This window comes from Bacillus altitudinis 41KF2b, from assembly GCF_000691145.1.
GTDB lineage: Bacteria > Bacillota > Bacilli > Bacillales > Bacillaceae > Bacillus > Bacillus altitudinis.
This window is the reverse complement of sequence record NZ_ASJC01000008.1, coordinates 57,672-115,342: the sequence shown is the minus strand read 5'-3', so window position 1 is coordinate 115,342 and position 57,671 is coordinate 57,672. Positions and strand designations below refer to the sequence as shown.

At 39.9% G+C, this 57,671-nt stretch carries 63 protein-coding genes (2 of these 63 cut by a window edge); 32 read left to right on the top strand and 31 right to left on the bottom strand.

Translation table 11 applies throughout. The annotated features are described in order from the left end of the window. Together serC and BA79_RS14245 are read left to right on the top strand one after the other, a co-directional pair. Positions 1-283, top strand: partial view of a 3-phosphoserine/phosphohydroxythreonine transaminase gene (gene serC / locus BA79_RS14250; protein ID WP_007497164.1) — the end only. 797 nt of this gene lie to the left of the window's left edge; the window shows 283 of its 1,080 coding nt (coding positions 798-1,080); its start codon lies beyond the left edge, outside the window; it ends in the stop codon at positions 281-283. Between the two features lie 125 nt (positions 284-408). Next, positions 409-927 (top strand): tryptophan transporter, encoded by a 519-nt coding sequence (locus BA79_RS14245; protein WP_017360314.1) that lies wholly within the window; start codon positions 409-411, stop codon positions 925-927. Positions 928-1,181: 254 nt separating this feature from the next. Here the strand turns inward: BA79_RS14245 and yhzF are convergent, their stop codons facing one another. Next, positions 1,182-1,373, bottom strand: a complete 192-nt coding sequence (gene yhzF / locus BA79_RS14240; protein ID WP_008348888.1) for a membrane protein YhzF — start codon at positions 1,371-1,373, stop codon at positions 1,182-1,184. A 128-nt stretch (positions 1,374-1,501) separates the two neighbouring features. Between yhzF and BA79_RS14235 the strand changes: the two genes are divergently transcribed. Together BA79_RS14235 and BA79_RS14230 are read left to right on the top strand one after the other, a co-directional pair. Continuing rightward, positions 1,502-1,858 (top strand): YtxH domain-containing protein, encoded by a 357-nt coding sequence (locus BA79_RS14235; RefSeq protein ID WP_007497160.1) that lies wholly within the window; start codon positions 1,502-1,504, stop codon positions 1,856-1,858. A gap of 187 nt (positions 1,859-2,045) precedes the next feature. After that, positions 2,046-2,660, top strand: coding sequence for an HTH-type transcriptional regulator Hpr (locus tag BA79_RS14230; protein ID WP_008348891.1), 615 nt, complete (start codon positions 2,046-2,048; stop codon positions 2,658-2,660). On the opposite strand, the gene BA79_RS14225 is transcribed toward BA79_RS14230, so the two are convergent. Further along, complete coding sequence (locus tag BA79_RS14225; RefSeq protein ID WP_035703463.1) at positions 2,638-2,982, bottom strand: YhaI family protein; 345 nt, start codon at positions 2,980-2,982, stop codon at positions 2,638-2,640. The two genes, BA79_RS14230 and BA79_RS14225, sit on opposite strands and share 23 nt — an antisense overlap. A gap of 234 nt (positions 2,983-3,216) precedes the next feature. On the opposite strand from BA79_RS14225, the gene BA79_RS14220 reads away from it, so the two are divergent. Next, a complete protein-coding gene (locus tag BA79_RS14220; RefSeq protein ID WP_007497155.1) occupies positions 3,217-3,735 on the top strand; it encodes a DUF3267 domain-containing protein in 519 nt (172 codons plus the stop codon). Between the two features lie 82 nt (positions 3,736-3,817). Continuing rightward, positions 3,818-4,003 carry a hypothetical protein gene (locus tag BA79_RS19730; RefSeq protein ID WP_072368131.1) on the top strand — a complete coding sequence of 62 codons (186 nt, stop codon included), beginning with the start codon at positions 3,818-3,820 and terminating at the stop codon, positions 4,001-4,003. A gap of 53 nt (positions 4,004-4,056) precedes the next feature. Here BA79_RS19730 and BA79_RS14215 read toward each other — a convergent pair whose 3' ends face one another. Further along, entirely contained in the window at positions 4,057-4,146 is a 90-nt protein-coding gene (locus BA79_RS14215; RefSeq protein WP_017360317.1) for a YjcZ family sporulation protein, read from the bottom strand. Positions 4,147-4,291: 145 nt separating this feature from the next. Continuing rightward, positions 4,292-4,378, bottom strand: coding sequence for a YjcZ family sporulation protein (locus BA79_RS19195; RefSeq protein ID WP_008361129.1), 87 nt, complete (start codon positions 4,376-4,378; stop codon positions 4,292-4,294). Positions 4,379-4,539: 161 nt separating this feature from the next. Between BA79_RS19195 and BA79_RS14205 the strand changes: the two genes are divergently transcribed. After that, positions 4,540-5,415 (top strand): peptidylprolyl isomerase, encoded by an 876-nt coding sequence (locus tag BA79_RS14205; protein ID WP_007497153.1) that lies wholly within the window; start codon positions 4,540-4,542, stop codon positions 5,413-5,415. A gap of 55 nt (positions 5,416-5,470) precedes the next feature. Here BA79_RS14205 and BA79_RS14200 read toward each other — a convergent pair whose 3' ends face one another. The 4 genes from BA79_RS14200 to BA79_RS14185 all read right to left on the bottom strand — a co-directional run bounded on the left by BA79_RS14200 (position 5,471) and on the right by BA79_RS14185 (position 10,843). After that, entirely contained in the window at positions 5,471-5,701 is a 231-nt protein-coding gene (locus tag BA79_RS14200) for a sporulation YhaL family protein (RefSeq protein ID WP_017360318.1), read from the bottom strand. A 108-nt stretch (positions 5,702-5,809) separates the two neighbouring features. Next, a complete protein-coding gene (yhaM, locus tag BA79_RS14195; RefSeq protein WP_007497151.1) occupies positions 5,810-6,763 on the bottom strand; it encodes a 3'-5' exoribonuclease YhaM in 954 nt (317 codons plus the stop codon). A 62-nt stretch (positions 6,764-6,825) separates the two neighbouring features. Continuing rightward, positions 6,826-9,612 (bottom strand): ATP-binding protein, encoded by a 2,787-nt coding sequence (locus tag BA79_RS14190; RefSeq protein ID WP_035703459.1) that lies wholly within the window; start codon positions 9,610-9,612, stop codon positions 6,826-6,828. A 16-nt stretch (positions 9,613-9,628) separates the two neighbouring features. Further along, positions 9,629-10,843, bottom strand: coding sequence for a metallophosphoesterase family protein (locus BA79_RS14185; RefSeq protein WP_035703457.1), 1,215 nt, complete (start codon positions 10,841-10,843; stop codon positions 9,629-9,631). A gap of 173 nt (positions 10,844-11,016) precedes the next feature. Between BA79_RS14185 and BA79_RS14180 the strand changes: the two genes are divergently transcribed. Then, positions 11,017-11,205, top strand: coding sequence for a YhzD family protein (locus tag BA79_RS14180; protein WP_024719988.1), 189 nt, complete (start codon positions 11,017-11,019; stop codon positions 11,203-11,205). A 35-nt stretch (positions 11,206-11,240) separates the two neighbouring features. On the opposite strand, the gene BA79_RS14175 is transcribed toward BA79_RS14180, so the two are convergent. Continuing rightward, positions 11,241-12,056, bottom strand: a complete 816-nt coding sequence (locus BA79_RS14175; protein WP_081827003.1) for an enoyl-CoA hydratase — start codon at positions 12,054-12,056, stop codon at positions 11,241-11,243. A gap of 135 nt (positions 12,057-12,191) precedes the next feature. Between BA79_RS14175 and BA79_RS14170 the strand changes: the two genes are divergently transcribed. The 3 genes from BA79_RS14170 to BA79_RS14160 all read left to right on the top strand — a co-directional run bounded on the left by BA79_RS14170 (position 12,192) and on the right by BA79_RS14160 (position 14,307). Beyond that, the gene (locus tag BA79_RS14170) at positions 12,192-12,518 is read left to right on the top strand and encodes a potassium:proton antiporter (RefSeq protein ID WP_248596543.1); all 327 of its coding nucleotides are present in this window, start codon (positions 12,192-12,194) and stop codon (positions 12,516-12,518) included. Between the two features lie 64 nt (positions 12,519-12,582). Then, positions 12,583-13,080: a cation:proton antiporter regulatory subunit gene (locus BA79_RS14165; RefSeq protein ID WP_017366937.1), complete on the top strand. Its 498-nt coding sequence runs from the start codon at positions 12,583-12,585 to the stop codon at positions 13,078-13,080. A 3-nt stretch (positions 13,081-13,083) separates the two neighbouring features. Beyond that, entirely contained in the window at positions 13,084-14,307 is a 1,224-nt protein-coding gene (locus BA79_RS14160) for a cation:proton antiporter (protein WP_007497140.1), read from the top strand. Between the two features lie 32 nt (positions 14,308-14,339). On the opposite strand, the gene BA79_RS14155 is transcribed toward BA79_RS14160, so the two are convergent. The 5 genes from BA79_RS14155 to BA79_RS14135 all read right to left on the bottom strand — a co-directional run bounded on the left by BA79_RS14155 (position 14,340) and on the right by BA79_RS14135 (position 20,234). Next, complete coding sequence (locus tag BA79_RS14155) at positions 14,340-15,620, bottom strand: lysine N(6)-hydroxylase/L-ornithine N(5)-oxygenase family protein (protein WP_035703452.1); 1,281 nt, start codon at positions 15,618-15,620, stop codon at positions 14,340-14,342. 75 nt (positions 15,621-15,695) lie between these two features. Continuing rightward, positions 15,696-17,195, bottom strand: coding sequence for a coproporphyrinogen III oxidase (locus tag BA79_RS14150; RefSeq protein ID WP_035703450.1), 1,500 nt, complete (start codon positions 17,193-17,195; stop codon positions 15,696-15,698). Positions 17,196-17,308: 113 nt separating this feature from the next. After that, positions 17,309-18,175, bottom strand: a complete 867-nt coding sequence (locus BA79_RS14145) for a Cof-type HAD-IIB family hydrolase (RefSeq protein WP_008348923.1) — start codon at positions 18,173-18,175, stop codon at positions 17,309-17,311. A gap of 446 nt (positions 18,176-18,621) precedes the next feature. Further along, entirely contained in the window at positions 18,622-18,978 is a 357-nt protein-coding gene (locus tag BA79_RS14140; RefSeq protein WP_008348927.1) for a YlbF/YmcA family competence regulator, read from the bottom strand. A 122-nt stretch (positions 18,979-19,100) separates the two neighbouring features. After that, positions 19,101-20,234, bottom strand: coding sequence for a DUF445 domain-containing protein (locus BA79_RS14135; RefSeq protein WP_035703448.1), 1,134 nt, complete (start codon positions 20,232-20,234; stop codon positions 19,101-19,103). A gap of 214 nt (positions 20,235-20,448) precedes the next feature. Between BA79_RS14135 and BA79_RS14130 the strand changes: the two genes are divergently transcribed. From BA79_RS14130 to BA79_RS14100, 7 genes are all read left to right on the top strand, one after another. Then, positions 20,449-21,555 (top strand): YheC/YheD family protein, encoded by a 1,107-nt coding sequence (locus BA79_RS14130; protein ID WP_035703445.1) that lies wholly within the window; start codon positions 20,449-20,451, stop codon positions 21,553-21,555. Further along, positions 21,512-22,870, top strand: a complete 1,359-nt coding sequence (locus BA79_RS14125) for a YheC/YheD family endospore coat-associated protein (RefSeq protein ID WP_035703444.1) — start codon at positions 21,512-21,514, stop codon at positions 22,868-22,870. The genes BA79_RS14130 and BA79_RS14125 overlap by 44 nt, the downstream gene beginning before the upstream one ends. A 145-nt stretch (positions 22,871-23,015) precedes the next feature. Further along, complete coding sequence (locus BA79_RS14120) at positions 23,016-23,225, top strand: YheE family protein (protein ID WP_008348933.1); 210 nt, start codon at positions 23,016-23,018, stop codon at positions 23,223-23,225. Positions 23,226-23,245: 20 nt separating this feature from the next. Further along, positions 23,246-24,121, top strand: coding sequence for a helix-turn-helix domain-containing protein (locus BA79_RS14115; RefSeq protein WP_008348935.1), 876 nt, complete (start codon positions 23,246-23,248; stop codon positions 24,119-24,121). A gap of 139 nt (positions 24,122-24,260) precedes the next feature. Next, positions 24,261-25,367 carry an ABC transporter ATP-binding protein gene (locus BA79_RS14110; protein WP_035703441.1) on the top strand — a complete coding sequence of 369 codons (1,107 nt, stop codon included), beginning with the start codon at positions 24,261-24,263 and terminating at the stop codon, positions 25,365-25,367. Positions 25,368-25,593: 226 nt separating this feature from the next. After that, the gene (locus tag BA79_RS14105) at positions 25,594-25,797 is read left to right on the top strand and encodes an alpha/beta-type small acid-soluble spore protein (RefSeq protein WP_008348940.1); all 204 of its coding nucleotides are present in this window, start codon (positions 25,594-25,596) and stop codon (positions 25,795-25,797) included. Between the two features lie 284 nt (positions 25,798-26,081). After that, positions 26,082-26,699: an NAD(P)-dependent oxidoreductase gene (locus BA79_RS14100; RefSeq protein ID WP_008348943.1), complete on the top strand. Its 618-nt coding sequence runs from the start codon at positions 26,082-26,084 to the stop codon at positions 26,697-26,699. A gap of 126 nt (positions 26,700-26,825) precedes the next feature. Here the strand turns inward: BA79_RS14100 and BA79_RS14095 are convergent, their stop codons facing one another. Both BA79_RS14095 and bmrC read right to left on the bottom strand, forming a co-directional pair. Then, positions 26,826-28,841, bottom strand: a complete 2,016-nt coding sequence (locus BA79_RS14095; protein WP_035703438.1) for an ABC transporter ATP-binding protein — start codon at positions 28,839-28,841, stop codon at positions 26,826-26,828. Continuing rightward, the gene (gene bmrC / locus BA79_RS14090; RefSeq protein WP_035703435.1) at positions 28,838-30,595 is read right to left on the bottom strand and encodes a multidrug ABC transporter ATP-binding protein BmrC; all 1,758 of its coding nucleotides are present in this window, start codon (positions 30,593-30,595) and stop codon (positions 28,838-28,840) included. The genes BA79_RS14095 and bmrC overlap by 4 nt, the downstream gene beginning before the upstream one ends. A gap of 559 nt (positions 30,596-31,154) precedes the next feature. On the opposite strand from bmrC, the gene BA79_RS14085 reads away from it, so the two are divergent. Then, a complete protein-coding gene (locus tag BA79_RS14085; protein ID WP_008348950.1) occupies positions 31,155-31,661 on the top strand; it encodes a universal stress protein in 507 nt (168 codons plus the stop codon). A gap of 209 nt (positions 31,662-31,870) precedes the next feature. Here the strand turns inward: BA79_RS14085 and dat are convergent, their stop codons facing one another. Next, complete coding sequence (gene dat, locus BA79_RS14080; RefSeq protein WP_008348952.1) at positions 31,871-32,725, bottom strand: D-amino-acid transaminase; 855 nt, start codon at positions 32,723-32,725, stop codon at positions 31,871-31,873. A gap of 295 nt (positions 32,726-33,020) precedes the next feature. On the opposite strand from dat, the gene BA79_RS14075 reads away from it, so the two are divergent. Beyond that, on the top strand, positions 33,021-33,875 hold the full coding sequence (locus BA79_RS14075; RefSeq protein WP_035703432.1) for a polysaccharide deacetylase family protein: 855 nt from the start codon (positions 33,021-33,023) through the stop codon (positions 33,873-33,875). A gap of 38 nt (positions 33,876-33,913) precedes the next feature. On the opposite strand, the gene BA79_RS14070 is transcribed toward BA79_RS14075, so the two are convergent. The 3 genes from BA79_RS14070 to BA79_RS19410 form a co-directional block, all read right to left on the bottom strand. Continuing rightward, entirely contained in the window at positions 33,914-34,645 is a 732-nt protein-coding gene (locus tag BA79_RS14070; protein ID WP_026050067.1) for an NAD-dependent protein deacylase, read from the bottom strand. 29 nt (positions 34,646-34,674) lie between these two features. Next, the gene (locus BA79_RS14065) at positions 34,675-35,763 is read right to left on the bottom strand and encodes a mechanosensitive ion channel family protein (RefSeq protein WP_017360337.1); all 1,089 of its coding nucleotides are present in this window, start codon (positions 35,761-35,763) and stop codon (positions 34,675-34,677) included. Between the two features lie 164 nt (positions 35,764-35,927). Then, on the bottom strand, positions 35,928-36,029 hold the full coding sequence (locus BA79_RS19410; RefSeq protein WP_017360338.1) for a YhdX family protein: 102 nt from the start codon (positions 36,027-36,029) through the stop codon (positions 35,928-35,930). Positions 36,030-36,336: 307 nt separating this feature from the next. Between BA79_RS19410 and BA79_RS14060 the strand changes: the two genes are divergently transcribed. The 3 genes from BA79_RS14060 to BA79_RS14050 are packed head-to-tail and all read left to right on the top strand — an operon-like array spanning position 36,337 to position 37,820. Beyond that, positions 36,337-37,053 carry a glycerophosphodiester phosphodiesterase gene (locus BA79_RS14060; RefSeq protein WP_035703430.1) on the top strand — a complete coding sequence of 239 codons (717 nt, stop codon included), beginning with the start codon at positions 36,337-36,339 and terminating at the stop codon, positions 37,051-37,053. Next, positions 37,053-37,454 carry a fluoride efflux transporter CrcB gene (crcB, locus tag BA79_RS14055; RefSeq protein ID WP_035703428.1) on the top strand — a complete coding sequence of 134 codons (402 nt, stop codon included), beginning with the start codon at positions 37,053-37,055 and terminating at the stop codon, positions 37,452-37,454. Before BA79_RS14060 ends, crcB begins: the two co-directional genes overlap by 1 nt. Beyond that, entirely contained in the window at positions 37,455-37,820 is a 366-nt protein-coding gene (locus tag BA79_RS14050) for a CrcB family protein (RefSeq protein ID WP_017360341.1), read from the top strand. On the opposite strand, the gene BA79_RS14045 is transcribed toward BA79_RS14050, so the two are convergent. Then, entirely contained in the window at positions 37,817-38,209 is a 393-nt protein-coding gene (locus tag BA79_RS14045; RefSeq protein WP_024719967.1) for a hypothetical protein, read from the bottom strand. The genes BA79_RS14050 and BA79_RS14045 overlap by 4 nt on opposite strands. An 89-nt stretch (positions 38,210-38,298) precedes the next feature. Continuing rightward, positions 38,299-39,681, bottom strand: coding sequence for a hemolysin family protein (locus BA79_RS14040; protein ID WP_017360343.1), 1,383 nt, complete (start codon positions 39,679-39,681; stop codon positions 38,299-38,301). A gap of 335 nt (positions 39,682-40,016) precedes the next feature. Between BA79_RS14040 and BA79_RS19190 the strand changes: the two genes are divergently transcribed. Both BA79_RS19190 and BA79_RS14030 read left to right on the top strand, forming a co-directional pair. Beyond that, a complete protein-coding gene (locus tag BA79_RS19190) occupies positions 40,017-40,457 on the top strand; it encodes a MerR family transcriptional regulator (RefSeq protein WP_081827002.1) in 441 nt (146 codons plus the stop codon). A gap of 58 nt (positions 40,458-40,515) precedes the next feature. Then, the gene (locus BA79_RS14030) at positions 40,516-41,847 is read left to right on the top strand and encodes a hemolysin family protein (RefSeq protein WP_007497105.1); all 1,332 of its coding nucleotides are present in this window, start codon (positions 40,516-40,518) and stop codon (positions 41,845-41,847) included. A 39-nt stretch (positions 41,848-41,886) separates the two neighbouring features. On the opposite strand, the gene BA79_RS14025 is transcribed toward BA79_RS14030, so the two are convergent. Beyond that, positions 41,887-42,489, bottom strand: a complete 603-nt coding sequence (locus tag BA79_RS14025; RefSeq protein ID WP_017360344.1) for a lysophospholipid acyltransferase family protein — start codon at positions 42,487-42,489, stop codon at positions 41,887-41,889. 386 nt (positions 42,490-42,875) lie between these two features. On the opposite strand from BA79_RS14025, the gene BA79_RS14020 reads away from it, so the two are divergent. The 3 genes from BA79_RS14020 to BA79_RS14010 are packed head-to-tail and all read left to right on the top strand — an operon-like array spanning position 42,876 to position 44,696. Beyond that, the gene (locus BA79_RS14020) at positions 42,876-43,367 is read left to right on the top strand and encodes a sigma-70 family RNA polymerase sigma factor (protein ID WP_008348979.1); all 492 of its coding nucleotides are present in this window, start codon (positions 42,876-42,878) and stop codon (positions 43,365-43,367) included. Continuing rightward, entirely contained in the window at positions 43,360-44,418 is a 1,059-nt protein-coding gene (locus BA79_RS14015; RefSeq protein ID WP_017366923.1) for an anti-sigma factor, read from the top strand. The genes BA79_RS14020 and BA79_RS14015 overlap by 8 nt, the downstream gene beginning before the upstream one ends. After that, positions 44,406-44,696, top strand: coding sequence for a hypothetical protein (locus BA79_RS14010; RefSeq protein WP_008348984.1), 291 nt, complete (start codon positions 44,406-44,408; stop codon positions 44,694-44,696). Before BA79_RS14015 ends, BA79_RS14010 begins: the two co-directional genes overlap by 13 nt. 245 nt (positions 44,697-44,941) lie before the next feature. On the opposite strand, the gene bcaP is transcribed toward BA79_RS14010, so the two are convergent. Together bcaP and BA79_RS14000 are read right to left on the bottom strand one after the other, a co-directional pair. Beyond that, positions 44,942-46,342: a branched-chain amino acid transporter BcaP gene (gene bcaP, locus BA79_RS14005; RefSeq protein ID WP_008348986.1), complete on the bottom strand. Its 1,401-nt coding sequence runs from the start codon at positions 46,340-46,342 to the stop codon at positions 44,942-44,944. 456 nt (positions 46,343-46,798) lie between these two features. Next, positions 46,799-47,629, bottom strand: coding sequence for a C40 family peptidase (locus tag BA79_RS14000; protein WP_007497097.1), 831 nt, complete (start codon positions 47,627-47,629; stop codon positions 46,799-46,801). Between the two features lie 354 nt (positions 47,630-47,983). Between BA79_RS14000 and BA79_RS13995 the strand changes: the two genes are divergently transcribed. Beyond that, positions 47,984-49,348, top strand: coding sequence for an alkaline phosphatase (locus BA79_RS13995; protein WP_008348991.1), 1,365 nt, complete (start codon positions 47,984-47,986; stop codon positions 49,346-49,348). A 50-nt stretch (positions 49,349-49,398) separates the two neighbouring features. Here the strand turns inward: BA79_RS13995 and BA79_RS13990 are convergent, their stop codons facing one another. Both BA79_RS13990 and BA79_RS13985 read right to left on the bottom strand, forming a co-directional pair. Beyond that, positions 49,399-50,823, bottom strand: coding sequence for a SpoVR family protein (locus tag BA79_RS13990; RefSeq protein ID WP_411239013.1), 1,425 nt, complete (start codon positions 50,821-50,823; stop codon positions 49,399-49,401). A 67-nt stretch (positions 50,824-50,890) separates the two neighbouring features. Next, entirely contained in the window at positions 50,891-52,090 is a 1,200-nt protein-coding gene (locus BA79_RS13985) for a globin domain-containing protein (protein ID WP_035703423.1), read from the bottom strand. Positions 52,091-52,273: 183 nt separating this feature from the next. On the opposite strand from BA79_RS13985, the gene BA79_RS13980 reads away from it, so the two are divergent. Together BA79_RS13980 and BA79_RS13975 are read left to right on the top strand one after the other, a co-directional pair. After that, positions 52,274-52,705 (top strand): Rrf2 family transcriptional regulator, encoded by a 432-nt coding sequence (locus BA79_RS13980; RefSeq protein ID WP_035392563.1) that lies wholly within the window; start codon positions 52,274-52,276, stop codon positions 52,703-52,705. 160 nt (positions 52,706-52,865) lie between these two features. Continuing rightward, positions 52,866-54,341, top strand: coding sequence for a catalase (locus BA79_RS13975; protein WP_035703421.1), 1,476 nt, complete (start codon positions 52,866-52,868; stop codon positions 54,339-54,341). Positions 54,342-54,386: 45 nt separating this feature from the next. Here the strand turns inward: BA79_RS13975 and BA79_RS13970 are convergent, their stop codons facing one another. Next, positions 54,387-54,770, bottom strand: coding sequence for a YqzG/YhdC family protein (locus tag BA79_RS13970; protein WP_035703419.1), 384 nt, complete (start codon positions 54,768-54,770; stop codon positions 54,387-54,389). 128 nt (positions 54,771-54,898) lie between these two features. Between BA79_RS13970 and BA79_RS13965 the strand changes: the two genes are divergently transcribed. Next, positions 54,899-55,147, top strand: a complete 249-nt coding sequence (locus tag BA79_RS13965) for a YhdB family protein (protein WP_008349000.1) — start codon at positions 54,899-54,901, stop codon at positions 55,145-55,147. A gap of 187 nt (positions 55,148-55,334) precedes the next feature. Here the strand turns inward: BA79_RS13965 and BA79_RS13960 are convergent, their stop codons facing one another. The 3 genes from BA79_RS13960 to BA79_RS13950 all read right to left on the bottom strand — a co-directional run. Continuing rightward, the gene (locus tag BA79_RS13960) at positions 55,335-55,985 is read right to left on the bottom strand and encodes a response regulator (RefSeq protein ID WP_035703416.1); all 651 of its coding nucleotides are present in this window, start codon (positions 55,983-55,985) and stop codon (positions 55,335-55,337) included. Then, positions 55,982-57,127: a GAF domain-containing sensor histidine kinase gene (locus BA79_RS13955; RefSeq protein WP_035703415.1), complete on the bottom strand. Its 1,146-nt coding sequence runs from the start codon at positions 57,125-57,127 to the stop codon at positions 55,982-55,984. The genes BA79_RS13960 and BA79_RS13955 overlap by 4 nt, the downstream gene beginning before the upstream one ends. 151 nt (positions 57,128-57,278) lie before the next feature. After that, a protein-coding gene (locus tag BA79_RS13950) for a phospho-sugar mutase (protein WP_035703413.1) crosses the window boundary here: on the bottom strand, positions 57,279-57,671 show its 3' portion. 1,353 nt of this gene lie beyond the right edge of the window; only the last 393 of its 1,746 coding nucleotides appear in the window; its start codon lies off the right edge, out of view — the gene reads right to left on this strand; it ends in the stop codon at positions 57,279-57,281.

Sequence of the window (57,671 nt, the reverse complement as noted above, 5' to 3'; positions counted from 1 at the left end):
ACAAAAAGCAGCGCTTCTGTATGATACGATTGATCAAAGTGGCGGTTTTTACAAAGGGCATGCACGTGCTGACAGCCGTTCACATATGAATGTCACGTTTACCCTGCGTGATGATGCACTCACTGCATCCTTTGTGGAGAAAGCAAAACAAGAACAAATGGTTGGACTCGCCGGCCACCGTTCTGTTGGCGGATGCAGAGCCTCGATTTACAACGCCGTCTCTATAGAAGACTGCCAAAAGCTTGCGGACTTTATGAAAAAGTTCCAGCAAGAAAATGAGTAAAAAGGCTTTTCTATCGTGAAATAAATTTGTTATAATAACGAGAAATATAAAGTCATGACTCTTGCAATAAATGATCAGCCATATTATTGGAGAGTTCTAAGAGCTTAGCAGAGGAGAGCATAGAAATGAAAACAAAAGAATTAGTGATTATGTCATTGCTTGCAGCAATGGGAGCTGTTTTGCATACGATTTTCCCGCCCATCTTTTTTGGAATGAAACCTGATATGATGCTGGTTATGATGTTTTTAAGCATCATCCTTTTTCCGAAAGTACAGCATGTCGTTGTGATCGCCCTAGTTACTGGGGTCATTTCCGCTTTGACAACAGGTTTTCCAGGCGGACAAATTCCAAATATGATTGATAAACCGGTGACAGCCTTTATCTTCTTAGCCCTTTTCTTATCTTGCCTGAAGATCAAGAACAAAGTCGTTCTGACCGCTGTACTCACCGCTGTTGGGACCGTCGTATCAGGCGTGATTTTCCTATCTGCCGCTTTACTGATTACTGGACTGCCGGCTGCGTTACCAGCACTTCTTGTAGGTGTTGTCCTGCCAGCAACTGTGATCAATACGATAGCTATGGTATTTGTCTTCCCGATTGCTCAGTCCATATTAAAGCGCGCAAGAATGATTGAAGTCGCTTAACGAATAACTGAACCTCTTCATTGGATGAAGAGGTTTTTTTCATATTGTTGACAAAGGGCTAAAATGATTCTTTATTTTAGCCCTTTGTCTTCTTTTCAGCATGATTGAAAGCCCTTGAAGTCTAGGAAGGACGAGTACTGGCGCGGAGCGAATTTGACATTCGTGAGCACCAGCACGCAGGACTGACAACGAATGCGAGGGTTTGTCTACATGCTGGAACCTCTTCATTAGATGAAGAGGTTTTTTTCATGCTTCTATAAAAGAAAAAGGGTAAGCAGCAAAATGGAGAGCGAAATCCCTGCACCTGCAGCACACACAATTGCTTTTTGTCTTAATACATGTTTTGGCGGATAAGACCCTGCATACCCAAGCTGCCTTACATAATGAATAGAACCACCTGCGAAAATCACACACATACACGTAAAAACGAACAGAAAGACAGACAACCTTCTCCCCTCCCTTTTCTTCAAAAGTATGCTAAAATAAAGCAAGCTATGTATGGAAGTTCAATGAAGCTGATCGTCAGCTCAGAGAGAACATGCGAATGTGTAAAATTTGACTAGAGGTGATTGGAATGGCTAGTGGACGTTCTTTATTAACAGGATTATTTGTAGGCGGTCTCCTCGGAGGTGCGGCAGTGCTCCTGACGACTCCCTCTTCTGGCAGAGATGTACGCGGAAAGATGAAAGACGGCTATGACAAATTCGAAGATACGCTGACAAGATTAAAAAGAGATGGACAAGCTTTAAAAGAGCAGATTGTTGAAACCGCAAAAGAAAGTGCTGAAGTCATTAAAGAGGTCGGAACTGAATTACAAACATCGATACAGCAATGGCGCGAGGAAATCAAACCTCATCAGCAGGACTTACAAAAGGAAATTCAGGAAATTGAGGAAAAGCTCAAACAACTGGAGAAAACCTTACAAAACTAATATACTCACAAAAAAATATTCGTTTACAAAAGTGTGCGGGGTGCGTATCCCGCACTTTTTTTGTTGAAAAAAGGTTATTTTGTCAATGTTTTTCATGACTTTTAAAAATTCTTGAATTTTCAGCTTTATTAATCTTTATTTTATTGGCATAATAGAATTACAAGAAAAAGAGAAGTAGGTGAAATGGATGAATCATTCGGAACAGCCTTTCGATGTAAAAGAAGCACTTTTATTCAGTCAAAGAATGGCCCAATTGAGCAAAGCTCTTTGGAAATCCATTGAAAAGGACTGGCAGCAGTGGATCAAACCGTATAACCTAAATATCAATGAACATCATATTTTGTGGATTGCGTATCAATTAAAAGGAGCTTCAATATCAGAAATTGCAAAGTTTGGCGTCATGCATGTATCAACGGCGTTTAACTTCTCTAAAAAATTAGAGGAAAGAGGATTTTTAAAATTTTCTAAAAAGTTAAACGATAAACGCAATACGTATATTGAACTAACGCCAAAAGGCGAAGAGACATTCCATAAACTACTCGAAGATTACGACCCGGCCCGAACTGGTATTGTTAAAGGCGCACAGCCGCTTCATGACATTTACGGAAAGTTCCCTGAAATTTTAGAAATGATGTGTATTATCCGAAACATTTATGGTGAGGATTTCATGGAGATTTTTGAGAAATCGTTTTCAAACATTGAGAAGGACTTTTTGAATGAACGTGGGAAAGTCACGAAAAAGCCTGAAGAACTTGAAGACTCAGCGGAGGAAAAAGCGGCTAAAGCAAATCAAATTGTTTAATGATCTTTATAAATTCATTCATTAACGGCTGAAACAGCCCTTGATCATGCAAAGCAAAAATCGTCTCATGAACATCCAGCTTTTCAATTAACTGTCCCGCAAACAGCGCAAGGAGATCGTCGAACATGACGTAGCCTTGTGCTTTTTGCTTGTCCATTTCATCTGAGAGCTCAGCACAAATACGCTCAATGTCCTTTGCCTCTTCTTTCGATACACGCTGCCGGATCAATAGCGCATAATATGGATAACGGCTCATATCTGTTGCCGTCAGTAACAGTTCCATATAATATTCGATCTGGCTCATTCGTTCCTCAATACTCATGTACGTTCCCTCTTTCTCTTAGTCACTCTATTTTAGCCGAAATTACTCATTGACGAAAGAGACGAACCTCCCCCTTATGTCTTTTTTTCTTGAAAAACCCAAAGTTTCCTCTCTTTATTCCATATGAATGTAACAATTTATTTTTTTTCTTGAAAACCATTGATTTTTATCCTCAGGAAGAGTAAATTATCTTGAGATATTCAATTAGTTTTTTTGAGATTGGAAGGATGAAAAATGAATTGTTGGAAGACCATTAATCTTGAAAAGGATTATGGTTATACGAGAATGATGATTTCAGCCATATGTCTTACTGTATTTTTTTTCATTATGGCATTTTTATGTTTTCAACTGACTCATCCTGAAACGAGACTCAGCAGTCACAATGCACCACTTTTTGTCGTGCTTTTACTTGCGACATTGCTTGTCCACCGCGTGGTTCACTTGATCCCAGTCATGAAACATAAGAAAAAAATGACGTTATTTAAACGAAATTGCTGGCAGCGCGTGCCTAAGAGAGTGATGCTTTTCTCACTGCTCAGCCCGTTTTGTGTCATCTCACCTGTTTACTTTGTTTTAGGAATGGCATTTCCAATGTACGCACACTATTTTATCATGATCGCAAGTATTCATGCAGGCTATTGTTTGCCTGACTTTTTATTTGCTTGGAAACTGCTAAAAGCACCAAAATCATGCATCATTGATCAAGCCCAAGACGAGTTTGATATTTTAGTTGACCCAACTTCCTCATCATGAGGTTTTTAAAGCCAACTTCTATCTTTTTCATAAAAAATTTGGTAATGTAGTATGGGAATAGCATAGAGAGGGGGGATCTCCGATAGTTTTATTTTACTTCATCGTCTTTGCCGCGTTTATTGTGTATTCAATAAACAGGCTTACTAATACATTATGCCTTGTCAGAGAGATTCCTGAAGAACGGCAAGATAAGGTGTTTCGCTTTATCAATGTATCGATACTGATCTTACTGATCTCATCATTTGTTGAAATTACCATATCTATTTAAGATCAAAGCAAAAGCTGCCTGTTTGATGGCAGCTTTTTGTGTATGATGATTTATTAGCAAATCCAAGATGCACCGATAATGATCAATAAGATGAATAATACGACGACTAGTGCAAAACCGCCAGCAAAGACTTCTCCTCCCATGTGAAAACACCTCCTGCCAGTTCTTCCTCTGTTCTAAGCTCAGTGTATGCAGAAAATTTTAAAACGTTTAGGCACTTGTCATCGTTTTAAAAAAGAACCGCCCGCACGCATGGCAGGACGGCTCCTTTCTGTAACAGCGATTTAATTAATAAAGATATGCTGCACCAACGATGATCAGCAAAATGAATAGCACGACCAATAAAGCAAACCCATTAGAATATCCTGCTCCCATATAATTCAGCCTCCTTTTTGTGATCAATATATGTGTATGTTGGTCGCAAAAATTTGACTAGACGAATGCCCTCCCATTTGCATTTCTTTTTACAGCATGTCACAATATGTTATGATACAAGCAATGATAAATAAATTGGAAAGATTAGGAGTGTTTTTTGAATGAAAAAAATGGCTTTAGCAGCTGTAACAGCAGTAAGTGTTTTAACTCTTGGCGCATGCAGTAGCGGTGACAAAGAAGTGATCGCAACAACAAAATCAGGAGATGTCACAAAAGAAGAGCTTTACACAACACTTAAAAAACAAGCAGGTGGAGATGCTTTAAACCTACTTGTTCAACAAAAGGTTCTTGCTGACAAATACAAAGTATCAGATAAAGAAATTGATAAGAAATTGGAAGAATATAAAAAGACACTTGGTGAAGATCGTTTAAAACAACTTCAAGATGAATTCGGAAAAGATTACATCAAAGATCAAGTAAAATATGAGCTGCTGACTCAAAAGGCTGCCAAAGCTAACATCAAAATCACTGACAAAGAAGTAAAAGCGTATTATGATGACCTAAAAGGGAAAATCCGTGCAAGCCACATTTTAGTTGCTGACAAGAAAACAGCAGATGAAGTAGAAAAGAAATTAGATAAAGGCGAAAAATGGGATGACCTTGTATCTGAATATTCAACTGACACTGCTTCAGCAGCACAAGGCGGCGATGTAGGCTGGTTCGCAAAAGATGGCCAAATGGATGAGAACTTCAGTAAAGCTGCCTTCAAACTAAAAGTAAATGAAATCAGCAAACCAGTAAAATCTCAATTTGGTTACCATATCATTAAAAAGACCGAAGAACGCGGTAAATACGATGACATGAAAGCAGACTTGAAAAAAGAACTGCTTGATCAAAAACAAGCAGATAACAATGAAATTCAGACGATCTTAAACAAATTGGTGAAAGATGCTGATGTGAAAGTAAAAGATAAAGAACTTGAAAATACATTCAAAGAAAAATCTGAGCAAACCACACAACAAACAACAAACCAATAATGAACGAAAAACCCCTCTACATGAACTTGTAGAGGGGTTTTTTTATTCTTATTGATTATGCAATCGAATGGTCCTCATGCTTCGCCGTTTCCTGTGATCGTTTCATTTGCTGTCCTTGACGTCTACGCTCTCTCTCCTGCTCCATTCGTTCGATAAAGATTTCTCCCTCTTTTTCAATAAAGGATTGATCAATCTCTTGCTCCTCTTTGGCTGTCGTCATTAATTTATAGGCACAAAAAATAATGCCAATGATACATGCATATACCCACCATGGAAAAAATAACATCGTCTTCCCCCCCTTTTTCAGGACTAATCTCTCTTCCTTTGTGTTACATGCTTATGCGAAAAGAAGACAAGTTATGAAAAAAAACGCCCGCATCAAACGGGCGTTTTATCATGATGATTCATTGTGAAAGGTTGGTTTATAAAACGAACGATTCTCTAGTGCAAAAATACGCTCTGTATATTCTCCTGGCTTCACATGCTCAAGCGCACGATCCATCATATTCATTTTTGCATCTAAATTATCTATATAGTGGAGAATTTCGGCTTCCTTCACCATTGGTGGTTTAGGACTGCCCCACTCCCCTTTTCCATGATGACTCAGCACTAAATGCTGCAGAATCAGAATTTCCTCAGAATCAATGCCAAGCTCCTCTGCGGCTTTCGCAATTTCTGTCACCATAATAGAAATGTGGCCAATTAAGTTCCCTTCTACTGTATATGTGGTGGAGACAGGACCCGAAAGCTCTTTGACTTTCCCTAAATCATGTAGAATGATCCCTGAATATAAAAGATCTCGATCTAGTGATGGGTATAGATCAACAATGGATTTCGCTAAATGAAGCATCGATACCACGTGATAGGCAAGACCCGAAACAAACTCGTGATGGTTTTTCGTAGCTGCTGGGTAATCAGCGAATTCCTGTCCATATTTCTTCAGCAAATGTCTTGTGACACGCTGAATATTAGGGTTTTTCATATCAAAAATATATTGCATGATGGTATCCATCATATCGTGCTTTGGAATAGGAGCTGTTTCTAGAAAATCATCAATGCGGATTTGCTCGTTTTCAGCAACAGGACGTATATTCCTAAGCTTCAGCTGATTCCTTCCGCGATAATGATGAATATCACCTACTACCTTCACAATGGTTTGCGCAGCATATGTGAGTTCATCATTCTGCTTTGCATCCCATAGCTTCGCCTCAATATCTCCACTTTGATCTTGAAGAATTAACGTTAAAAATGGTTTGCCATTACTCGCAATCCCTTTAGTAGATGATTTAATTAATAAATGCAGGTCAACTTGTTCGCCGACGTCATAGGTCATGATCCCTTTAGCCATTCAATAAATGCTCCTTCCATGTTTCTGCTCATATAAGTATAACATAAGTCATAATTTGTCAATCATTCCACTACTAAACTCGTAATCTGCCCGTCTTCCGCTGCTTGTTTCATATAATGATGACAAGTGAAATAAAACAGCTGTGTTTCAAAACGAGTGAGTTCATTCATCAGCTCCAGTACCCTTTCTAGACGGACATGATCAAAGTGAACGAAACTGTCATCCATCATAAATGGGAGCTGACAATCTTGCTGGTGGGACAAAGCAAGTGCAAAACGAATCGAGAGATAAATCTGCTCACATGTTGCTTGTGAAAGCTCCTCCGGGCGGAATAGGCGTCCATCCCTCCGTTTCACAATCAGCCGGTCATCTTCGGCAGAAAATAAAATCACTTCATATCGATCATTCGTTAACGGCTGAATAAATCGGGAAGCTGTTTGGAGGAGTGCTGGTAGCCTCGTTTCTTTATGCTCATTGAGTTTCTCTCGAATGACGGAACGAACGAGCTGAATAGCCGCCCATTTTTTCGCTAGGTGCTTTGCCTGCTCCTGCTCTACAGCAAGCTGATGAGTCAAATCAGACACCGTACCTGATGCTTCTATTTGGCGTATTTCTACTGCTAATTCTGCCAAGCGCTTTTTCATATTCGTCACATTCTCTTGCATGTCATTCAGACGTCTTTTTGCTTGTGCACACTGCTCCTCAAGGGTGCGCAAACCTTTACGGACAATGACCTCTTCCTCATCTACATAACCGCTTCTGTGCAGCTCTTGGTTCAGCTGCTGCAAATTGTACAGTCGCTCCCGGTATTCTTTGGATAGATGAGACAGGACATGATAATCTTCTTTTGACGCTGCTTCTACTTTTTGAAAAAGCTCGTCCGTTTGTTTTTTATAATATTGAACTTCTCCTTCTAATGTTGTCAGCTGCTGCTCTACATGTTGAATGGATACGTGCAATGTCTGACGTTCTTTTTCTCTTTTTTCCTCATCTTTCAATATCTCTTGAAAGGCTGAGATATTCTCTTGAATGGTCCCTTCTTTTCTTTGAAGGAGACTCATGAGCGCTGAAACTCTTTGCTCGTAGGTCGATTGCTGCTGTGTGAGCATCTCTATTTCCTTGTTAAGCGCCTCATATGCCGCTGTATTCGCTTTTAATTGTTTCAAGATATGGAAAGCTTCCACAAGGAATGAGAGCTCTGAGGACAAACCTAGCTGCCTTCTCATACCTTCTACTTGCTGCTGTACAGGTTCCAGTTCCCGCTCCCAGTCTTCATATTGCTGTATCATTCTTTCGTATAAAAGCTCCTTTTGCTTCACTAGCGTTTCAGCTGAAGCTGTTTGAACTTGAAAGGAATGATAGGCGTTACTGTCGTTTGCTTCCTTCATCTGAGTCTGTTTAAGCACTGGATAAATTGCGATCAAGATAAATACAGAAAATCCTGCAAACAGTAACGTCACCCAGCTCTCTGCTAAAACGAATAAGACCGTGAGAATGACAGCACATAGCACGAACATCAGCGGGAATAACCACACTCTGGAATGATTCTGTTTCACTGTAGCCCTTGTGCCCCTGACATCTTCTGCATCTTGCTGTTTAACGGGCTGCTCCTTTAATCCTTTTAGAGCGGTTTCCGCTTCTTCCAGCTCATGTCTTGCATGATCAAACCGGTCATCGAGCTGTGTTTTCCTATCCATTAAACGAACGTATTGGCTCACAGCCTCTTTTAATTCCCACTCAAAGTCAAGTGAATCATCCAGCTGGTCAAGCTTGATTGGACGATGCCACTTCAGCTTCGCTGATGCTTCTTCTATTTTTTGTTTCAAAGAATTCTGCTCTGTTTTCCCTTCTGCTAAGCGTTTCTTCAAAAGTTCAGCATCCGATGATTCAGCTATGACTCGCTTCATCTCCAATACCGTATCCTTGTCATAGAGTGGCTGAACTTGCGTGAGCGACGTTTGCAAATGATCTAATTTTTGTTTCAGTGCCGTCACTTGCGCCTTTTTTGGGTGAAGGTGTGATTCTAATTTATCAAGTTCATGCGCAGTTTCCGGTCTAAACCGTTTGACTCGTTCTGGATAACTAGCCAAATCTTTTTTTAACTCTATCTTGTTTTCTATCATAGGATAAAGTCGAATATGTTCCATCAAAAGCTGAATCTCTTCTTCAGTCTGTCTCATTTCATGCTGAAGCATTTCTACCTTCTCAGTTAATTCAGCTTGTTCTTTTTTCTTTTCGGTATAACGACTTTCTACCAATTTGGCCTGTTTCAACTTACCTGACAACTCTTTTACATGATCAAGCTGCTGATTTAATTCAGGCTTACGTCCATTGGGTTTAAAAAGCTGCTCCTGCTGTTTTAGCAGCCTGCTGTCCATTTTGGATGCCGCATCTGAGCCAAACAAACTTGAAAAGAGTAGAAATTCCCCTATTTGATCTTGATTTAATGCTTGTACATTTTGCAGGCCAAACACGTCAAAAGAATAGATCGATTGGTATAATCTGCGATCCGTTCCCTTTAACATCACATGTAGAAACGCTTCATCTTTCACTTCACCATTTGGCAGCAACACCTGAGCTTGGCCGCCATGATCAGATGTTCTTTCAATATGAATCACACCTAATTCCTCATCTAAACATGTAAGAGACCCGCCATAAAATGAGCCATGCTTTGGCTTATACATATGGCTTTTGGAAAAACCAAATAACATCGATTCAATAAACGCCTTCAATGTCGTTTTCCCCGATTCATTCAGGCCATAAACTAACTGAAAACCATCATCAGAAAAGTGGAAGGTTTGATTGGAAAATTTCCCGAAATTCGCAATATGGAGTGAACGTATTTTCATCATGCCTCTCCTTTTCTCATAAATGCTTCAGCTGTTCTGCCAGCAGCCTTTGTGCCTCTTCTTTAATATCGATCTCGTCCTCTTTTGTAAAAGCTCTTCCTGCCTTTCTATAGGTTGGATGACGCTTGATCGGTGAAAGCAGCTCATCATACGCATCAAACTCGGCAATTTCTGCTGTTAGTTCTGTCAAAAAAGAATCTTCTAGATAGACGGCATCTTCATGTGTCCGGCAGTCAATCGACATCACCCAAACAAACAAGTCTTCATCTTCCTCCTGTTCATGAAGAACAGCCATCAGCTCCTCAAGCACTTCAAGCTGCGTGAGCTCCATATAAGCAGGAGCATCGCCAGTTAGTTCGATTTTCACAAAATGAGGAACACCTCTCTCTTTCAGTCCACTCATCTTTTTGTCCACAAGTATCACAAGATCGGTCATATGAGCGGTATGTGTGATATCTATTGTCAATGTCTCAAAGATGACATCTGAACAGCTCATAAACTCTGCTCTTTGAGCATCTTCAGATAGGTAAACGACATAACAGCCTTTCTCTCCTGTTTCTTTTATATGTCTTCCTTGCACGTTTCCAGGATAGATCACCATTGGGTCTTCATGCAGAAGAGCCCGCTTATGAATATGTCCAAGCGCCCAATAATCAAAATCCCGCGCTAGAAGCTGCTGTAGCTGAAATGGTGCATACGCATCATGCCCTTCTTGACCTGCTAAAGTGCCGTGAAGCATTGCAATATGATAGGGGGCATCTGTTGTTTTTTCATAATAAGGTGTCATATTTTCATGGACAGCTCGCTCTTTGTAGCTGAACCCGTAAATACTTGCCACAAGCTGACCTTCTCTATAAAAGGCTTGCTCACTTGGCGTACTGCTCAAAAAAACGTGAACATTCTCTGGCCACTCAATTGGTGTCCATTCACCACCTAAATGATCATGATTACCATAAATAATAAACACTTCAATCCCGTGTGATTGTAGCTGAAGAAACTGATTTCTTAAAAAAAGCTGTGCTTTTAGGCTGCGATTCGATTCGTCAAATATATCTCCGCTCAGCAACATAAAGTCTACTTCTCGATCAATTGCAAGTTCAAACATGTTCTTGGCACTTTGAAATGTACTTTCTTTCAACCTCTTAAAAATTCGGTTCGGTATATTGGACATTCCCGCAAACGGACTATCTAAATGAAGATCTGCGGCATGAATAAAAGTGAGCTTCGTCAAACGTCTATCTCCTTGTACGTTACTGTAGTTGTCCATATTTTATCACGCCGTTTTTACGAATGCACGTTCTATCGCTCTCATTCTAAAAAACACATTTTTAGGGGTGAAAAAAGAGGTTTTAACTTCCTCCTTGTATAATTCATTAAAAAACAAGAAGAAAGGGAAGATCAGAGATGGAGAAAACCTACTATTTGACTGTATTTGATTCGTCAGGTGAAACCTTATTAAACGAAAAAATCACCACAGATAGTGATGAAAAAGCAAAAGAATTAGGACGTCATCGTTTAATCGAACAACAATACACAAAGCATTCTCACCGGCTCGTCAATGATGCAGGTAAACTGCTTTTATTTGAACGTTAAAAAAGCCGGCATCCGCCGGCCATTCATTCTTCTATTTAATGAAACACAGGACGTCTTTTTTCCAAAAACGCTTGAACACCCTCCTGATGATCACGGCTTTGTCTCAGTCTAGCTTGTGCAGCACGCTCTTTTTGAAGAACGGCTAACAGCTGTGATTCTGACTGCTGAAAATAAATCATCTTTGTTTCAACAAAGGCTTGAAGTGGCATATTTAAAAATGGCTTGACGCACGCTTTCTGATAAGTATCTACCTCATCTTGAAACACGCCGTCTGCAAGGCGAAGCTTGAGCGCTTCTTCAGCCGGCAGCTTTTGCCCGCTCCAAATCAATTGTTTAGCGGTTTGTTCACTAACTCTTTTGGTGAGGAAAAAATGCCCTCCGCCATCTGGGATTAACCCGATTCCATTAAAGTTCATGGCAAGTTTAGCATCTTGATGCATAAACAAATAGTCACAGCTAAGGGCAAAGCTAAAAGCAAGACCAGCCGCTGCCCCGTGGACAAGTGCAATCGTCACTTTTTTCATACTGGCTAAAGAAAGTGTAATTCCTTCGATCAAATCCATCACGCGATGAAAATCTTCTTCACGATCTTGCTTTAGCATCATGCCAATATCTCCGCCTGCTGAAAACCCTTTGCCCATCCCCTTGAGTACAACAATTTTCGCACTGCTCTCACTCGCTCTATCACACGCTTCCTTCAATTCAGCAAACATGTCAACATGAAACGAATTATACGCTTCAGGCCTATTGAAAACGATTTCAAAAATATCCCCGTCTACCTGACAATTGATATATGTCATCATCCATTCCCCCTCTTTCTTTTCAAGCTCATCACTTACTTCAATTTCCATCAAACAATTCCTTTTCCTCTACACAAAAAATTTCAAGATCAACTGATACTAAAATAAGCATAATTGTTGAAACGAGAAATATATTTTTATATAGTAAAATAAGAAATAAAACATCATATGAAAGGGGGAGAATGATTGATAAGAAGTTCCATATGTATATTGATTAGCTGCATCGTCATGTTTTCTCCCTTTTCAAATGTCGTTTTTGCTTCACAAGCAGAAGCGAGCACACTCAGCCTGATTTCTCCATCGATTTATGATGAAGAAATCAATGCTGTGAAGACACCTCCATTTTCAAAAAAACATGCCGCATCTCTTCTGTTAAAACAGAGGTTATCAATGGGCGCTTCAAAAGCTTTTCTTGTAAAGCTTGCACCAGCCACTGCGTTATCTATTGATTTATGTTTTTTAGAAATGAAGTGTGCAATCCCCATTATGTACCAATCAAATTACCTCGACTGATTCATTTTATTTCATCCGTACTCACTATATGAAAAACAAAACCTATCATATTCGGAGGGATAAAATGAACATTAAAGAAAATGATCTTCCTGGGATTGGAAAGAAATTTGAAATTGAAACGAGAAATAGAGAAAAGATGACGATTGTGATTCATGATGATGGCAGACGGGAGATTTATCGTTTCGACGATGAAGATCCAGATGAAGTACTGTCCACCATTTCTCTCGATGATGCTGAAGCCCGGCAAATTGCTGCCATTATTGGCGGTATGGTGTATAAGCCGCAAGCACTTGAAACGATTGAAATGGCGTTCAATGATTTGATCATTGAATGGTTTAAGGTAGAAAAAGACGCAAAAGCGGTTGGACATACACTCGGCGATTTAGATGTGAGACAAAATTATGAAGTCACCGTCATTGCGATCATTAAACATACAAATGAAAAATTACTCAACCCCGGTGCCGATTCGATAATTCAAGCAAATGATACGATGGTCATTTCAGGCGAAAGAAAACACTTGAAGCGATTGATACGTGATTTTCTTTCTAGAGGGGGAGAGTGATGAATGGATCATTTAGTCTTTGAAGTTGGAACGGCGCTTATTCTCATCGCCATTGCCAGCTTAATCGCCAATAAAATTAAATTTTCTATCATTCCTTTTCTCATTGTCCTCGGGATGATTGTTGGTCCGCATGCACCAACCATCGGGATCATTGATTTGAAGTTTATCGAGAGCACCGAGATTATTTCGTTTTTTGGTAGAATGGGTGTCCTGTTCCTTCTATTCTACCTCGGGCTTGAGTTCTCTGTCGGCAAACTCATAAAATCGGGTAAATCCATTGCAGTCGGCGGATCTATTTATATTTTGATCAACTTTAGCTTAGGATTGCTTTATGGGTTTATCACAGGCTTTGGATTCCTTGAAGTTCTCATTATGGCAGGCGTTATCACCATTTCATCCAGCGCCATTGTCGCCAAAGTCCTTGTCGATTTAAAACGGACAGCGAACCCTGAAACAGAGTTAATTCTTGGGATTATTATGTTTGAGGATATTTTTCTCGCCGTCTATTTATCTGTCGTATCCGGTCTTGTCCTTGGAGATGCCACGTCCGTTGGCGGTGCCTTATTATCTATTTTAATCGCTTTTGGTTACATGATGATTTTCTTTATCATCGCACGTAAGCTGCCAAAACTATTAAACAAACTATTCGATATCCGTTCAAATGAAGTATTTATCATTGTCATTTTTGCCGCTTTGTTCTTCGTGGCTGGTTTTTCAGAGACGATTCATGTCGCAGAGGCCATTGGCGCTCTCTTACTAGGTCTTGTGTTTTCAGAAACAGAGCACTCAGACCGCATTGAACATCTCGTTGTTCCTTTTAGAGATTTCTTTGGCGCCATGTTCTTCTTCAGCTTCGGATTGAGTATTGATCCATTTACATTAGGAGATGCCTTCTGGCTTGCGATCGGCGCTGTCATTCTCACCTTAATTGGGAACTTCACCGCCGGGATGTTTGCTGGAAGAAGAGCCGGTTTCTCTCATAAAGCTTCTTCTAATATTGGATTAACCATCGTATCAAGAGGAGAGTTTTCCATCATTGTAGCCGAACTTGGGATTGCAGGCGGGCTTGCCGCTACATTGAAGCCATTTGCTGCATTATATGTATTAATCCTTGCGATTTTAGGACCGCTAGTGACGAAAGAATCAAAGCGTATCTATCAAATCCTAAACAAAATCTTCAAATGGAAAACTGAAAAACCAAAAGTAAAAAGAGAAACAACCATTTAATTGAAAAGGGCCCTGTGCTGGGGCCCTTCTTTTTATATTAATTCAAATTGCTGAAATGCTGTTTCTTGCTTCACTTGTTCTTTCGTATCCCCGCGAATGGTTCGGATGACTTTCTGATTGCGGTAGATCGATAGTTTTAAATTGGTCGCCGCTGTTCCATGAGAGTGATCAAGGTTCGTGAATGTAAAGAAATGATGAGACCGTTTGTCTTTAAACACAAGCCTGAAGTCGTCTGTCACTTTAAAATGCTCATCGCTTTCCCATTCAATCAATGGTTCATATGCGCTAAACCATTCCGGAATATTAGGCGTATATCCTGTAGCCAATACCACATGATCGGCTGTCATTTTCTTTTCTTTCTTCAGTTGCCATTGTTTCAAATGCAGCTCTAACTGCTGCTCATCCTCCATATGTATCGCTTCAAGCTCAGTCATTGGCTGAATGAGTACAGAAGGCTCTTCTCCTGAAACGGAGCGATGGTACAATTCCTGATAAATACGAGAAAGCGTCGATGCATCTATGCCATTCCTTAATCCTGCCAGTCTAGGCAATGTGTTCATCCGTTCTTCATAAGGAAGGGAATGAAAATATTCAACATACTTAGGTGTAAATAGCTCCTGACCAAGCTCCGCTGTCTCTAGCTCTCTAAATTCACTTGAACGTGTAAACCACGAAAGCTGCTGTCCTTTCTTCTGATGCTGAAGCAGGTCTAAGAAAATTTCAGCTGCACTCTGACCTGAACCAATCACCGCCACCGTTTCAGCTTCATGAAGTTCTTTTTGTTGATCTACATAACGGCTGCTATGGGTCACATGCGGCAACGCAGCTTCTGGCACATCGACAGGAATCATCGGCTTGCTTCCAGTTCCAAGGACGACATGCTTTGCACGATATTCAGAAAGCGCCCCATCTTTCAACCGCCGAACTTTTACAAGATACCCGTCTTCACAGTCGGTCACTTCTTCCACCTTCATCCCGAACTGACAGCTATCTAATTCACCTGCAACCCATGATAAATACTCATTGAATTCTCTCCGGGGGATATCAAATTGTTCAAATGTATAAAATCGGTGAAGCCTGTTTGATTCATGTAAATAATTTAAAAATGTATACTTGCTCCTTGGATTAGCCATTGTCACAAGGTCCGCTAGAAAGGAAACTTGTAAGTCCGTTCCTTTGATGAGCATACCAGGATGCCAAGCAAATTCGGTTTCCTGTTCAAAAAAACAGCATGTCACATCTTCATACTCCTCTAATAAAGCGGCCAATCCTAAATTTGCTGGCCCAATCCCAATTCCGATCACATCCATCATATGTACACCTGCTTTATCTTTTTACCTCCTATATACCCTTTTACAAATGAAAAAAACACTGCGTCACCGCAGTGTTTACATGTGAGAAACAAATAATGACTCAAGAAACTGAATCTTCTCTTCCGTATAGTGCTCATAACGATCATTATAAGACTTTGGATCTTTTGGATTGGCATACTGCGTAATTTTTCCGGTTCGCGGATCAATGAATTTACTCGCAGCGCCGCATCCAATGCCAATGATCGTCTGCACCTCTTCCATAATGATAATATTATACAAACTTTCCTGTCCATCTAACGAATACCCGACATTTTCGAGATTCCCCAAAATGTTTTTTTGTCTGTATAAATAGTACGGATGATAGTCATGTGCCTTTGTCCAAGCAACCGCTTCATCCATCATACGTGTGATCTCTTCACGGTCTGCCACTTGATACTTTTCCTTATTGCGGGTCATTTCAGACGCTCTCTTAAAGGAAAGGGTATGCACCGTTAAAGATTCAGGCTTCAGTTCTTCTGTTTGCTGCAAGGAATGTTGGAATTCCTTTAGCCCTTCTCCTGGCAGCCCGATGATTAAGTCCATGTTAATATTATTCATACCATACTGCCTTGATAAATGATACTTTTCAATCGTTTCTTCCACACTATGGTGCCGGCCAATCGCTTTCAATGTTTCATTCTCATATGATTGCGGATTGATACTAATCCGGTCAATATGATAACGGTTGAGCACTTCCAGCTTATCAGGTGAAATCGTATCAGGTCGACCCGCTTCTACAGTGACTTCCCGAATATGTTTCACATCTGGAAAAGAGTGATACATCTCCTCATACAGCAAATCCATTTCTTCTGCTGTAATACTCGTTGGAGTACCTCCGCCAAAATAAACAGTCGTCACTTTAATCCCATGTTCCTTTAACCATTCGCCCATTTTTTGCATCTCATAATGCAGCCCAAAAAGAAACGTTCCCACTCTTCCAGCTTGTCCTTGAATGGCATAAGCAGGGAACGTGCAATAAGCACATTTTGTTGGACAGAAAGGAATACCGATATAAATACTCACTTCCTCCTGTAGATCGTACAGATCTGGAATGGCTTTGATTTGACGATCAACAATCTCCTGCATCAAATGGATCTTTTCATCATGAATCAAGTAATCGCGCTTTAACGCTGCATGTGCTTCTTCCTTTGTCATGCCTTCTCTCAGCATCTTATGAAGTAATTTCGTAGGGCGTATCCCCGTAAGAATCCCCCATTTTTGCGTCATTCCTGTATATTCCTGAAGCAGATGTAAATAAACAGACAGCACAGTGTTTTTGATTTGCTTCCAGCGCTCTTTATCGTTCAAGCCCTCTGGCATCTCTCTTGTAAAACAACTCGTCATATCTGATCCAGCAATATGGCCAGAAGCCTCCACCCTACCATGGGTTTCTTTCCAATCAAACACCATCACTAGGCCATCATCCACTTCACCGGAATCAAACAGCACTTCACTATCTTCTTCGAATAAATTGGCTATATTGACAAGCGGTCGATGAAATCGTTCATCAGACAGCCCTTTAACTAAAATTCGCATCGTATCACCTTTATCTTCAAACTTGTTTCATTTTACAAAATTCATCTAGGAAAAGCAATGAAGAGAACAGAAGAAGACCCTGCCATTTCTTAATAGACAGGGCCTTCACTGTATTATCGTTTAATATCAAATTGATGTAAAAAACCTTCCCTTTGCTGCATTCTAAAGTATTCTTTGATCATATAAGCAACACCCTGTTCATCATGAGAACGTGTCACCCAATCGGCTTTACGTTTGACCGAATGAGGTGCATTCCCCATCGCAACGCCTAAGCCAGCTAACTCAAGCATCGGGATGTCGTCTGTCCCGTGACCGATCACGACCGTATCTTCTAATGTAAAACCTAGTGCTGAAGTTAAAAGAGAAAGTCCTGCTTCTTTCGATACCCCTTTGCATACAATGTTCATTTTCTCATCACTGATCTTAATCAGATCCACAGATGGGAATGCTTGTTGAATGGTTGTGTGGATTTCAGGCTGAAGTGCTGCCGTCGAATACACTTCAATGACAGGTGTGCTAACCGGTTCATCCATGAGCATATCACTTAATGATTCAACAAATTGAACGGGATAGAAAATGGGATCAGACGGATGAATCAACGTTTTTCCCATCAGTTGAGACTGTGTTTTTTTCCGATTGCCGATTGAGAATTTTTCATGTAACAAGCGAACATTACAATCAAAGCTTTCAAGGATCTGCACAAGATTAAATGTTTTCTCTTCCGTTAATTTCTTCACATGGAGCGGCTCATCAAGCTTATCAGCGATAAATGCACCACTATGCGTCACAAGAGTTGAAGTTGGTATTTTCAACGCCTTGGCAATTTTTTGTGCAGATCGAAAATGACGGTTGGTGACAATCGTCACGTAAACCCCTTTTTTCTTAACATATTCCACAGCTTCTTTTGTAGCGGAATGGATTTTCCCATTGGAACGAAGCAACGTTCCATCTATATTGAGTGCAAGTAGCTTTTTTGACACTGAGGCATCCCCCTTCTTGATGACTGTACTTACGATGAGGATATGCCCTAGCTTAGCGCTTTAGAACATGCAGTTGAAGCAGCCCTTGTTTTATGCCTCAATCGCAAATAAAAAAAGCCTACCCCTAGGCTTTTTTTTATGTATGGTTTGGATGCGTAACAATGGCGTGATGAAGCTCCCCATGATCCCCTCATCTTTCACACACCAAAGCATTGCTTATATCATATCCCCTTATGCTTTGCTTTTCTCCCAGAAGCGCTTCTCTCTCATTTGACTCATCGCCGTAAATCCAAAGTGGAACGCACCCAATTCATCACGATAGCGCTTTTTGAAAGCACTTTCAATAAGTATTATCGCAGAATTTACGAGCTTCGACAACCCTTTTTTTAAAGATATACAAGCGGCGATATGAATGAAAAAAAGGGCGAATATGATCGCCCTTTCAATTAATTTTCTTCTGTATTTCCATAAAGCTCTTCAAGAGGCTTCATGATAATTTTATTTAATTCACCGATGAGAACACTTACGCGTTGTTCTGCTTCCATCAACTGAGAGATTTTATCGTGCTGCTGCACAAGTGCAACCGTTTTTTGCGCTTGCTCTACTTCTTCTTGTGTAATCTCTTGCCCAGTCATTTGTTTTTGTTGAAGGTTTACTTGAATGTCACGGAAGTTCTCAAACATTCTTTTAGAGGACTCATCCCCGTTTACCTCATCATAAAGATTTCTTAACGCTGAATATTCTTCGCTATGACGCAGTGCTTTTTCAAGGTCATATGCAACATCATAAAGATTTACAGACATGTTATGTCTCCTTTCTATCCGTTATCACCGATATGGATCGGCGGACACCACTCCACTATAACAAACTATGGCTTTCGTTTCACATATATACAATAAATTCATCGAAATTTCTCGATCTTGCCTTAGAATAAGGTGACAAAAATCGCTTGGACAGCACCGATCAATCCACCTAAAAGACCGCCTAAAAATGTGATCATCTTCAGCTCCTTATTAGATATGCTGATCACAAGCTCTTCCATTTTTTCAAGCGGGAAAAGTTCAATTTGTTCACGAATAATTTCTTCAAATTGGAGCTTTGCGAGCAGTCCCTCAAGCGCATTAGATGCGGCTTCAATCCCTTTATCAATGAGAGATGGAGCAAATTTGGTCTTAAGATCATCCGCTACTGCACTGATGTAAACTCCTACTGGTCTATCTAACAGCACCTTTGTAGAAAAATGTGAAAGCAATTGCTTTTTCACACTAAATAGAAGCTCTTTCACATTCCATTTTTCATCAAGCTCATGTAAAGAAAATTGCTTTACCTTGTCCCATTCTTGAACAAGTAGATCTGATAAAAACCTTTTTGTCTCTGCATTCTTTAAGAACTTCATCATTTCAGGATGCACGCGATCAATTAAGCTTGAATTCCCTAAAAACATTTGGACCATACTGCCAAGCATTCCTCGTTCTTTTAAGAAATCATCTATCATATGACCGAGTCTTGCTTTTCCCTCATCACTTTCAAAGTAATGAATGCCTCTCTTTAAAATATAATCTGCGGCATCTGGAATTTTGGATGCAAGCTTATTTTCTACATCCTGTGGTAGCAGCTCAGAAAACGTTTGCTGATCATACTTTTCAAGCAGTGAGTGGAGCTTATGATCAGTCCACTGATGAAGCCATGCGTCAGCTTTAACGTCAGCCTGTGAAAAACCGTATTTTTTTAACATAGAGAAAACCGTCATTTCCATATCAGCACCTTTATCAATATATCGGTGCACTGCCTGCAATATCTCTTGCTTTGCCTCTGATGATTCAAATCGTTTTTTAATACCCTCTGGCGTTAGTAAATGCTCCATCACCATGACGCCAACCTGCTTGGCTACTTCATCTCTTCTTTTAGGAATAAGACCCGGTGTAAATGGGAGCTGCTTCCCAAATAAATAATATGGCTTATACGGACGAAAAAGCATTTTAATTGCGAGATGGTTTGTTGCTGCCCCTATCACTGCACCTATCACAATCATAAAGATAAACGTTGTGAATATATCCAAAGTCGTCATCTACCTTTCAAACAACACCTGAAGTTTATTGTTTTTATCTATACGTATTATAGTTGTTGTCAAGAGTCCAAGCAAATGAAGCATTCAATGTGACATATGAGACAACGATCTGTCGTAATGATATAGGAACGCCAAGTTTATGTAAAATCAACAAAAAGTGTTTTTCAGATGTTAAAAAATGAATTTGAAAAGTAGGTGTTGTTTCATGATGTCAACGCTAGGCATTGTCACTCTTTCTCCGAAGCATGAAGAAGCATTCACACATCAGCTTGCCAAAGCAGCCTCTTCTTTTGAATTAGAAGTTGTTCGTTTTTCACCTCTAGATTTAAAGCCTGCTTCAAATGTCATTCACGGTCAAAAATTTAAGACTGGCAAAGGATTTGAAGCGTCAGAATTTCAGATTCCTGACTTGATTTATGATCGTTGTCTTTATCAGCATGACGCACAATCTAAAAAAGCAAAACCTATCATGAATTGGTTAAAAAAGTATCCAAAAACCGTTTTTTTGAATACTGGAATTTCAAATAAAATGCGGCTATTCGAGCAGCTCCGTCTCCTCCCTTCTTTACAACCATACTTACCTGTCTGCTCTCTATTGACAGAGCCTTCAGACCTTCTCAACTTGGTCAGAAAGGGCGGATATTGTAAAATACAGCCGCTTTCTCAACAGCACGCAGCACCCTCTTGCTTCATTTCTTTAAGAGACAAATCACTCATTACTGTGCAGCTAAACGCTAAGCAAATCATCACCTTTTCACATTCAGAAGAGGTTGAGCGTTGGTGCAAAAAGTATATCGGCCGATCTTTCCTTCAATTTTTTAACACGAATGATCAAAAAGACGTTATTTTCAATGAAATTAGGATTTTTCTTATAAAAAATTCACAAAACCAATGGAATAGCATGGGGATTCATACAAAACCATCAGTAGAAAACAGCCTTTTAAGCAATACACAAAATTCCATTCATGTGGTAGCCTTTGATCACTACTTAAACTCATTAAAGCCACACATCAAAGAGCTGCTGTTAGATGATATTGCCTCCATTCAGTCATCTCTTCCAGCGTTTATAGACAAAACTTTCTCACCGTGTATTGAATTCGCTATAGACTTGCTTCATACAAATGAAGGCAGACTTTTCATCTCAAATGTAAGATCAAAGCCAGGACGATCCTCTTTTTTAAAAGCTTACCCTGAGAGGGAGAATCAATTGATTCAGACCATACTTGAACATGCCAAATCGATGATGGCTGAAGAAAAGGAGGTTCCTTATGAAGAGAAAACGCTACATCATCGCTCCTCATTCAGCAAGTGAAAAAACAGTACATCTCCCTGCTCAGTTTAAAGAGCAGGAGGCAATTTTATCTATTGCTTTAGGTTCTTGTTTAGTAGATGATTTCACCATTTCCTATCATCATCAATCACAAAGGATTTTATTATCAGAAGACCTTTATCGCACTTTACTCATTCCATACAAAACGAAAGCTGATGTCATATTAGTTCAACATACACTCTATATAGGACCTCTCATCGGCATTTTCACTGCAGGATTCGAACAAAATACAGCACCTTTAGGCGCAAGATCTTCCTATTTTATAAAACTGCTGCAATCTTGCAGGCAGCATGCTGGTTTTGCATATCTTTTTGGTACTCATTCGATCGATTGGGATAAAGGAATAGTAGACGGTTTGCTTTACCAAGAGGAGCGCTGGGTAAAAAAGCAGATGCCCCTCCCATCCGTTGTTTATGACCGGCTGCCTAATAGAAAGGCTGCTCAGTCGGCATTCATTCAAGAAACAAAACGAAAACTCACTCAAGACTACGATATCCCTTGGTTCAACCCTTATTTTTTTAATAAATGGGACATTCATGAACAGCTATTAACAGATGAAAAAACAAGCTCTTTCTTACCACATTCCATACGATTAGATCCTGTTGATGCTTTAAATAAAATAGAAACACTCCTTCATCTGCATCATGTCATTTATTTAAAACCAACAAACGGCAGTCACGGAGACGGTATTTATCAGTTAAAGAAGACGGAAAACGGGATCACTGTCTGCTCAAATAAAGGGAAATGCACTTCATATCATTCCGTAGATCATTTCGTGAAAAAACTGCGGGAAGATTGTGCAATTCACGACTTGATTGCACAACAAGGCATTGAGCTTCTTCAAATAGACAATCAACCACTGGATTTTAGAATTCATACGAATAAAAATAAGTATGGTCATTGGACTGTTACAGCCGCTGCTGGAAAAGTTTCAGGAGATCACACTGTCACAACCCATCAACTGCATGGTGGTTCAGTAAAAACACTGTATGATATCTTTCCTGATGCAGAGAAACGTTTGAAGGTTTTGCAAGAGCTCTCTGATACTGCCCTCGCACTTAGTCGTGTGATAGATGAAAAAATGCCCGGTCTGATTGGCGAAATTGGTTTTGACTTAGGTATTGATCACTTAGGTGCTATCTGGATGTTTGAAGCCAATTCTCGTCCAGGCCGCGAGATTTTTCTACATGCACCATTGAAAAACTCAGAATGGCTGATTGGGAAAAGAATCGTTGAATACGCATCTTACCTAACACAAATGGCTCTTACTCCTATAGACCATGCAAACGCCTACTGATGATTTCTTTTCATGTCTCTGAAATCTGTGCTTTCCCTATGCTCTTTTCATCAGATGAGATACAATAAAACCAAGTTCAAGGTTGTTTCCGTATTGTCGTGTGTATTTATTGTTTCATCAATAAAAGCAAGGAGGCAATGATGATATGATTTCTCATTTTCAATGGAAACCTCTCTTTAAAAAAGCGCAATTACCTGGTTGGAAAATATCCTTTTTTCATAATGGTTCACACTATGAAGGCATTTATCACAAAACGGGTGATATTGAATGGGGCTCTCAGCTTCCGCCTCATGAAGTTGAACCAACCTTAAAAGAAGAAATCCACGAATTAATGCTATTCCATGTGTATGATTAAACTGTTTAAGGAGCCTCGCCATGTTAGAAAAGCTAAAACTTGTTTACGGACACCATATCATCAGTTCACCAACAAATGATAAACAAACTCTCTGGTATCAAACAGACGAAGGCGAAATATTCGGAGTAAACAAAACGGAGCTAACAGAAAGGGAAACGCTTCTTCTCAATTCATTCCTCACACCAATTGATGTACCTCATACGCAGGAAACGGAAGAAGAACAGAAATGGTACAGCTATCTCTTTGAAAACAAATCAATCACCATCGATCACTCCGTCCGTGTTCATTTTTTTAAAATGGATCACCAAGCAGAACAAAGGCAGCAAATAAAAGAGGCTGTGAACAGCAGCCTCGAACATATTCATTTCATATGGACAGGCACTGAAACAGCTATGCTCATTCAAACAAACGCTACATCAGAAAATGGTCAACTTGAACAGCTACATGATTTGTCTCAAGCCATCACAAGTGATTTTTTAACAGACGTTGTCTTCATGCAAGGACAGCTGCATTTGCCGAATGGAAATTTAAAAATGAGATTATTAAATGAACATCAGCTCTTTTTATGGCATCTGAAGCAAGGAAAACTTAGGTCAGGGGTTGCAACATTTTATCAATGTCTACCTGCTTTCATTCGCCATGATACAGACATGGTTTCTGCCGCTATTTCAGATGCATTTATAGAAACAATCTTTGATCGGGACGTTTACCGGACTCTCACGACCTATATGCAGTGTAATTTAAATGCATCGCAGGCAGCAAAAGCTTTATATGTTCATCGAAACAGCCTTCAGTATCGGATTGATAAATTTATTGAACGGACAGGACTAGATATACGGCATTTTCAAGAAGCGTCAGCTGCCTATTTCATGATGAATCTTCTCGATCTTTCTTAAATGATCCTATCATGAGCACCTTGCCTAAAAATGAAAATAAGATGTTGTGCACGTTGTCCATTTACAGACACCCTTCCTTTTTATACACTTCATTTATAAGTAAAGCGCTTTCAAAAAAAGGACTGGGAGGCTACCACCTATGGCTGAAATGATACTGAATCAAATTTATAAAGTGTATGATAACAAAGTAACAGCAGTAGATAACTTTAATCTACATATTGAGGATAAAGAATTTATTGTGTTTGTTGGTCCATCTGGGTGCGGAAAATCAACAACCCTCCGCATGATTGCAGGCCTTGAAGAAATTTCACAAGGGGATTTTCTATTAGACGGCAAGCGAATGAATGATGTGGCACCAAAAGATCGGGATATTGCGATGGTTTTCCAAAACTATGCCTTATACCCTCATATGAATGTGTACGATAATATGGCTTTTGGATTAAAGCTTCGAAAATTTCCTAAAGCAGAAATTGATGAGCGGGTACGAAACGCTGCGAAAATATTAGGGCTTGAACAATACTTAGATCGAAAACCTAAGGCATTGTCTGGAGGTCAAAGACAGCGTGTTGCACTTGGAAGGGCCATTGTGCGAGATGCAAAAGTCTTTCTTTTGGATGAACCTCTCTCTAATTTAGATGCTAAACTTCGTGTTCAGATGCGTGCCGAAATTTCTAAACTTCATCAGCGGCTGCAGACGACATTCATCTATGTCACACACGATCAAACAGAAGCCATGACAATGGCTACTCGGCTTGTTGTCATGAAAGATGGCTTTATTCAGCAGGTTGGCGCACCAAAGGATGTGTATGAAAACCCAGAGAATGTCTTTGTAGGAGGATTTATTGGCTCTCCAGCGATGAACTTTTTTACAGGAAAACTGTCTGACGGAGCCATTGCCATTGGGAATACGCACATTCGTGTACCAGAAGGAAAAATGAAAGTATTACGCAGTCAGGGCTATATCGGAAAAGATGTGATTCTAGGCATCAGACCAGAAGATTTCCATGATGAGCCTGTGTTTATAGAGGCTTCTGAAGGAACAAAAATTGAAGCAAACGTAGAAGTGGCTGAATTAATGGGAGCCGAAACGATGCTTTATTCTTCTCTCGCTGGTCAAACGTTTATTGCACGAGTTGATTCTCGCACAGATATTCAGGCAGGTCAGACGATCCCTCTTGCCATTGATATGAATAAAGCTCACTTCTTTGATACAGAGACTGAGCTGCGCATCCGCTCAGCTGAATAAGAAGACGTTCCACAAACCATCACCATTGGGTGGTGGTTTTTTGTATGTGAAAACAACATTTACCATGTTCTTTTTCCGTATGTTTTTTTCGTAGCGAACCATAATATTTAGTACAAAGCAGTTACCGCATTGGGTTTCGCCAAGTGGCAAATGACTTGGTCATTTCGCTGGTGCGACTCCAGCAAACCCAACCAAAAAAATCATATATAAAAAGGAGATTCACATCATGGCAAATTCTAATAGTTCAAATCAATTACTAGTTCCTGGAGCAGCGCAAGCAATCGATCAAATGAAATACGAAATCGCTTCTGAGTTTGGTGTAAACCTTGGAGCAGAAACAACAGCTCGTGCTAACGGTTCAGTTGGTGGAGAAATCACTAAACGTCTTGTATCTTACGCTCAGCAAAACCTTGGCGGAACAAAAGCTTAATTTCATATCTGGATCATAGAAGGCACCTCTTATGGTGTCTTCTTTTTTTGGTTTTATCCCTCACCGATTCCTTTTGAATTCATATGATGTATTAGAAAGGAGCGGATCTTCATGGACATTATTTCAGGTGTGAATTTTGAACTTCTACAATTTGTCGGTCTCTCTCTATTATGTGAATATGCTCATAGTATTCGGTCCTTTCATCTTTATAAAAAAAGCATGACATAAAACTGTACCATTTTAAGTTCTTTTCACTTATAGTATGTAGTGGAGGGATCGATCAGATGAAAATAGCTCTTTTCGGTGCTCATGGACGTGTAGGACAAGCATTTCTTCGTTTCGTAAAAGAAGATGATCGTTACATGGTTCGCTCGTTAATTCGGACAAACCGGGAAGAAATGCTTGCGGGTATGTTTCAAGTCACCGGCAATTCCAGAAATCAAGAGGATGTGCTTGAAACGATTAAAGGATCAGATATTGTCGTGAGCTGTCTATCAACAGATGGTGATGATACTTTATCTGTTTCAATGGAGCATATCGTACAAGCCATGAAGCAAACAGGAACATCAAGAATTATAACGATTGGCACTGCGGGGATTTTAAAAGCAAGGCAGCAGCCTGAGCTTTACCGCTTTGAAACAAATGAATCAAGGCGAACCACTTCCCGAGCTGCTAAAGAACATGCCAAAGCATTTGAAATTCTTCAATCAACTGAACTAGATTGGACAATCATTTGCCCAACCTATTTACCAGATGGAGAAGTGACACGGTCATATCGCTATGAAAAGAATTTTCTCCCTATAGATGGACAGAAAATTTCAGTTGAAGATACCGCACACTTTTTGTATCAGCAGTTAAACTCAAAGGAATTTGTGCATCAACGCGTCGGTATAGCTTATTGACCATTTAGTTCGTGTAAATGATATACAACCAGTAAAAGTCGAGATCATTTCATGAAGCCTCGACTTTTTTCATTGCCATGAAAAAAGCCTCTTTCAAATTGAAAGAGGCTTTTGCTGCTCATCCTATCAGCTGCTCGTCACAGCTCCCTTTTGTAATTCGTACATTTGCGCATACAGTCCGCCTTGCTCCATGAGCTCTTCGTGGCTGCCGCGCTCGACAATCTCACCCTTTTCTAACACCAAAATCATGTCAGCTTTCTTAATAGTAGATAATCGGTGTGCAATGACAAAAGTGGTTCGTCCTTCTTTGACGACATCTAGTGCCCGTTGAATGATGGCTTCTGTTTCTGTATCGATGTTAGCCGTCGCTTCATCTAGAATTAAGATCGCTGGATCGTATGCCAGTGCACGGGCAAATGAAATCAATTGACGCTCCCCAGAGGAAAGAGTACTCCCCTTTTCAACAACTGGTTCATCAAAACCTTCAGGCAAATGCTTTAATAGTTCTGCTGCGCCCACTTGCTTTAACGATGTTTCAATCGTTTCTCTTTTAATGTCTTCATTTCCTAAACTGACATTGGATGCGATCGTTCCAGAAAATAAATAAGGATCTTGAAGTACAATGCCCATTTGTTTACGCAACGTTTGGCGCGACTGATCATAGATGCTTTTTCCATCAATGAGGATATCCCCATGCTGAATATCATAAAAACGCAGTAGCAAATTCATGATCGAACTTTTCCCAGAACCGGTATGTCCAACGAGTGCCACCGTCTGACCTTTTTTCGCCTCAAAGGTGATGTTCTTTAATACATTTTTCCCTTCATTATACGCAAAGGTAACATCCTGAAATTGAACGTGCCCCTCGATTTTCTTCTGAACCGGTTCTTCCACTTCAGTACCAGGCTCATCTAATAATCGAAAGACCCGTTCAGATGAAACCCTTGCTAATTCTAATCTAGAAAATTGATTCACAATGCCTGTAATCGGCTGGAACAAACGATTTAAATAATCGACAAATGCATAGAGCACCCCAATCGATACAATGCCCGTGGCACTTAAGGACGCACCGCCAAAATACCAAATGAGTGCGACATATGCTAAGTTCCGAAGCAGATTCACCAAGTTATGTGAGAGTAGTGAATTTAAATGAAGCATCTTTCGCTGATATCGAAAGTGATTGTTATTCAGCTCATCAAATTCTTCTTTTGTTGCTTGTTCATGTCGAAATGCTTGAATAATCGTCATTCCTTGAATGGCTTCATTTAGCTTGGCATTAATTTCACTGATGATGGATCGAATGCGATGATTGTAAACCGACGCAAACTTTCTGTAAGTCATCGACCATAGGAAAATAATCGGAACAGCCACTAAACAAATGAGCGCCAGCTTCACATTTAATAAAAACATGGCGATATAAATGCCAATCATGTAAATGGCACTCGTGACGAAATTCGCTAGTACTGTGACATATAAATCACGAATGGTTTCTGTGTCATTGGTAATCCGCGCGACAACCTTTCCAGCCGGTAAATTATCAAAATACCGAATCGGAAGCGTTTGAATATGTTCAAATACGTCCACTCGCATTTTTTGAATAATGCGATTTGCAATACGCTGGAGTAAATAGTGCTGCCCATATTGAAAGAAAATCGCAATGACGAGCATCCCAAAATAAAATAGAACAAGCTGCACCAAACCACTGATTTCCGGCTGATAAAAAGCGAAGATTTCCTCTTTGGATAAACGCTGTACCTGATACGTCTCACGCTCGCTCCCATTTTCAATGGTGAGCTGATCCCCTTCTATTGTCCGGCTCCCGTCAAAGCGAATCGGTTCATTCACAAAATAGTACCCAAATCCGACTTGCACGACATTGATTTGCTTTCCATCTTCATTTTGATTCTGTAGCCGGTCACTTCTTATATAGTTATTTCCCTGGTAATAAACCGTTTTATCTGTTTTTTCATTTACCTCAACATACGGTTTTTCTACACCTAAAATATGATCATCAATCATTTTTTTCCCAATGAAAGGTCCTGTCAACTCAGCACCAACTGCAATGATCAGAAAGATCAAAGCAACAGACAATACTTTTTTATATAGGAGTGCATAGGCAAGAAGTCTTCTCCCTGTTGTCATGCCTCATCCCCTCCTTCCAGCTGATTTGTCAGCTGCTGACGCAGAAATTGCTCTTTATACCATCCATCTTGCTGAATAAGCGCTTGATGGGTTCCCTTTTGAACAATACGTCCTTCTTCCATGACAAGAATGAGATCCGCATGCTCTACAGCTGATAGACGGTGGGTTGTAATAAATGTCGTTTTTCCATGACGATTTTGTCTTAAATTCTCTAAAATAGCCGTTTCTGTTTTTGCATCAACTGCAGATAACGAGTCATCCAAAATCAAAATGTCTGGATCAATTAATAAAGCACGTGCAATGGAAATCCGCTGCTTCTGTCCTCCTGACAGCGCCACTCCCTTTTCTCCAACCATGGTTTCCAAGCCTTCTGGTAAAAGGCGTAAATCCTTTTCAAAGTAAGCATCTTTAATCGCTTGTGCTAATTCAGCTTCTCTCGCGTCTCTATGACCGAAACGCATATTCTCTTCTACACTTTTAGAGAAAAGGACATGATCTTGCGGAACATAGCCAATCCATTGGAACAGTTGATCCAATTCAATGTCCTCAATTGGAACACCTGAAAACAAGATCTTTCCATCACCTGTCGGATACTGACGAAGAAGCTGTTTGACAATCGTTGTTTTTCCGCTTCCCGTTTTTCCTGTAATACCAATCGTTTGCCCTTTTCGTACAGTAAAGGAGACATCCGTTAGATTATCTTTAGAGGAAGTTGGATACCTAAATGTCACATGTTCAAATCGAATATCGCCAGGCTCTTGTAATGTTTTTGGCTTGGCTACGTCAGTTACATCCGGTTGATAACTGAGTGTATGATTCAACCGGTCTAATGAGGCATTTCCTCTTTGCATGATATTAATCAATTCACCAATGGCAAACATTGGCCAGATCATCATCCCCAGATAGACGTTAAATGCAACAAGCTCACCAATGGTTAAATCACTTTGGAACACAAGATATGCGCCGTAACCGATACCGATTAAATAACTGATCCCCACAAGCAATTTCACCGTCGGCTCAAACAATGAATCAATGATCGCCACTCTCATATTTTTTTGAAAAACATCATCTGTCATTTCTCGAAAGCGATTCACATCTTGTTTTTCCTGTACAAAAGACCGAATCACCCGAACGCCGGCAACTGATTCTAATACACGATCATTCATATCACCAAATGCATCTTGAGCGACTGTAAAGCGTTCATGAATTTTACTGCCATAAAACGCTATCAAAATCGCCATCAGCGGCATCGGAATAATGGCCATTAAAGTTAATTTCCAGCTGATCGTCAGTCCCATCGTAAAAAAGATCATCAGCATGTAAGCAGTGGAATCGACTAATGTTAAAACGCCAAATCCTGTTGTTAAAGCCACAGCATTCAAATCATTTGTACCTAGTGCCATTAGATTTCCGGTTTTTTTCTTTTCATAAAAGGTGGGTGTCATCTTAAGTAAGTGGCGCATTAATTTTCCGCGCATCACACGTTCCATGACATTCGCGCCGCCAAATAACTGGTACATCCAAAAATAAGTGAGCGCATAGACACTGACACCAAGTAAGCAAAAAATGGTTACGTAAAACAGAATACTGGATGTTGTAAATTGACCAGACCGAATGTCATCAACTGCTTGACCTAGATACCTCGGTGGCAGCATTTCAAGTACATTCACAATGAGCAGCAGTGTAATGGCGATTGTATAGCGCCTCCACTCTTGTTTAAAGAACCAGCCTAATTTCACAAATACTGAAAACATGTTTGTCTCTCCTTTTAAAGCTAGCCGCTTTCTATATTTTCCTGATTGTCACCTTGTTTCGTTTTTTGAGCTTTTGTCATTTGTCTTGCCTTTGGCATGTTCACATGCTTTCACTCCTCTTCATTTAGTTGTTGATGCATTCCATTATTTCGAGATGCGAAATGTATACAACAAAAAAAGAGGCAACCAGCTGACTGGTACGCCTCTTTTATACATGATAAAAAGGCGCATGTTGACAAATACGCAACATACGCCTTGATTCATCCGATCAATTGGAACATACGAGTCCCTTTTCAATGACCAATGAAGGTGTAATTGTCACGTGAATCAACCCTTTCATGCAGTTTGATTTCATTCTTCCAATGATGTTGCACATGACATTTCCTCCTTTTGGCTCTTGAATCTTTTTTTATCTTATAGTGGCTGTCACTATTTTGTCAATAAATATTTTTCAATAAATGAAATTTTCTAACAAAAAGTTCACACCCTTTATGTGTATCTTTTTCAGATATCGGGTATACCATGAACGTATAGACTCCTTTTGAAAGGAATGAGGACATTGTTTCAAGCTGATCGGATGGTCGTTGCGTTTGATGGACATGAAGACAGTAAGAAAGCATTAAAGAAGGCAATCGCTTTAGCCAAAACGTTGCATGCCAAGCTGACCATTGCCTACGCTCATGATGGGAAATCCAGCAGACAGGTGTTTGATGCACCTCGCCCAATGACTGGCGGCGCTTATATCGGAGGCGGCATGGCAGACCTTCAAACACCCCCTGTGTATGTACCTCATGATGAACAGCAAAGTCCCTTGATTTTTGAAGACCATACAGAAGAGGTCGTTGCAGAAGCAAGAATGCTGTTAAATGAAGAGCAGTTTGAAGCTGCGATTGAAATTGTTGAAGGGGAGCCTGCAGAAGCGATTATCGAATACGCTGAAGAGATTTCAGCAGACCTCATCGTCATGGGAGCACGTGACCAAAGCAGATTGAAAAAAATGCTCTTTGGCAGTGTGAGTGAAAAGTTATCGTCCAAATCAGATATACCTGTACTGATCGTGAAATAAATGTCATCACAAAAGGCTAAAAGAACTTGATTTTAGCCCTTTGTCTTCTTTTCAGCGTGATAGAAAACCTTTGCAGCCCTAGGAAGGACGAGTACTGGCGCGGAGCGAATTTCACATTCGTGAGCACCAGCACGCAGGACTGACAAAGAATGCGAGGGTTTGTCTACACGCTGAAAGGCTGTAAACATTGGTTTACAGCCTTTTTCCTTTTACGAAGAAATAGATGCTTCGCTTTCATGCTTAATTTTTTTCTGGAACCCTTCCTGTACACGCTTCGTGATCTCCCCTGGAACACCTTCCCCAACTGGCTGACCATCTATCTCTACAATTGGAATCACTTCAGCTGTCGTTGAACTAATGAAAATTTCCTGCGCATGCAAAAGTTCGTCTTTACTCATGCGGGTTTCTTCCACACGACATCCTTCTTCCTGACAAACCTCTAGCAGCTTTCTACGTGTAATGCCGTTTAAAATCAGGTTATTTGCTGGGTGTGTACGAATGACACCGTCAATGACGGCATACACATTCGAGGACGTTCCCTCTGTCACAAAGCCGTCTCTTATTAAAATCGCTTCAAACGCACCAGCTTCAGACGCTTTCTGCTTTTCCATGACGTTATATAAAAGGTTTAAGCTTTTAATATCACATCTTAACCAGCGAAGATCTTCAGACAATAGAGCTTTCGCACCAGCTGTCTGCTCTTGAATAGGCTTTTTCACTTGAAATGTATATGCCGTAATCTGAGGGGTAAGTGCACCATATTGATGTTTACGAGGTGCGACGCCTCGCGTGACTTGAATATACACGCCACCATCAATCACTTGATTATCTGCGACTAGCTTCTTCAAATTCTCTTCCATATCGGATACTGTACCTTGCAGATGAATGCCGATTTCCTTTGCACTCTTGAATAGACGCTCAGTATGCTCTTTTAATGTAAACAAAGTTCCATTATATACGCGGATGACCTCATAGACTCCGTCGCCAAATTGATAGCCTCTGTCTTCAATATCAACATGTGCATCTTTTTTTTCAATAAAATCCCCATTGTACAATACTTTCATATGGAATCTCCCCTTCGCTTTGCTTAATGGTTGAATCTGATGCTATCTTAGCGGATAAATGTAAACGTTTCAATGATTATTCAGAATTATTTCATATCCATTTGACTGGATAACCTTCTATTGTAACAAATATAGATTCATAACCAAAAAGATTCCAATTTTTTAGCATCTTCTATATTCATAGGCTCTTTTTTCCTGTATACTTACTCCATATGAGTACGACAAAAAACAGCGAAAAAAGACAGAATCCACTACATGATTCGACACAAACTACTGATTTATTGGAGCGATTGTAATGCAACGGGTTACGAAAAAACAGACACCTTCAAACACGATGCTGCTCTCAAAGGCAATTGGTCTAGTCATTCTGACATTGATCCTTTTTTTCATTTGGGATATATCTAAAACCAATATGCAGGCAGCAGATCAACCGAATGAAGTGTCTGCGAGCAGTCCATTTCGAGACACAAGTACAAGTCTGAAAGCAAAAGATGATTCGCCAAAAACATTAGATGCACATTTTAAGATCAATCCAAACAAACATGTAACGGATCAAACGATCTTTTTGACCTTTGATGATGGCCCTTCTGCTACATCAAATCAGCTGTTAGATGTGCTAAAATCACAGCAAGTGAAGGCCACATTCTTTATGCTCGGGCCGCAAATCAAAGAACACCCAGCAGCTGTGAAAAGACTTCATCAAGAAGGTCATCAATTAGGACTTCATGGCATCACGCATGATGTGAAACGCTTTTATCAAAAAAGTGATTCTCCTGTAAATGAGATGAAAGAAGATCAACGTATATTGGCTTCTGTTACTGGTGAATATACACATCTTGTGAGAACACCTTATGGCAGTTCTCCAAACTTAACAGACCAGCAAAAAACACGTTTAAAACAAAAAGGCTTTGTATACTGGGACTGGACCATTGACAGTCTTGACTGGAAATATAAAAGCTCAAAATATGTACCAGAAGTATTAAATCAGCTGCAAGTGCTTGAAACCAAGTACCCGAAAGAGCCAAAAATCATCTTAATGCATGATCAACCAGCTACCGCAAAATACTTAAACAGTCTGATCACACAATTAAAGGCGAAGGGCTACACGTTTGAAGTCCTTGATGAAACAATGAAGCCACTACAGCAATAAAGAAAACCCGCACCTGTTGGATGCGGGTTTTTTATGATTTATAAAGCATTCACAAGCTCGCCAATTCGTTCGTGAAAGACAAGATCAAACAGCGGATCGAATTCCGTTTCACTTAAATTCATCATGACCTTAAAGATGGAAGGATGATGAGCAGCATCTTCTGGAATATATCGTGCTGGTGCCACTTCTAAGGAAGTTCCCATGACGAGCAGCATGTCCGTTTGCTGGAGCGATTTCTCCACTTGATCAAAGTGCTTCACCATGTCTCCAAAAAGGACAACATCTGTTTTAAGTACTCGTCCACATGTGCGGCCGTCTGATGAAATCCGCTCACAAACCGGCACCTCTTCTTGTAATAAATAAGGCAGTTCGTATGTTGACCCGCATGATGGACATGTAGCTGTTTGAATGGAACCATGCAGTTCATACACATGCTGGCTTCCCGCTTTTTTATGCAGACCATCGATATTTTGCGTGAAAATATCCACGCGTTTTCCTTGCTTTTCTAAATTGGCTAAAAAAGCATGTCCAGCATTTGGCTCGTACTCTCCACTCATCTTCATTTGAAACAATTCTTTGAATTTCGGCCAAAATTGATGAGGATGTGATAAAAAGTAAGACCGGCTCATTGCCTCCATGCGAGAGGTATCTTCTGTCCATAGTCCACCTGTTGATCTAAAATCGGGAATTCCCGATTCTGTGCTCATCCCAGCACCTGAAAGGACCGTAATATGTGAGGCCTTTGATAATCTCTCTCTTAGCGCTGCCACTTTTGTTTGATCCAACCACCATTCCTCCTTTATTCACCGAGCTGTTTCTCACCTTTTTGTTTCATATAAATGGTCTGTCCAGGGAAAGCAAATTCTACCCCTTCTTCATGGAAAATATCAATAATGCGATAGTTAATATCCTGCTTAATATCCAGGTTTTCAGACCAAGCCGTTGTGTTTGTATAAAAGTTAAAGAATAAGTTTAAATAGCTGTCTGCCAGCACATCGAAATTCACCATTATCGTTTCCTTATGAACCCCATCATGCTCATAAAGCATTTGTTTCAGACGTTTGATGCACTTATCAATGTTTTCTTTCGGTGTATTGTAAGATACGCGAACAGAGAACGTAATTTGACGTTTATTCATTCTCGTCCAATTTGTGATCGGCTCCTTTGAAAGGGTCGAATTTGGCACGGTCACCACCGCTTCAGCAGGTGTTCTAAATTTTGTGCTTCGGAAGGTAATGTCCTCTACAGTTCCAAGTACACTTGGAGTCTCTACAAAATCGCCCATTGTAAAAGGCTTCTCTGTAATAATCACAATTCCTCCAAAAAAGTTCGCCACTGTATCCTGCGCAGCGAGCGCAAAAGCAAGACCACCTAGACCAAGCCCAGCCACAAGTCCGTTCACATCATAATTAAACTCTTGTGCAATGACGCTAATACTCAGTGCAATAATAATAAAACGAAGAACCTTTGATAAAAATGGCGCTAAAATATCATCCATCTCTAATTCAAATTTTGAATTCACTTTTTGAAATAAGAAGGAAGAAGCTGCGGTTAGATTACAAAGTCCCCACGTCAGCATCAAAATAATAGAGGATCTATACAATTTGACAATGACATCCATATGGTGCTCAAAGTATGGGGCTTGTCTTAACGCAAAATATAAACCTAGTGCCACAAAAAACAGCCTCGCAGGTTTTTCAAACGCCACGACAATTTGGTTAATGACTTCGGTTTTAGACCGGTTTGTCAGTTTAAAGAGCAGGTGAAACAAGTATTTCGTAAATACTTTTCGAAGTAATAAAAAAAGCAATAAAATACAAAGGCTAATGCCTATTTGGATCGCAATATCGACTGTAAAATATGTATCCATCCATTTTTGTGTAAACATCTCTGTCTCTCTCCTTTAAAACAATCCTCTCTAGTTTATAATATAACCTTCGTTTATGTCCTCTCTTAAATGTCTAACCTCTATATAAAAAGCCTCGGGACCTATCCCGAGGCATGATGTTCAATTATGAAATTTTGGCTTGAGACATATCGACGGGCAGCAAACTACTTTTTCTTCTGAGCCTGATCAAGGAGAGTCGCTTTAAACATTTCAGCATCCGTTTCGGCCTTAATACGTTCTTCCACTCTAATTCTCCCTTTACCCAATCATCTCGCCTCCTTTTCATCATTATAAAACATCAGAATTTTCAGTCAACATGACGAAAGCACTAATATTTTGACGAACGCTGACGATTTGGACAAAATTGATCGAAGAAAAATTGATGTAATTCAGGTTTACTCAATCAAAGCTTGCTCTATTCCTGTAAACTTTTCAAAATGATACATCAAGCTTTTTCGGTACATGAGGTTCCATGATAATACGGCGCTCTTCTTCTCCATATAGTAAAGAAGGAAAACCACCAAAGCATTTGATATGATAAAGACCAGAACTTATGTCAGGGAGCTGGAGCAAGTGTATATTATCGCACATAGAGGGTCATCAAGCGCCGCCCCAGAAAATACAATCGCTGCGTTTGATGTAGCTGTCGAGCAAGGAGCAGATTATATTGAATTAGATGTACAAATGACAATGGATCAGCACGTCGTCGTCATCCATGATGATACCGTTGATCGAACGACGAACGGAAACGGCTTAGTCAAAAGTTATACACTTGATCAGTTGAAAAAACTGGACGCAGGAAGCTGGTTTGACCAACAGTATACGAATGAACGAATTCCAACATTACAAGAAATTCTTGAAAGATACAGTCAGCGGATTGGGATATTGATCGAGATCAAACACCCAAAACGGCAGATAGGAATCGAAAAGGCAGTTGCCCGCATCATCAATCGGTTTGCCTATTCTCGTCATATCATGATTCAATCTTTTGATGTTCATGCACTGCAAAGAATCAAAGCGTTCGCCCCTTCTCTTCGCACAGCTTTGATTATAAAGCCTGATGCATTTAAACTAACGAAACGAAAGTTAACGGCATACAGCTCGTTTGCAAATGGTCTTAATATGAAGAAAACGATGATCAATAGATGGTGGATTGATCGTATTCATTCATTCGGAATGGAAGTATTCATATGGACTGTAAAAGATCAAAAAACAGCGGATCGAATCAAAAAATACCCAATTGATGGTGTGGTAACGGATAACCCGCTATTTTTTCAAAAGGAGAAATGATGCAGATGAAAACTTATTTCGCCGTTTTTATCGGTGGATTGATTGGTACACTTTGCAGATATGAACTAAGCCAAACCGTCATCAGCCAGACATTCCCCTATGCAACGATGATTGAAAACATTTCCGGCAGCCTACTTCTTGGTTTTGCGACAGGATACTTTCTATTTCAGAAAGGGAAAAAAGATCTTGCTGCTTTGATTGGAACAGGGTTTTGCGGCGGGTTTACGACCATGTCCACCTTTTCTAAAGAGACAGTTCTTCTGTTACAGGCAGGGCAGTTCAATTTAAGTATGATGTACATCCTGCTCTCAGTCATTGCTGGAGTAGCCGCTGCTTTAGCTGGCCTGATCCTTGCAGAACGGCTCTTTCATCAAAATAAGCAGCAGAAAGGAAGCAAATAAATGATTGTTTTTTATACAGCTGTAGCTGGAGGGATCGGCAGTGCATGTCGTTTCTTCATCAGCCAAACAATCCAGAAAACTCCGTCCCATGCCCTTTTCCCGTACAGTATTATTTTCATTAATTTATTAGGTGCAGCCGGTTTAGGTTTTCTCACAGGCGCTGTAACGTCTAATCATCCACTGCTAGTGATCATAGGAACCGGTTTTTTTGGCGGCTTTACCACATTCTCTACGTTTAGTGTAGAATCTGCGACGATGCTGATGCAGCGTCAAATAGGAAAGCTTGCTGCCTATTTACTTGTGACAATTATCGGCTCTTTATGCCTTTTTGCGGCGTTTTATCAAATAGGACAACTTCTGTTTTAAATATCTGTGATGGCAGCTAGGCTGATGAGCAGTTGATCCATCAGCTGGCGCTTCATTAAAAACAGTGTCTTCTCACTATAGCCGATTTCGATTGCACATTTTGCCATGCGCCAATCTCGAAAATACTTATAATCAATGAGCTGCTGCTCTATTTCATCCAATTCTTTTAAAGCCGTTTCAATACAAGCAACAATCAGTTCATACTGACTTTTCTGCTCTTCTAATTTTTGACGTGCCATATGATGATGTTGGAGAGAACTTCGCTTTTCAAGCTGTCTTTCAATATTTAAAATGGCTGCTTGATAGTTCTTGAAATTTTTTAAATGAAACTCAATACGTTTCATTGAGGTTTTTTTCTCCGCGATACTTGCTGTTTCATACCAGAGCATGTCCATCCCCCTTTTACGAACGTTTGTTCTTATTATATACGAACATACATTCTCAAAAAAGAGGCTAAATACCTAAAAAAACCTTGAGCTTATTTTTCGCTCAAGGTCATTTCATTTACTAACAGTGGCTCTTTTATATCAAGCCCTGTTCGTGTATTTTCTTTTTCTGATGATGTGACGCCTTTTTTCAGGTCGATCTTTTTCACATAGCGTCCATCCATCTCCAAGACCTTCATCCGAATATCATCAAGATAAATGGATTGTCCTTCTCGGATATCAATGTTCTCATTTAAGATTAGCCCGCCTATCGTATCAATTTCTTCATCATGATATGACATTTCGATCAAATCTTGAACTTCCTCTAATCTCACTTTTCCATCTAATATATAATGATGCTCCGCTCTCTTTTGAATGACCGGCTGCTCATCTTCATCGAATTCATCTCGAATGTCTCCAACAATCTCTTCTAAAATATCCTCCGTTGTGACAAGTCCAGATGTCCCGCCATATTCATCCGTTAAAATCGCCATATGCATTCGATCGCGCTGCATCTTGACGAGAAGCTCTTGAATTGGAATCGTGTCAATCACTTCAATCACTGGATAAATATAATCTTGAAGCTTCAGTTGATCTTTTTCTCCTTGGTACACAATATCTGCAAAGAGCTGCTTTTTGTTGAGCATGCCAATGACATGGTCTTTATCCCCTGAAAACACTGGGAAGCGTGTGTACTTTTCCTTTGTCATGATCGCCAATATTTCGTCTAACGGCATATCTTCTGGAATCGCACAAATTTCTCTTCGCGGTATCATAATTTCTCTTGCGATTCGATTATCAAAATCGAATATCTTGTTCATATAATTATACTCTGATGAGTTGATTTCCCCATTTTTTAAGCTTTCAGATAATAAAATCTTTAATTCCTCTTCGGAATGGGAATGTTCTTTTTCAGACCCCATATCGATACCCATCATTTTCGTTAGTACACGGGCTGACCCGTTCAAGACATAAATGAAAGGGTACATAAGGATATAAAATGCATGCAGCGGTCCTGACAGCCAAAGCGTCATTTTTTCTGCCTTTTGTATGGCAAGTGTTTTTGGTGCAAGCTCGCCAACAACTACATGCAAAAAGGTAATAATAGAGAACGCAAGTGTTGCTGAGATCAGGCTGATTGCTGAATCAGGAATGTTTGTCAAACCAAAACCTCGAACTAAAAGTTCTTTTACTGCCGGTTTACCGATCCACCCTAAACCAAGGGATGTCACTGTAATACCGAGCTGGCAGGCTGACAAATATTCATCTAGCCTTGATGTCACCTTTTTCGCCATGATAGCCTTTTTGGACCCTTCGGCAACAAGCTGATTAATTCTTGAACTTCTCACCTTTACAATGGCAAATTCAGATGCAACAAAGAAAGCTGTTAAAGCAATCAAAACTCCGACTATACTCAGATTAACAATATCGTCCATTTAACCTTGCTCTTTCTTAGAAGAACAAGGAGTCACCTCCTGATTGATGATGTTATCTTTTGCAAAACGGTTAACTGATTAAATAAGACTACTTTGAGGGCCCCACTTAACCACCTCCGGTTCACGTAAAATCCGTCTCTCTACATATATATGAAACGGTATTCATTTTATCTTACCATAAATAATCTGAAAATTCCTGTATCGCTACAGTATTTTAGAGATGACAACCTAAATTGATGGAAATGCCCTTTGTTTCTTCATATTGGCAGGAAATCTGAACAATTATCTTGTATTTCAGACTCGAATTATATTAAACTATTTTCATAAACTATAACGTGACGGTTAGGAGGAGATGTTCAGATGGGGCTGAGAAAAAGTATCGTATTGGTGAACTAGCACAGATTGCACAGGTGACGAAACGAACTGTAGATTATTATACGAATCTAGGGTTGCTTGCGCCTGTTAGATCTTGCTCTAATTATCGTTATTACGATGAACATGCTTTAAAACGATTACAATTAATCGTTCTTTGCAAACAGCAGAGATTGGCTCTTTCTGACATCAAATCCAGATTAGATGAACAATTCCCTTCTCAAAAGGAAGACCATGACGAACTTGTCCATTTAACCTCTGATATCGATCGGATGAATGAGCATATGGACCGCATTTTGGCACGTTGTAAGCAGCTTCAGCCAGAACAACGTGAAAAACTAAAAGAGCAGCTTACTCCTGAAAAAATGACGGCTGTCCAATCATTTTTACTGCTGTTAAGTTAAAATTTTTACTAAACAGGAGGTGTTACCTTCGTTCTCAAAGTCAGAACGAAGGCCTTAATTGGACATAGTGAATTTACTCATAGTTGCTTTACTTATAGCTTTAACCGCGTTTTTCGTTGCATCGGAGTTTGCGATCATTCGCTTAAGAAGCTCAAGAATTGATCAATTAATTGCAGAAGGTAATAAAACAGCAGTTGCTGTCAAGCACGTCACGACTCATCTTGATGAGTACTTATCGGCCTGTCAGCTTGGTATCACCATTACCGCCCTTGGGATTGGTTGGTTAGGGGAAGAAACAATTGCGCATATGCTTGCTCCACTATTTGTAGAGCTGTCGATTCCTCAATCAGCCAGTCATATTGTCACTTTTATTATTGCGTTTAGTATTATGACGTTTTTACACGTCGTGGTTGGAGAGCTTGCCCCAAAAACACTCGCCATTCAAAAGGCTGAGCAAGTGTCCCTTCTATTTGCTAGACCGCTTATGATATTTTATAAAGTGATGTTTCCGTTCATTTGGGTGTTAAATGGATCTGCTCGTTTATTAACGAAAGCATTTGGTCTTCAGCAAGTTTCTGAGCATGACATGGCGCACTCTGAAGAAGAATTGCGGATTATTTTATCTGAGAGCTATAAGAGCGGCGAGATTAACCAGTCTGAATTCAAATATGTGAATAAAATTTTTGAATTTGATGACCGTCTGGCGAAAGAAATTATGATTCCTCGTACCGAAGTTGTCAGCTTCCCGCATGATATTACGATTGAGGAAATGCTGAAAGTGACCAAAGTCGAGAAATATACACGTTATCCAATTGAAGATGGCGATAAAGACAACATCATCGGTGTTGTGAATATTAAAGAAGTACTCACTGCATGTATTAGTGGTGAATGTTCCACAAGTGATACGATCGAACATTTTGTAAACCCAATTATTCATGTAATTGAAACGGTTCCTGTTCATGATCTACTGCTTAAAATGCAGCGTGAGCGAGTACACATGGCCATTTTATCAGATGAATATGGCGGTACAGCAGGACTTGTAACAGTTGAAGACATCCTTGAAGAAATCGTCGGTGAGATTCGTGATGAATTCGATATTGATGAAATCAACGAAGTGCGTAAATTGGGAGAAGACCACTACATCTTTGATGGAAAGGTCCTTGTAGATCAAGTTAACCTGCTACTAGGTATTCAGCTTGATAACGAAGAAGTCGACACAATCGGCGGCTGGTTCCTTACACAAAAATATGAAGTCGAGAAAAATGACGCGATTCGTGAACAAGGCTATGAATTTATCATTAATGAAGTCGATGGACACCATGTGGCATACATCGAAGTCAAAAAACTAAACGAACAACTATTAGAAGCAGCTGAAGAAGGCGCTTCTTAAGAAAAAAACGACCCTTGCCTTAGCAAGTGGTCGTTTTCTTTATCCCTTTTCGATTAACTTAGCTTCAAGTTCTTTGATTCTTGTGTTTAATACTTCTGTCATCGCACCTAATCTTTCTTTTGGCGGCAGATGATCAAATTCAGACAGCTCAATCGGTTCACCAATAATTAAGCGCATTTTCCCCTTCTTAAAAAGGCTTTTTGCATTAGAAGGTCCTTTGTACGCTGCTGGTACGATTGGTGATTTGCCGAGCTGCGCAATCGTAACGGCCCCTCTTTTTAAAGGAACATCTTCTGTTGTACGTGTTCCGCTTGGAAAAATCCCAACGATTTTCCCCTCTTTTAATAATTTAATGGGCGTTTTAATACTGCTTGGCCCAGGATTCTCTCGATCAACTGGAAAAGCATGAATCTTCTTTAAAAATCCGCCGATCCATTTATTTGCAAACAATTCTTTTTTCGCCATGTAGTGGATCTCAAACGGAAGAATTCCTGCGCCTAATGCAAGAACATCCACAAAACCCTCATGCGTACAAGCAATGACAAACCCCCGGTCTGTTGGCAGATTTTCTTTTTGATATACTTTGATTCCGCCTCGGAGAGCAAAAAATGCTTTGACGGTATAGCCTGAAAATTTATACATAGTGCACTTCCTTTGTTTGAAGAATGAAGGATTTGTTTCTATTATAACAAATTTTTTATTACCTGGTACTAAAAATTTTCTCCTGCTGATAAAATAGAGACGGTTCACTAAAATCATCTTTTCACTTAAGATGACCGCTCCTTCTGTATTCAAGTATGTGTTTTTAGGAGAGAATAGAGGAAGAAATGTGTCCAAAATTGTCGTTTTTTGAGTTTTTTTCCTGATTTGTTCTATTGAAAACACTTTATAAATGATGCAAATTTCGCTATGATAAGGAGAAATGATTTTGATTCGGTGAAAGAGATGAGTAATGTACGGCCTATGAGAAGTTTCGTGCAACTTTATGCCTTTCTTATGCGTGTATAACATAGAGGGGAGAAAAATCAGTGACGATCGATGAAATTTATCAAATGTATATGAACGATGTTTACAGGTTTCTGCTCTCCATGACAAAAGACAAACATTTGGCAGAGGACTTATTGCAGGAAACCTTTATGCGTGCTTATATACATATTCATTCCTACGACCATAGCAAAGTGAAACCTTGGTTATTTCAGGTGGCACGAAATGCTTTTATTGATTATGTCAGGAAACATAAAAAAGAAGTGACCATATCGGATGATCTCATTGGCGGCCTTTTACAAACGTCTGTACAAAGTCCTGCTGAACAGATTGAAATAAAAGAAGTCCTCAACATGTATTTGGAGCAGCTTCCAGATAACTACAAGGAAGCGTTGACATTGTATTATTTAAAAGAACTGAATTACAAAGAAGCATCCAAGGTCATGAATATTACTGAAGCAAATTTTAAAAGTGTTTTATTTCGTGCAAGGCAGCGCCTAAAAGCACTATATAACAGAGGTGTTAATGATGAATGAAGAGTTTAATAAGCGATGGGAACAGTATAATAATGGCGAGATGAATGAAGAAGAAATGATGGCGTTTGAAGAAGAGCTCGAAGAAAATGAAAAACGCTTAAGCCAAGAACTGAATGACTCAGATTGGACAGACTTCTCCATCAGTCCTGAAAAACAAAAAGCCATTTTACAATACGGAAAAAGAAAGTCCTATTTACGTATTTCTGTGCTTGCTGTCATATCTACGCTGATTATTTTACCGCTTTGTACACTAGGTAGTTATCTATACTACGGCGTTGGCGGAGCAGACAGTAAAGGCAATCATTTTATGGAAACGGCCGCTGTAACAGTCGCCCTAACAAAACCGAATGTCGCCATTGATATGAAGGATTTAAAAGGGCAAGTCAAACTGTTTGGTATGAACACAGAACTTAAGCTGCAAAAACAAATTGGCAATAAAACAGAAGCCATCGGTAGTGAACAAATCGAAATGTTTTTCGATAAATTAAAGCAGCCTACGATCTCTTATTATGGCGACAGCGCACGTAATACGGAGGATTTCTTTACGCACCCTTCGTCGCAGGCAGATACATCTAAAAAACAAACACTCACCACTTTAGACAAGTTACCTGAAGGAACAGTGAGTGAAGTGTATGTATCCTATGACAAAGCATACACACCGAAAGACGTGTATTCATTTTCTAAAAAATATGATATGAAAGTGCTTTGGAATGCGATAAAAACAGAAGATTCATTAAGTGGAAATCAGCGTCCAATCGGTTTTCCCGGGAAAGACTCTGAATTTTTAAAAGAGCTTCAGCACACATCAAAAACAGAGGTTGATCAGTTCAAAGATGCCCTCGCCTATGTCAACCAGCATCCATCCTGGGCAAAAACGATCTCTGGCAGACCTGAACTTGACCTCTCTAACCGAATACGCTACATCAATCAAAATGGTGTCACGGTTTACGGTTCTGTTGTCACAGGTCCTTCTAAAGAAATAGAGAAATTTGTGAAGACAAAACGCATTAAAACGGCCAAAGTGAGCGAGGTGGAATTATGGAATTGGTAAGAATTTTTAAAGAGCATAATGTGTTTGGCTGGATTTCGGTCGGCACCGCTATTTTATCGCTGCTCATGCTGAACCTCGCCATTATCAGCAATGTGACATTTTATTCGTTTCAAATGCTTCCTTTTGCAATGGCCGCAGTTCCATTCGGTGTGATTGAACTGTTCATTAAAAAAGGCCGCACTGGACCAGGTTTCCTAGGCGTCGTTCTGAATATTTTTGTCATCGTTTGTGTCTATGCGATCGTCTCCATTGATGTCGATCTTCAATTAGGTTTTTAATACTAAGAAGCCAGTCATACTTGACTGGCTTTCAGATTGTTGACAAAGGGCTAAAATGAATTTTATTTTAGCCCTTTGTCTTCTTTTCAGCGTGATAGAAAACCTTTGCAGTCTAGGAAGGACGAGCATCGGCGCGGAGCGAATTTGACATTCGTGAGCACCGAAGCGCAGGACTGACAACGAATGCGAGGGTTTGTCTACACGCTGAAAGCCAGTCATACTTGACTGGCTTTTTCTGTACACTCTTATTTTTTGTTTAATTCGGAGTGCTTTCTTGAATATAAGAAATAGACAACAAGCCCAATGGCAAGCCAGATTAAGAAACGAACAAATGTGATGGTGCCAAGCTTATAAATGAGCAGTCCGCAAGATAGAATAGCCAAGATTGGAATGAGCGGCACTGCGGGGCATCTGAATGCTCTCGGTAAATCAGGCTGTGTTTTTCTCATGACAATGACAGCAACTGAAATCAAAATGAAAGCTGAAAGTGTTCCGATGTTCACTAGACTTGCCAGCTCATCAAGCGGAATGAATCCACCCATTAATGCTGACAATGTTCCAAAGAAAAGAGTATTGATATAAGGTGTTTTATGTTTTGGATGAACCTTTGAAAGAACCTTTGGTACCAAGCCATCACGAGACATGGCAAACATGACACGTGTTTGGCCGTACAGCATGACAAGCATGACCGTGGTCATCCCTAAAATCGCCCCAACATCTACAATACCCGCCACCCAATTTTGACCGGCTACTTGTAAAACAAGAGACACTGGATGGGATACTCCCTCAAAGTTCATAAATGGAACAATGCCTGTCATGATCGCACTGACTACCACATACAACACGGTACAAATCAATAAGGAAGTGATGATTCCTCTTGGCAAGTTGCGGGATGGATTTTTTGTTTCCTCTGCCGCAGAAGCAACTGCATCAAATCCGATAAATGCAAAGAATACGAGAGCTGCTGCACTTAACACGCCTGAAGTTCCAAAAGGAACGAATGGTGTCCAGTTTTCAGGTTTTACATATTTCACAGCGACTAAAATAAAGAGCAGAATCACCGCAATTTTCATAATGACCATAATGTTGTTGACTCGTTTTGATTCTTTAATACCGAAGTACAGCAAGAAGGTGATGATCATTAAAATAATAAATGCAGGAAGATTAAAATATGTCACTTGACCCTTTAAACCACCTGGTGCTGCTGTTAATTCAACCGGTATATGAATCCCTATCCCATTTAAAAACGACACAAAGTAGCCTGACCAACCTGCTGAAACGGCACTAGCGGCTAGCATATATTCTAATATCAAATCCCAGCCAATGATAAACGCTAAAAATTCTCCCATAGATGCGTACGTAAATGTATAAACAGATCCTGATACTGGCACTGTGGAAGCGAATTCCGCATATGACAATGCCGCAAATAAACATGCAAGACCTGCAATCACAAATGATAAAACAAGTCCTGGTCCTGCTGTGACGGCGCCTGTACCTGTCAGTACAAATATCCCTGTACCGATAATCGCTCCAATACCAAGCATCGTTAAGTCAAATGAACCTAATTCCTTTCTTAACGCTTTTTCCCCTTGTGTTGCCGCAATTAGCTCTGAAATGCTCTTCTTTCTAAACAACGAATTGCTCATACCATCACTCCCAAAACTTAGTATCCGTCTAAAGACGCCACCACTTCGTAATTCACTTTATTTTCTGAATATTTAGATTTAATTTAGCGCAATAAATTAGTGGCGTAAAATTATTATATATGAAAATTAAAAAATGAAAACACTTTTTTTCAAAATAGAGTGAAAATTCTTATTTATCAACAAAATATTTGTCAATCATCAGGGTAGATTTTCTTCAATCTTTATTCAAATCATAGCTTGGCTTCTTCTATTTATTATACAAAATACAAAATTATACTTTTTTGATATAATTTTTATAAAGTGAAAATAAAATTATTCTTTTGATAACTTGTCTTCACTTTTGCTTATTTAAAAGCCTTTAGACTCATAGAGAGCTATGATAAAGGACTGATTGAGCTGCGCAAACGATATACAAAAAAAAAGACTGCCTAGTAAGCAGTCTCTTAAGATCCATTATTAGTTTACAAATGTCTTTGCGCCAAGGTAAATTGGCTTCCAATAGCTTGAAGTCATATCGCTGATTGTCACACCATCAGAAGCAGCGTGGATAAACTTGTTGTTCCCAAGGTAGACACCCATGTGAGATGGGCCAGATTTATAGGTTGTAAAGAAGACAAAATCTCCAACTTTAGGTGTTGAGACGCTTTTCATTGATCCCCAAAAACCTTCAGTTGTTTGTCTTGAAATCTTTGTTTGTTTGTTAATGATATACCACATAAAACCGCTGCAATCAAAGCCTTTCGGTGTCGTTCCACCCCATTTATATGGTGTACCGTTTTGTGCTTTCGCATCTGCTACGAGTTTAGACGTGTTTAAAGAAGAAGTAGCAACTGTTTTTTCTTTGACAGGTGTTGGTTTCACTTTGGACGTCTTTTTCACTTTCAGCTTTTGTCCAATTTTAATCAGATCTGTTTTGAGTTTATTTAACGATTTCAGCTCTTTCACTGTCATTCCATATTTTTTGCCGATTTTAGATAAAGTATCTCCTTTGACAACTTTATGAGTGGCTGTCGTTGAAGACGCTTTTACTTTTGTTGTTGTTTTTGATGTTTTCGTTACCTTTTTTGAAGAAGTACCATTCACTTTTAAGGTTTGTCCAACATAAATCGTGTTAGATTTCAACTTATTGTCTGATTTAATCTTACTCACGGTTGTTTTGTATTTTTTCGCTAGAACAGAAAGAGAGTCACCTTTTTGAACCTTTACTGATTGTGCTGAGGCAGCTCCGGCAAATAATGTCGTCCCAAGTAGAACTGCACTTGCAGCTGTGATCAATTGTTTTTTCATTTGTTCCTCCTGTATGTATCTATCGTGATCCGAATTTTTATCTACTTTCTATTATAAGGATCGAATACCAGAAGAAATAGTCTTGACTTCCTACGACATTATGCTTATTAATTCGGCAAAAATTATTTTTTTTTAGGGTTCTTTTTATTTCATTTTTATTACACAATCATGACAAAACAAATGCATCTTGTCATAGATAAATCATACATTCATTTCTCTTTTTGGTTCATTCTATGTAAAGTGGACCTTTACAATTTTAAAGTGAACTTTACGGTGCTGTCATTTGGAATCCACACTTCTGCTCTACCATTGTAAACGTGAGAGCGATACATAAACAATGAGGAGGCAAAATGAATGAGTGTGTTGAAAAGCTCGAAAACGAAAATAGCTGCAATCGCAGCCGCATCAGTGTTATCGATTGGTATTTTTTCAGGAATTGAATTTGGACAGGCTGACAAAGCTGAGGCTAAAAAGAAACCAAAAAATGACGTACAAAATGTGATCGTGCTCATTGGAGATGGCATGGGAACACCTTACCTTTCAACTTACCGCTCATTTAAACACAACGGTGATCTTTCCAAGCAAACAGCATTTGACCCTTACCTCACTGGCATGCATAAAACATACCCTGATGATTCTAAAAGTAACATTACTGATTCAGCAGCAGCTGGTACAGCCATGGCAACTGGTCAAAAGACATACAACAACGCCATTGGTGTAAACAAAAATGGCAAAAAACTAAAAACAGTATTAGAAGAAGCAAAACGCAAAGGAAAGTCTACTGGTCTCGTCGTCACATCTGAATTAACCAATGCGACACCTGCTGCGTATGCCGCCCACGATGTGTCTAGAAAAAACACAGCAGCCATTGCTGATGATTTCTTCGATGAGAAAATTGGCAAACAGCATACAGTCGATGTCATGCTTGGCGGAGGACTGATCGATTTTGTCCGAAAAGATCGTGATTTGACGAAAGAATTTCAAAAAGCAGGCTATCGTTACGTAACCAATAAAGCTGACTTACAAAAAAACAAACAGCAAAAATTGTTAGGCATTTTTGCTGACGGTGGTCTCGATAAAGCAATTGATCGTGATAAAACGACCCCTTCTTTGCAAGACATGACATCCTCAGCCATCAAACAGCTGTCTAAAAACAAAAAAGGATTTTTCCTCATGGTTGAAGGCAGTCAAATTGACTGGGCTGGACATGACCACGATATTGTCAGTGCGATGAGTGAGATGAAGGATTTTGAAAAAGCATTTGAAGAAGCCATTCGTTTCGCAAAAAAGGATAAAAATACATTAGTCATCACGACAGCAGATCATTCAACTGGCGGCCTTTCCTTCGGGGCAGACGGCTCGGGAAGCTGGGATTATCAGCCTGTCAAAGCAGCAAAGAAGACACCTGATTTTATTGCAAACAAAATTGTTGGGGGTATGACGGTCGAGACTGCGCTCAAACAATACATCGACCTTGATTTCTCAAAAGAGGAAATCGCCTCTATTCAAAAGGCAGCTGAAACAAAAGATCCTGTTCAAATTGATGATGCCATCGAAAAGGTCATCAATACGAGGTCTCATACAGGCTGGACCACATCGGGTCATACAGGGGATGAAGTACCATTTTATGCTTATGGACCAACAAGTGAGCAGCTAAAAGGGCTCATGGAAAATACAGATCAAGCGAAACACATTTTCAAACTGCTGAAAAACCAATAAAGTGCTAATCACAAAAAAAGATGTCTAGTCGTAGACATCTTTTTTGATCATTAAGTGAGATACTTCCTATGAACCCCTTTTCCATCGTATGAAAACATCACTTCTTTTCCTTCAAGAACTGACTCGATATGCACACTTCTTCCCCATAGCTGATACAAATATGGAAGCACCTTTTCTAAGTATTTGAGATCGAGCTCAATGCCTTCATACCAATGTTTAATATAGAGTTCATTGTTTTTTAAATAGTCGCCATCGATGACTGTCAAATACGGAAAGCCGCCATTGACCCTCATGCTGACTAGCTGATCACGGACTGCCTTCCATTCTTTATCAATGACTTTATAGTCTCTCCCCTGCTTTTGAAACAAGTACAAATCTTCCCTCATCACAAGGTCTTTCGTTAAGTAATTTCGAATAAAAGAAATGTCTGATTCAATTTCTCGCACTTCAAACATTTTGCTGCGACCGGACCCTTCCGTCACTCCTGCTTTTTTTAATTCCTCGCATGGATGATCGTAGCGCTCTTCAATATCTTCAAAAATCTTCAGCCCTAAATAGTAAGGATTGATTCCTGTCTTAGATGGCTGCACGACACCTGCATTTAATTTGGCAAATTCAATCGATTCACTTGAATCTAAATCAAGTTCACGCATAATCCGCTGGTGCCAATACGATGCCCAGCCTTCATTCATGATTTTCGTTTCTAGCTGTGGCCAAAAATAGAGCATTTCCTCTCTCAGCATCGTCAGCACATCCCGCTGCCAAGGCTCTAGCTCCCGGGAGTGTGCCTCGATAAAGAGCAAAATATCTTTTTCTGGCTTTGGGGGGAATTGCTTGATCGTTTTCTTTTTCTCACGTGTTTTTGATTCATCCATTCCCCACAAATCATCATATGGCGTTTGACGTTTTGGTTTGTCCTCTTCATATTCATCTTCATCGTCGAGATTCCAGCTTAATTTTGAACGAACAAGCGACGGATCAATATGCTCCTGCAATGCCAATACAGCATCTAAAAAAGACTCGACTTCTTTTGTACCGTGGATATGTTCATATTCTTTAATTCGCTCTGCTGCCGCTGACATACTTTCCACCATATCTCGTTTTGTGTTTTGGAAACGGCAGTTGTTTTTAAAGAAATCGCAGTGTGCCAAGACATGAGCCACAATTAGTTTATTTTGAACAAGCGAATTGTTATCAAGGAGAAAGGCATAGCAAGGATTTGAATTAATCACCAGCTCATAAATTTTGCTTAATCCTAAATCATAATGAAGCTTCATTTTGTGAAATTGCTTTCCAAAGCTCCAGTGGCTAAATCGTGTTGGCATGCCATATGCACCGAATGTATAAATAATCTCCGCGGGACAGATTTCATACCTCATCGGATAAAAATCTAGACCAAATCCTTCTGCAATTTCTGTAATTTCATCAATGGCTCGTTGTAAAAGACGCTTTTCAGATACGCTCAAGGAAACCATCCCTCCTCATCGGACTTATCCCTACTATATGAGCGTACCTAAAAAAACATGATGTTCAGCCAGTTGTTTAGACGACTTCCATTTCTTTCATGGACTGCCCGCCGAACGCTTCAAAATGGATATTCTCTTCTGGGATGTCCATCGCTTTTAGAATAAGGATCATCTCTTGAGTAAATGCTGGAGAACCGCAAACATAAAATTGGCCTTTTCCTTCACCAATGACTGATTGAAGGAAAGGTCGGTCAATCCGCGTAGCCACCTTCTCAACCAGCTCACTCTTTCCACTCTTTTCAAATTGTTCGTTACAAAGGATAATACGCCCCTCTGGAGATGAAGTGAGAACGTGTTCAAACTCTTGTTCGAAAGCGGTTACATCCTCTAGTCTGTCTGCATGAATCATCGTGAATGGCTGATTGTTATGCGACGCTGTTTTCACTAAACCAATCATTGGTGTGACACCAGAACCGGCACTAATCAAATAAACGGGTTCTTTGGTGTCATCTTGCAAGCAGAACATTCCCTGCGGCATACTGACGTGAAGAATATCGCCTTCTCTCATTTCATCATGCAGGAATGTGGAGACATGCCCATCTCGTTTCACGGTGATGCGATAGTAAGATGGGTGATATTGATCTGATAAACTGTATTGTCTGCTGCATACATAGGCTTCACCCGGCATATCTACCTGCACCGTAATGTATTGACCAGCTTCATACATTGGTAGCTCAGATTCATCCTCTGGTACGAAATAAAAGGAAATGAGTGATGGAGATTCTTGTTTCTTTTTCTTCAGAATAAACGGTTTGACATCTGCCCATCCACCCGTTTGTTTCACATTTTCAGCCATCATTTCTGCCTCAATGGTGATGAATATATTCGCAATGATGTCATATGCAGCCTTCCAAGCCAACAATGTGTCATCTTCCTCTGATAACCCAAATACCTCTTTCATTGCTTCAAGAAGGTGATATCCGACGATTGGGTACTGCTCTTTTTTCACCATGACACTGACATGCTTATGGGCAATTTGTTTCACAGTAGGTAACAAGTCTGCCAAGCGATCAATGTGCAGTGCAGCTTGATAGAGTGTTGCGGCAAGCGCCTCTGGCTGGCTTCCATTCATGAGATTTGTTTTATTAAACTGATTGAGTAGCTCTGGATGCTGTCTGATCATATTTTGATAAAAAACTGTCACAAGTTTTGTTCCCTCAGCTTTTAGAAGAGGGGCTGATTGTTTAATGGCATTCATTTGATCTGTGGATAACATCGTTATTCCTTCTTTCAAAAGATGTATTTTAAATACATCTTTATCGTAATGGAAGACAACGTATAAAAGCAATATTTATAATACATGTTTTAAATGTTGTCACATTTAATACATTCTCGAACAGTTTTTGTCTAAAATGTGTTACGATGATACAAAACTCTATTAGGTTTAGAGGTCGTCCAAATGAAACTTACGAATTATACAGATTTCTCATTAAGGGTACTCATTTATTTAGCTTCGAGAGAAAACAATGAACTGTCAAATATTCAGCAGATTGCCGATATTTATGGCATTTCGAAAAATCACCTGACAAAGGTCATTTACCATCTAGGAAAACGTGGTTATGTAGAAACGATCCGCGGAAGAAATGGTGGAATTAGGCTGGGGAAAAGCCCAGAAAGCATTAATATTGGTGAGGTTGTCCGATATACAGAGGATGATTTAGTCATGGTGGAATGCTTTGATCCGAAGAAAAACAGCTGTATTATCTCCCCGATTTGTTCATTAAAGCACGTACTTCATGAAGCACTCACTGCTTATTTAAACGTTCTTGACCAATACACATTAAGTGATTTAACACAAAACAAAGATGCTCTAAGAGAGCTTCTGCTCTAAGGCGAAAGAATTTATTTCTTTCGTCTTTTTCTTTACCTCCTTGTAATAATAATTTATTTAAAATTATTATAAATAAATATTGACTATCATGTTTGATTCAATATAATTAGGGTATATAGATTGCTAGAAACCATTTTTTGTTTACAGGAGGAGAAAAAGAATGACAAATTCTAATCATAAAAATTTGACAACGAATCAAGGCGTGCCAGTTGGCGATAATCAAAACTCAAGAACTGCTGGTCACAGAGGGCCTTCATTCCTTGATGATTACCATTTGATTGAAAAACTTGCACACTTTGACCGTGAACGTATTCCAGAGCGTGTTGTTCATGCAAGAGGCGCCGGCGCTTATGGTGTGTTTGAAGTAGAAAATAGCATGGAGAAACATACAAGAGCAGCCTTCTTAAGTGAAGAAGGAAAACAAACAGATGTTTTTGTCCGTTTCTCAACGGTTATTCACCCTAAAGGTTCACCTGAAACATTACGTGACCCTCGTGGTTTCGCTGTCAAATTTTATACAGAAGAAGGCAACTATGATCTAGTTGGGAACAACTTGCCGATCTTCTTCATTCGTGATGCACTCAAATTCCCTGACATGGTTCACTCTCTCAAGCCAGATCCTGTAACCAACATTCAAGATCCTGACCGTTATTGGGATTTTATGACGTTAACACCTGAATCCACTCACATGCTCACATGGCTCTTCTCTGACGAAGGTATTCCTGCGAACTACGCTGAAATGCGCGGTTCTGGTGTTCATACGTTTAGATGGGTAAACAAATACGGAGAAACAAAATATGTGAAATACCACTGGAGACCATCAGAAGGCATTCGCAATTTATCGATGGAAGAAGCTGCAGAAATCCAAGCAAACGACTTCCAGCATGCGACAAGAGACTTGTATGATCGTATTGAAAAAGGAAATTATCCAGCATGGGATCTTTACGTTCAGCTTATGCCGCTCAGTGATTATGATGAACTAGATTATGATCCATGTGATCCGACGAAGACGTGGAGCGAGGAAGATTATCCGCTGCAAAAAGTGGGCCGCATGACACTGAACCGCAATCCAGAAAATTTCTTTGCTGAAACAGAGCAATCTGCTTTCACGCCAAGTGCCCTAGTACCAGGAATTGAAGCATCTGAAGACAAACTGCTTCAAGGCCGACTGTTCTCTTATCCTGACACGCAGCGTCACCGCCTAGGTGCAAACTACATGCGCATCCCAGTGAACTGTCCTTATGCGCCTGTTCACAATAACCAACAAGATGGCTTTATGACAACAACTCGTCCAAGCGGTCATATTAACTATGAACCAAACCGTTATGACGATCAGCCAAAAGAAAACCCTCACTACAAAGAAAGTGAACCGGTTCTTCACGGTGACCGTATGGTGAGACAAAAAATCGAAAAACCAAACGATTTCAAACAAGCTGGAGAAAAATATCGAAGCTACTCTGAAGAAGAGAAACAAGCATTGATCAAAAACTTGACAGCTGACTTGAAAGACGTAAATGAAAAAACGAAATTACTTGCGATCTGTAACTTCTATCGTGCAGATGAAGATTACGGACAGCGTTTAGCGGATTCACTCGGTGTGGATATTCGCTCATATCTTCAAGGAAGCATGAAATAAATCTTCTTTTCAGCTGGAGCACCTCTTTTTAAAAGAGGTGCTTTTTTATAGCCGAAATACGTTAATACTAATCAAATGACCCGTCACTGGATGAAAATAAATTTCTGCATGTGCTGCAAATCGTGTGGAGCCTTCCTTCACGGTCACGCGAAACACATCTTTTGTTTGATCTTCATTCACTTGTGTACGTCCAATGTAATGATAATCGTTTAAAGCGGCGCCTTCATATTCATCTTGCAAGGCAGTATACGCAAGTCTTTCCCAATTCTCTGCCGGCTGCACGGCTGCTTGTAAAGATGGATGAACCATGAGACTGCCGAATAAAACAATTCCTGCTGCAAAAAGCATCCATAATTTCGGGTGCATAATATCAATATTCTCACTTTCATGTCTATTTTGTTTAGGTTTTGCTGGTTGGTTCTTTTTCATACATCAAGCATTTATTCAGCCTATAATTCCCGGTACCCAGTTTATGCAGACACCAACTTTTCCCCTGAAAAAGTCGACCTGATCCGAGCAAACTAATGAGGACTTCTCAAGGGAAAGGAGAAGGTTTAATGAATGTGGCAGATTATGATAAGGCACTTTATTATACGCATCGCTCGCAATGGGATAATTTACTTATTCTTATGGTCCGTACGCAAGATGATTTGCTCTCGAAACGTATTGAGCATTTCTTACATGCGTATCAATTTAACCGGAACGATGCAGATGTTGAAAAATGTTTATATGGACTCCTGCAGTATATCGACCATGCTTCAGAGGCTGCCGTTGCTGAAGCATATGCTGAACCGATGTACACATAAAGGAAAAGGCTGATTTTCTGCCTTTCAGATTGTTGACATAGGGCTAGAATGAACTTTATTTTAGCTCTTTGTTTTCTTTTCAGCCTTTTACTAACCGCATTTCATAAAAAAGAAAAGACTTCATGAGAAATACTCATGAAGTCTTTTGGAATGTCCACCATTCATATAGACTGTATATGCTCTTCTTTTACAACAGCTCTTTCGGCTGATTTTTTTGATAATCTACCGCATATAGAGCGGCCTGAGTTCGATCTGCCAGCTCTAACTTTGATAACACATGAGACACGTGAGTTTTCACAGTCTTTTCAGAAATAAAAAGCGACGAGGCGATTTCTTTGTTACTTTTCCCTTTTGCGATTTCAAATAAGACATCACGTTCTCTATTGGTCAGTTCGTTCATCAATGTCCATTTCTGCTCTTTAGGTTCAGTTAGATGCTGAATGAGAAACGTCGTAATATGACCGTCTAATTGATACGTACCATTTTGCACCTCAATCATTGTCGTGAGAAGCTTTTCAGGTGCTACATCTTTGAGCTGATAAGCCTTCGCTCCCGCTTGAATAGCAGGGATGACATAGTCCTTATCTGCATAGCTTGTCAGGATGACAATGCGGACTTCCGGCATGTCGAGTGTCATTTGCTTTGTTGCCTCAATTCCATTCATCACAGGCATAGAAAGGTCCATCAAGACAATATCAGGATTCGTTTGCCTGACTACCTGCAGTGCCTCTTCCCCATTGGATGCCTCACCGACGATGTCTACATCTGGCTGGGTTTGCAAGAAAAAGACCAGCCCTTTTCTGACAATATGATGATCATCTGCAATGACTACCCTCATGACAATCCCTTCCTTTCTTGAGAAAATGGGACTTTCACATGAATTGTGGTTCCCTTACCTAGCTCAGAATTGATACAAAATGTACCTCCTGCTTTTCGAATACGTTTAGCCATTCCTTTCAAGCCAAGTGAAGGAAGACTCATTTGTTCATCGTACTGAAATCCTTTTCCCTGATCGATGATTTTCATACCAAACGTATCTCCTGATTGCTCCAGTTTGACCTCTACTTTCTCAACACCCGCATGCTTTTGGCAATTATTTAGAGCTTCTTGGCATACGCGAAATAAGGTCTCGTGCTTTGAATGATCTATTTCCATACAGCCTGATAAAGACAATGAACAATTTAGACCTAAAAGCTGTGCATACTCTTCAATCGCTGTCGTAAATCCTTTTTCAAGTCCTTTTGGTCTTAACTGCCATATGAGTGAGCGCATTTCAATGAGGGCATCTTGTGATAAATGCTGAATAAAATCAATCATTTCACCTAATTTTTGATCACTTGTCATTTGACGCGCTGCCTTTGCAGTCAAACTCACGGAAAACAGCATTTGATTCACAGAATCATGTAAATCCTGCGCAAGCCGGTTTCGTTCTTCTAGCAGTGCATGCTGCTGCTCATTTTGCACAAGTTTCATACGCTGAATAGCCGTACCAATTTGCAGTGCAATACTTTCAAGCAGATTCAGCTCCTCCTGTGTAAATGTGACCTTCCCTTTTGCCGCCACATTTAATAAGCCAAACGTACGCTTACATGCTTGGAGAGGAACGGTTGCATGATGGGTAATTCCTTCTGTATCTCCAAGCTTTTGCTCAATCGCCGTTTCAATCCGTTTACAATTGATGATATTGGTCGCTGATTGCAGTGAGCCTTTTGTGTAGCGGTTGATGCAATAGCAATCGTTTTGACACATCAATTGCTTTCGATCCTTTGCCAGTGCTTCAGGTAAGCATACTTCTGCCATTAGTTCATACGATCCGTCTTCTTCTATAAAATAAATCCATGCTGTTTGAAAGCCTGTCACTTCCATAAGCATATGAAGCACTTCATGAAGCGTTTCCTTCATTTCCATCCCTTCATTTAGCTTTTCAGCAATTTCTTTTAACGTTTTTAATGTTTTGACTTTTTCTTGGTAATCTCCCATCGTGTGTACCCCCGGCTTTTACTGCCTCTCTGATCAATATGTTGATTATACCATGAGCATCTGTGCGGCTCTTTCTCAAAAAGGATGATTTTTTCTCATCCTTTTGACTGAGAAAAAGCCATCATGCATGACATGATGGCTTTGTGATGTTTTATTTAGCTGTTTCTTCCACAATGTCATAGACGACTTTCATGACTTCTTCTGATAAGTGTTTCAGCTTTTCTTCGCTGTCAGTTAACGATGTGCCTTTGACTGCAATATAAAATTTGACTTTAGGCTCCGTACCAGAAGGTCGTAAACAAAACCATGAGCCATCTTCAAGGAAATATTTCAGGACGTTTGATGCCGGCAGATGAATCGTTTCTTCTTTCTTTTCAGCCACAAGGTGCCTTTGACTTGATTGATAATCCTCAATGACCGTAATGCGCTGACCGGCGATAGAAGCTGGCGGGTTTGATCTAAAGGTATGAAGAATAGCAGAAATCTGCTCTGCTCCTACTTTCCCCTTTAAGGTTAATGACTTTAACCCTTCTCTATAAAATCC

Bases quoted from the DNA above. Each gene is read 5' to 3' on its own strand.
- BA79_RS14220 (WP_007497155.1), top strand. From the start codon at position 3,217: ATGAATTGTTGGAAGACCATTAATCTTGAAAAGGATTATGGTTATACG.
- BA79_RS13980 (WP_035392563.1), top strand. From the start codon at position 52,274: ATGAAACTTACGAATTATACAGATTTCTCATTAAGGGTACTCATTTAT.
- BA79_RS14215 (WP_017360317.1), bottom strand. From the start codon at position 4,146: ATGGGAGGAGAAGTCTTTGCTGGCGGTTTTGCACTAGTCGTCGTATTA.
- BA79_RS14165 (WP_017366937.1), top strand. From the start codon at position 12,583: ATGAACATTAAAGAAAATGATCTTCCTGGGATTGGAAAGAAATTTGAA.
- BA79_RS13985 (WP_035703423.1), bottom strand. From the start codon at position 52,090: ATGTTATCCACAGATCAAATGAATGCCATTAAACAATCAGCCCCTCTT.
- BA79_RS14235 (WP_007497160.1), top strand. From the start codon at position 1,502: ATGGCTAGTGGACGTTCTTTATTAACAGGATTATTTGTAGGCGGTCTC.
- BA79_RS14065 (WP_017360337.1), bottom strand. From the start codon at position 35,763: ATGTTTACACAAAAATGGATGGATACATATTTTACAGTCGATATTGCG.
- BA79_RS14100 (WP_008348943.1), top strand. From the start codon at position 26,082: ATGAAAATAGCTCTTTTCGGTGCTCATGGACGTGTAGGACAAGCATTT.
- BA79_RS13990 (WP_411239013.1), bottom strand. From the start codon at position 50,823: ATGGTTTCCTTGAGCGTATCTGAAAAGCGTCTTTTACAACGAGCCATT.
- BA79_RS19195 (WP_008361129.1), bottom strand. From the start codon at position 4,378: ATGGGAGCAGGATATTCTAATGGGTTTGCTTTATTGGTCGTGCTATTC.
- BA79_RS14180 (WP_024719988.1), top strand. From the start codon at position 11,017: ATGGAGAAAACCTACTATTTGACTGTATTTGATTCGTCAGGTGAAACC.
- BA79_RS14040 (WP_017360343.1), bottom strand. From the start codon at position 39,681: ATGGACGATATTGTTAATCTGAGTATAGTCGGAGTTTTGATTGCTTTA.
- BA79_RS14075 (WP_035703432.1), top strand. From the start codon at position 33,021: ATGCAACGGGTTACGAAAAAACAGACACCTTCAAACACGATGCTGCTC.
- BA79_RS14125 (WP_035703444.1), top strand. From the start codon at position 21,512: ATGAAGAGAAAACGCTACATCATCGCTCCTCATTCAGCAAGTGAAAAA.
- BA79_RS13995 (WP_008348991.1), top strand. From the start codon at position 47,984: ATGAGTGTGTTGAAAAGCTCGAAAACGAAAATAGCTGCAATCGCAGCC.
- BA79_RS14140 (WP_008348927.1), bottom strand. From the start codon at position 18,978: ATGTCTGTAAATCTTTATGATGTTGCATATGACCTTGAAAAAGCACTG.
- BA79_RS14230 (WP_008348891.1), top strand. From the start codon at position 2,046: ATGAATCATTCGGAACAGCCTTTCGATGTAAAAGAAGCACTTTTATTC.
- BA79_RS14245 (WP_017360314.1), top strand. From the start codon at position 409: ATGAAAACAAAAGAATTAGTGATTATGTCATTGCTTGCAGCAATGGGA.
- yhaM (WP_007497151.1), bottom strand. From the start codon at position 6,763: ATGGCTAAAGGGATCATGACCTATGACGTCGGCGAACAAGTTGACCTG.
- BA79_RS14015 (WP_017366923.1), top strand. From the start codon at position 43,360: ATGAATGAAGAGTTTAATAAGCGATGGGAACAGTATAATAATGGCGAG.
- crcB (WP_035703428.1), top strand. From the start codon at position 37,053: ATGCAGATGAAAACTTATTTCGCCGTTTTTATCGGTGGATTGATTGGT.
- BA79_RS14205 (WP_007497153.1), top strand. From the start codon at position 4,540: ATGAAAAAAATGGCTTTAGCAGCTGTAACAGCAGTAAGTGTTTTAACT.
- BA79_RS14150 (WP_035703450.1), bottom strand. From the start codon at position 17,195: ATGCGAATTTTAGTTAAAGGGCTGTCTGATGAACGATTTCATCGACCG.
- BA79_RS13960 (WP_035703416.1), bottom strand. From the start codon at position 55,985: ATGAGGGTAGTCATTGCAGATGATCATCATATTGTCAGAAAAGGGCTG.
- BA79_RS14155 (WP_035703452.1), bottom strand. From the start codon at position 15,620: ATGATGGATGTGATCGGAATTGGGATTGGGCCAGCAAATTTAGGATTG.
- BA79_RS14000 (WP_007497097.1), bottom strand. From the start codon at position 47,629: ATGAAAAAACAATTGATCACAGCTGCAAGTGCAGTTCTACTTGGGACG.
- BA79_RS14095 (WP_035703438.1), bottom strand. From the start codon at position 28,841: ATGACAACAGGGAGAAGACTTCTTGCCTATGCACTCCTATATAAAAAA.
- BA79_RS14120 (WP_008348933.1), top strand. From the start codon at position 23,016: ATGATTTCTCATTTTCAATGGAAACCTCTCTTTAAAAAAGCGCAATTA.
- BA79_RS14110 (WP_035703441.1), top strand. From the start codon at position 24,261: ATGGCTGAAATGATACTGAATCAAATTTATAAAGTGTATGATAACAAA.
- BA79_RS14010 (WP_008348984.1), top strand. From the start codon at position 44,406: ATGGAATTGGTAAGAATTTTTAAAGAGCATAATGTGTTTGGCTGGATT.
- BA79_RS13955 (WP_035703415.1), bottom strand. From the start codon at position 57,127: ATGGGAGATTACCAAGAAAAAGTCAAAACATTAAAAACGTTAAAAGAA.
- BA79_RS13970 (WP_035703419.1), bottom strand. From the start codon at position 54,770: ATGAAAAAGAACCAACCAGCAAAACCTAAACAAAATAGACATGAAAGT.
- dat (WP_008348952.1), bottom strand. From the start codon at position 32,725: ATGAAAGTATTGTACAATGGGGATTTTATTGAAAAAAAAGATGCACAT.
- BA79_RS14115 (WP_008348935.1), top strand. From the start codon at position 23,246: ATGTTAGAAAAGCTAAAACTTGTTTACGGACACCATATCATCAGTTCA.
- bmrC (WP_035703435.1), bottom strand. From the start codon at position 30,595: ATGTTTTCAGTATTTGTGAAATTAGGCTGGTTCTTTAAACAAGAGTGG.
- BA79_RS14025 (WP_017360344.1), bottom strand. From the start codon at position 42,489: ATGTATAAATTTTCAGGCTATACCGTCAAAGCATTTTTTGCTCTCCGA.
- BA79_RS14045 (WP_024719967.1), bottom strand. From the start codon at position 38,209: ATGCTCTGGTATGAAACAGCAAGTATCGCGGAGAAAAAAACCTCAATG.
- BA79_RS14160 (WP_007497140.1), top strand. From the start codon at position 13,084: ATGGATCATTTAGTCTTTGAAGTTGGAACGGCGCTTATTCTCATCGCC.
- BA79_RS14200 (WP_017360318.1), bottom strand. From the start codon at position 5,701: ATGTTATTTTTTCCATGGTGGGTATATGCATGTATCATTGGCATTATT.
- BA79_RS14050 (WP_017360341.1), top strand. From the start codon at position 37,455: ATGATTGTTTTTTATACAGCTGTAGCTGGAGGGATCGGCAGTGCATGT.
- BA79_RS14225 (WP_035703463.1), bottom strand. From the start codon at position 2,982: ATGAGTATTGAGGAACGAATGAGCCAGATCGAATATTATATGGAACTG.
- bcaP (WP_008348986.1), bottom strand. From the start codon at position 46,342: ATGAGCAATTCGTTGTTTAGAAAGAAGAGCATTTCAGAGCTAATTGCG.
- BA79_RS14105 (WP_008348940.1), top strand. From the start codon at position 25,594: ATGGCAAATTCTAATAGTTCAAATCAATTACTAGTTCCTGGAGCAGCG.
- BA79_RS14130 (WP_035703445.1), top strand. From the start codon at position 20,449: ATGATGTCAACGCTAGGCATTGTCACTCTTTCTCCGAAGCATGAAGAA.
- BA79_RS13965 (WP_008349000.1), top strand. From the start codon at position 54,899: ATGAATGTGGCAGATTATGATAAGGCACTTTATTATACGCATCGCTCG.
- BA79_RS14175 (WP_081827003.1), bottom strand. From the start codon at position 12,056: ATGGAAATTGAAGTAAGTGATGAGCTTGAAAAGAAAGAGGGGGAATGG.
- BA79_RS14190 (WP_035703459.1), bottom strand. From the start codon at position 9,612: ATGAAAATACGTTCACTCCATATTGCGAATTTCGGGAAATTTTCCAAT.
- BA79_RS13975 (WP_035703421.1), top strand. From the start codon at position 52,866: ATGACAAATTCTAATCATAAAAATTTGACAACGAATCAAGGCGTGCCA.